31 protein-coding genes and 1 pseudogene (1 of these 32 only partly in view) are annotated in these 48,949 nt (G+C 67.1%); 8 read left to right on the top strand and 24 right to left on the bottom strand.

What is annotated here, in order from left to right; all coding sequences use genetic code 11:
- The 10 genes and pseudogenes from U4Y91_RS31755 to U4Y91_RS31710 form a co-directional block, all read right to left on the bottom strand.
- Positions 1 to 686 (bottom strand): annotated as a pseudogene (locus tag U4Y91_RS31755) (c-type cytochrome biogenesis protein CcsB); the annotation flags it as partial.
- Positions 687 to 836: 150 nt separating this feature from the next.
- Positions 837 to 1,517, bottom strand: a complete 681-nt coding sequence (locus U4Y91_RS31750; RefSeq protein WP_321808362.1) for a c-type cytochrome — start codon at positions 1,515 to 1,517, stop codon at positions 837 to 839.
- 43 nt (positions 1,518 to 1,560) lie between these two features.
- Positions 1,561 to 2,946 (bottom strand): cytochrome C, encoded by a 1,386-nt coding sequence (locus U4Y91_RS31745; protein WP_321808361.1) that lies wholly within the window; start codon positions 2,944 to 2,946, stop codon positions 1,561 to 1,563.
- 149 nt (positions 2,947 to 3,095) lie between these two features.
- A complete protein-coding gene (locus tag U4Y91_RS31740; RefSeq protein WP_321808360.1) occupies positions 3,096 to 4,817 on the bottom strand; it encodes a cytochrome C in 1,722 nt (573 codons plus the stop codon).
- The gene (locus tag U4Y91_RS31735) at positions 4,814 to 5,632 is read right to left on the bottom strand and encodes a hypothetical protein (RefSeq protein ID WP_321808359.1); all 819 of its coding nucleotides are present in this window, start codon (positions 5,630 to 5,632) and stop codon (positions 4,814 to 4,816) included. The genes U4Y91_RS31740 and U4Y91_RS31735 overlap by 4 nt, the downstream gene beginning before the upstream one ends.
- Positions 5,633 to 5,659: 27 nt before the next feature.
- The gene (locus tag U4Y91_RS31730; protein ID WP_321808368.1) at positions 5,660 to 6,460 is read right to left on the bottom strand and encodes an outer membrane lipoprotein-sorting protein; all 801 of its coding nucleotides are present in this window, start codon (positions 6,458 to 6,460) and stop codon (positions 5,660 to 5,662) included.
- Positions 6,461 to 6,526: 66 nt separating this feature from the next.
- Entirely contained in the window at positions 6,527 to 7,033 is a 507-nt protein-coding gene (locus tag U4Y91_RS31725; RefSeq protein WP_321808358.1) for a hypothetical protein, read from the bottom strand.
- Between the two features lie 11 nt (positions 7,034 to 7,044).
- Positions 7,045 to 15,387 (bottom strand): Ig-like domain-containing protein, encoded by an 8,343-nt coding sequence (locus U4Y91_RS31720; protein WP_321808357.1) that lies wholly within the window; start codon positions 15,385 to 15,387, stop codon positions 7,045 to 7,047.
- A gap of 17 nt (positions 15,388 to 15,404) precedes the next feature.
- Positions 15,405 to 16,979: a multicopper oxidase domain-containing protein gene (locus U4Y91_RS31715; protein ID WP_415750517.1), complete on the bottom strand. Its 1,575-nt coding sequence runs from the start codon at positions 16,977 to 16,979 to the stop codon at positions 15,405 to 15,407.
- Between the two features lie 43 nt (positions 16,980 to 17,022).
- Complete coding sequence (locus tag U4Y91_RS31710) at positions 17,023 to 18,591, bottom strand: multicopper oxidase family protein (protein WP_321808356.1); 1,569 nt, start codon at positions 18,589 to 18,591, stop codon at positions 17,023 to 17,025.
- Positions 18,592 to 19,318: 727 nt separating this feature from the next.
- Here U4Y91_RS31710 and U4Y91_RS31705 point away from each other — a divergent pair.
- From U4Y91_RS31705 to U4Y91_RS31685, 5 genes are all read left to right on the top strand, one after another.
- Positions 19,319 to 20,143, top strand: coding sequence for an IclR family transcriptional regulator (locus U4Y91_RS31705; protein ID WP_321808355.1), 825 nt, complete (start codon positions 19,319 to 19,321; stop codon positions 20,141 to 20,143).
- A gap of 283 nt (positions 20,144 to 20,426) precedes the next feature.
- Positions 20,427 to 21,800 carry an MdtA/MuxA family multidrug efflux RND transporter periplasmic adaptor subunit gene (locus U4Y91_RS31700; RefSeq protein ID WP_321808354.1) on the top strand — a complete coding sequence of 458 codons (1,374 nt, stop codon included), beginning with the start codon at positions 20,427 to 20,429 and terminating at the stop codon, positions 21,798 to 21,800.
- Between the two features lie 15 nt (positions 21,801 to 21,815).
- Entirely contained in the window at positions 21,816 to 24,935 is a 3,120-nt protein-coding gene (locus U4Y91_RS31695; protein ID WP_321808353.1) for an MdtB/MuxB family multidrug efflux RND transporter permease subunit, read from the top strand.
- 83 nt (positions 24,936 to 25,018) lie between these two features.
- Positions 25,019 to 28,327 carry an efflux RND transporter permease subunit gene (locus U4Y91_RS31690; RefSeq protein WP_321808352.1) on the top strand — a complete coding sequence of 1,103 codons (3,309 nt, stop codon included), beginning with the start codon at positions 25,019 to 25,021 and terminating at the stop codon, positions 28,325 to 28,327.
- Between the two features lie 114 nt (positions 28,328 to 28,441).
- The gene (locus U4Y91_RS31685) at positions 28,442 to 28,825 is read left to right on the top strand and encodes a VOC family protein (RefSeq protein ID WP_415750516.1); all 384 of its coding nucleotides are present in this window, start codon (positions 28,442 to 28,444) and stop codon (positions 28,823 to 28,825) included.
- Positions 28,826 to 28,929: 104 nt separating this feature from the next.
- Here U4Y91_RS31685 and U4Y91_RS31680 read toward each other — a convergent pair whose 3' ends face one another.
- Positions 28,930 to 30,435, bottom strand: coding sequence for an NYN domain-containing protein (locus U4Y91_RS31680; RefSeq protein ID WP_321808350.1), 1,506 nt, complete (start codon positions 30,433 to 30,435; stop codon positions 28,930 to 28,932).
- A gap of 252 nt (positions 30,436 to 30,687) precedes the next feature.
- On the opposite strand from U4Y91_RS31680, the gene U4Y91_RS31675 reads away from it, so the two are divergent.
- Positions 30,688 to 31,317 (top strand): NAD(P)H-binding protein, encoded by a 630-nt coding sequence (locus U4Y91_RS31675; RefSeq protein ID WP_321808349.1) that lies wholly within the window; start codon positions 30,688 to 30,690, stop codon positions 31,315 to 31,317.
- Between the two features lie 106 nt (positions 31,318 to 31,423).
- Here U4Y91_RS31675 and U4Y91_RS31670 read toward each other — a convergent pair whose 3' ends face one another.
- Positions 31,424 to 31,975, bottom strand: a complete 552-nt coding sequence (locus U4Y91_RS31670; protein ID WP_321808348.1) for a peroxiredoxin — start codon at positions 31,973 to 31,975, stop codon at positions 31,424 to 31,426.
- A 279-nt stretch (positions 31,976 to 32,254) separates the two neighbouring features.
- Here U4Y91_RS31670 and cdpA point away from each other — a divergent pair, with 279 nt between their 5' ends.
- Complete coding sequence (gene cdpA / locus U4Y91_RS31665; RefSeq protein ID WP_321808366.1) at positions 32,255 to 33,994, top strand: cyclic di-GMP phosphodiesterase CdpA; 1,740 nt, start codon at positions 32,255 to 32,257, stop codon at positions 33,992 to 33,994.
- 27 nt (positions 33,995 to 34,021) lie between these two features.
- Positions 34,022 to 35,539: an HDOD domain-containing protein gene (locus U4Y91_RS31660; protein ID WP_321808347.1), complete on the top strand. Its 1,518-nt coding sequence runs from the start codon at positions 34,022 to 34,024 to the stop codon at positions 35,537 to 35,539.
- Positions 35,540 to 35,608: 69 nt separating this feature from the next.
- On the opposite strand, the gene U4Y91_RS31655 is transcribed toward U4Y91_RS31660, so the two are convergent.
- The 12 genes from U4Y91_RS31655 to U4Y91_RS31600 form a co-directional block, all read right to left on the bottom strand.
- Entirely contained in the window at positions 35,609 to 36,403 is a 795-nt protein-coding gene (locus U4Y91_RS31655; RefSeq protein WP_321808346.1) for an ABC transporter substrate-binding protein, read from the bottom strand.
- A gap of 354 nt (positions 36,404 to 36,757) precedes the next feature.
- Positions 36,758 to 37,816: a succinylglutamate desuccinylase gene (astE, locus tag U4Y91_RS31650; RefSeq protein WP_321808345.1), complete on the bottom strand. Its 1,059-nt coding sequence runs from the start codon at positions 37,814 to 37,816 to the stop codon at positions 36,758 to 36,760.
- The gene (astB, locus tag U4Y91_RS31645) at positions 37,800 to 39,140 is read right to left on the bottom strand and encodes an N-succinylarginine dihydrolase (RefSeq protein ID WP_321808344.1); all 1,341 of its coding nucleotides are present in this window, start codon (positions 39,138 to 39,140) and stop codon (positions 37,800 to 37,802) included. The genes astE and astB overlap by 17 nt, the downstream gene beginning before the upstream one ends.
- 14 nt (positions 39,141 to 39,154) lie before the next feature.
- Positions 39,155 to 40,618, bottom strand: a complete 1,464-nt coding sequence (gene astD, locus U4Y91_RS31640; protein WP_321808343.1) for a succinylglutamate-semialdehyde dehydrogenase — start codon at positions 40,616 to 40,618, stop codon at positions 39,155 to 39,157.
- A gap of 7 nt (positions 40,619 to 40,625) precedes the next feature.
- Positions 40,626 to 41,672 carry an arginine N-succinyltransferase gene (gene astA / locus U4Y91_RS31635; RefSeq protein WP_321808342.1) on the bottom strand — a complete coding sequence of 349 codons (1,047 nt, stop codon included), beginning with the start codon at positions 41,670 to 41,672 and terminating at the stop codon, positions 40,626 to 40,628.
- Positions 41,669 to 42,721 carry an arginine/ornithine succinyltransferase subunit alpha gene (gene aruF, locus U4Y91_RS31630; protein WP_321808341.1) on the bottom strand — a complete coding sequence of 351 codons (1,053 nt, stop codon included), beginning with the start codon at positions 42,719 to 42,721 and terminating at the stop codon, positions 41,669 to 41,671. Before aruF ends, astA begins: the two co-directional genes overlap by 4 nt.
- Before the next feature lie 30 nt (positions 42,722 to 42,751).
- A complete protein-coding gene (locus U4Y91_RS31625; protein WP_321808340.1) occupies positions 42,752 to 43,984 on the bottom strand; it encodes an aspartate aminotransferase family protein in 1,233 nt (410 codons plus the stop codon).
- A gap of 955 nt (positions 43,985 to 44,939) precedes the next feature.
- The gene (locus U4Y91_RS31620) at positions 44,940 to 45,983 is read right to left on the bottom strand and encodes a GlxA family transcriptional regulator (RefSeq protein WP_321808339.1); all 1,044 of its coding nucleotides are present in this window, start codon (positions 45,981 to 45,983) and stop codon (positions 44,940 to 44,942) included.
- A 21-nt stretch (positions 45,984 to 46,004) separates the two neighbouring features.
- The gene (locus tag U4Y91_RS31615) at positions 46,005 to 46,805 is read right to left on the bottom strand and encodes an ABC transporter ATP-binding protein (protein WP_321808338.1); all 801 of its coding nucleotides are present in this window, start codon (positions 46,803 to 46,805) and stop codon (positions 46,005 to 46,007) included.
- A 20-nt stretch (positions 46,806 to 46,825) separates the two neighbouring features.
- Positions 46,826 to 47,539: an ABC transporter permease gene (locus U4Y91_RS31610; RefSeq protein WP_044849122.1), complete on the bottom strand. Its 714-nt coding sequence runs from the start codon at positions 47,537 to 47,539 to the stop codon at positions 46,826 to 46,828.
- Complete coding sequence (locus U4Y91_RS31605) at positions 47,536 to 48,225, bottom strand: histidine ABC transporter permease HisQ (protein ID WP_321808337.1); 690 nt, start codon at positions 48,223 to 48,225, stop codon at positions 47,536 to 47,538. The genes U4Y91_RS31610 and U4Y91_RS31605 overlap by 4 nt, the downstream gene beginning before the upstream one ends.
- A 265-nt stretch (positions 48,226 to 48,490) precedes the next feature.
- Positions 48,491 to 48,949, bottom strand: partial view of a lipoprotein gene (locus tag U4Y91_RS31600; protein WP_044849120.1) — the 3' portion only. The gene runs 99 nt beyond the window's last position; 459 of the gene's 558 nt are visible here — the last part of the coding sequence; its start codon lies off the right edge, out of view; it ends in the stop codon at positions 48,491 to 48,493.

The raw sequence follows: 48,949 nt of genomic DNA, 5'->3' as shown, positions 1-48,949 counted from the left end.
TGCGTGCCGTAGTGGCCTTCGTAATACAGATACAGCAGCGCGGTGATCAGGCTGAACAGCACGAACACTTCGTACAGGTTCGACACCGGGATATGCCCGACGTCGGCGCCGATCAGGTAGGACTCGTACCAGCGCACCATCAGGCCGGTGAAGCCCATCAGCACGGCGACCCACGTGAGCTTCTGGCCGATCGCGGCGCCCGACGCCGAGCGCGCGAGCAGACCGATCCAGTAGAAGATCGTCGCGAGCACGAACAGCGCGCTCATCCACAGGATCGCGGACTGGCTCGACAAAAAGTATTTGAGGAAGAACGCCGCATCGGCGCGCGCGAGATCGCCCTGGTAGATCTGGATCGACAGCAACGAGAGCACGGCGATCGACGCCATCATCAGCCGCGCGGGCTTCCAGCGCCAGCCGAGCACGACGAGCGCCGGCACGGTGCCGATCATCACCGCCTTGTCGTAGTCATCCATGTACGCATGGTAGTGCGCGAGCGCATGGCCCGCGCCCGCCACGAGCGCCAGTGCGAACAGCCAGTCGATGACCGACAGGCGCGCGAGGAACGGACGATCGTCGCCCGGCCCGCACGCGCGAACCGCGGCCGGCGCGCGAAGTCGTCGAGGCAGCCGATACAGTGACGCGACAACGGACACCATGCCGCCGCGTGACGATTGAATGGCTTTCATGAGCGTCACCAGGATGGAACCATCGGATGCAAATAAAAAGAGGCGCCCCGCCCCGGGGGAGACGAGACACCTAAACGATCGCCGCCGGCGCCGCTCGTCTGCCCGCCCCGCGGCACCTGCCGCATGTGACGCCGGTTCGGCGGCGGCGGCTCATTGCTCGACCGTCGGGCTCGCCGGGCTCGCCGGTGCGTCGGCTTCCGGCGGAAAGGCCTCGACATAGGCCGCGACCGCGCGCATGTCCTGCTCGGTCATGTTCGCGCACACCGCCTTCATGATCGCGCCGCGTGGCCGCGTGTCGGTTTCCCGGAAAATCCTCAGCTGCTTCAGCACGTAGTCCGCGTGCTGGCCGGCGAGCCGGGGGAACCCGGTCATGCCCTCGCCATGCTGGCCATGACACCCGACACAGGCCGACACGCCCTTGTCCGGCAGTCCCGACACGAAGATCGCCTTGCCCGCGTCGAGCAGCAAGCGATCGCCGACCTCGCCGAGCACCGCCGGCTGGCTCGAGAAATAATCGGCCAACTGGTCGATCTGCGCATCGGTCAGATGCGTGAAGCCCCACATGTAGCGCTTCGCATTCGGATCGGCGCGCGCGTGATGCTTGAAGTCGGTCAACTGATCGACGAGGTATTCCTTGCGTTGCCCGGCGAGCTTCGGAAACATCGGCGATACCGACACGCCGTTCGCGCCATGGCAGTTCGAGCACACCTGCAATGCAATGGTCTTGCCCGACACGGCCGGATTGTCGACTTCCCGCGACCGCTCCAGGTCGTGACAACCCGATGCCGCCAGCACCAGCGCAAGCCAAGCGAAATGGGTCACCTTGTTCATGTCAGCGCTCTCCCTGCCGCAATGTCCGTCGCCCCGCCGTATGTCAGAACGAAGCGAGCCATAGATAGATGAACAGCGTGTCGTTGTCCCTTGCATTGCGTCCGTTGCCGTCGTAGTTGGTCGTCGCACCGAGGAACTTGGTGAAATGCGTGTACTGGATACCGATGCGCACGTGCTGATCAGGTATCCAGAATATTTCCGGCGTCCACCCCTGCGTATTCGGATGGAAGTTCGCGCTCGCCGCATAGGCGGTGCTGTCCGCGGTTCCCGTCGTATTGAAGAACGACAGGCTGACGCCATACTTGGCCTGGTAGATGTACGACGCCTTGAGCCGCAACGAATTCAGGTTCGCCGCCGTGTTGTCGCTCACGACGAAGTTGTTGGGATCGTGAATGTTCTCGCGCACGTAGCGCGCTTGCGCGGTGATCGTGTGCGGCTCCAGCAGGTACTGGTACTGCGTGTCGAAACCGTAGTCGCGATAGCGCGTCACGCCCGTGCCGAAGATCGGGAAGCTGTTCGGGTCGTTCGGATAGACGTTGACGCTCAGCCCGAACGCGCCGACCATCAGGCTGTGCGGCCCCCATTCGCGCGTCAGCGCGATGCGCGCATACGGGTTGTAGCCGCGCAGATAGACCTGCGGGTGATCCGGGTTGCCCGCGCGGCTGCCCTTGCTCAGGAACGACCAGATGCCGTCGGCCGTGCTGTAGGCGGTCAGCTCCGCATAGACCGTCTTGTTCCAGTACAGGTACCCGCCCATGCCGACGACCTGCATGGCGAGCGCGCCCTCGATCACCGGCGTGACCGGAACGCCGGCCACCGGGCTGATCGCCGAGCCGATGTACGGATAGCTCCAGGCCGGCGCGGTATTGAATACATCCTGCACGGTGGGGTTGTTGTGCAGCGTCAGGCCGAGGATCAGATCGGTTGCGGGAGACATGATCCGGTCGACGAAGCGAAAGTCGGTGTTGTCCGATGCCCACCAGCTTTTCCATTTTCCGTTGGCATCCTGATGATCGTAGTTCGCATAGGTGAATTGCGCGAAGCCGCCGAGATGGTCGGTGATCTTCCCGGCGAGGAACACGCTCGCGAAGTCGAAGATCGGCAGGCCGTTCTTCGGCGTGACCGGATTGCCGCTGGCGTCGCTGTTGGCTCGCGTCTTGCTCAGGTCGCCGACGGCCATCGCCGCGAACGGAATCGTGCGCTCGCCCAACGTATAACCGTTCAGCTTGAACATGCGCCCGTACGGCGTCAGTTCGGGAAACTGGCCGCCGGCGTGACACGCGACGCAACTTTGCCCGGTCTGGCGCGCGAAGATCGGCAGCGCCTGCGCGACGGACGCCTGCAGCAACGCGAGCGCCGCGATCGCGATCATCCAGCCGCGATGCGCCCAGCGATGACGCGTGTCATGCCCGACAAGAAACGTTGTCATGGCGGTTTCCCTCCTCACGCCGTGTGGCCCGCGCTGCGCCGGAACGTCGCGCGATGTATTCATTGTGCGGAGCGCCCGCGAAAACCGGCATGGGGAGACTTCCTCCATACGCGGTCTGATTCCTACTCCATCTCGACGCGCGCGGCCGCTCAGGGAACGATCCAGCCTCCGTCGGCGGCAAGCTTCGCGCGATCCGGCCCGGCGAACCGCGCGATATAGCCGCCCTTCGACGCGAAGCGCTGCCCCGGCGCGAGCGTCAGGCGCGGGTAGTAGCCGGTCAGGATGCGACGTTCGAGCATGTCCTCGATGCGCTCGACGAGATACTCGCCCACGAACGCATCGACCAGATGCTTCAGCGTCTCGGCGAGCAGGCCGCATGCGAGATACGTGTCTGCCTGCACCTGCGGCGCGACCATCGGGATCCGCCGGATCGTGAACCAGCCGAACGCGTAGTCGACGCGCACGCGCCGCCCTTCTGGCATGTCGAACGGATAGGCGACGCGCGTCACGCCGCGCCAGCGCGTCGGCAGCGGCGTGCTGTCGAGCCCGCCGAGCAGCCCCGACATGAACACCGTGTCCGACGCGGGCGGCACATGCTCGAGCGCCGCGAGGTCGGGCGGCCGCAGCCACAGCACGAGCGCATCGTCGCGCGGCATCCCGTGCAACGCATGCGCGACGCTCTCGTGAGGCGCAAGCGCGCGATTCGACACCGCGATGCCGTGCGCCTTCAGCGCGGCGGCCAGCGCCTGTGCGCCCCGCTCGCCGTTGTCGCCCGCGCGATAGACCTGCCGGACCGTCGTCACCGCCCGGGACGCAGGCCGCGCCGCGGCTTCATCCAGGATGCGCTTCGCGATCAGGTCCGACTCGAGCAGTACGCCGCGCGAGAAGTACACGGAGTAGAAATCGTGATCGGTCTCGACCGGCACCTCGACGTTCGGAAACAGGCACGGCACGGCCTCCTGTTCGCAGAAGTCGTGAACGGGCGCCCAGTTCCTGCCGCCGAGCCCCGACACGACGGCCAGCACCGGCTGTCGCGCGAAATACTGCCTGAGCTGCTCATGCCACGTGTCGGGCGGGCCGGTGAGCGACCAGACGTGCAGCTCCCAGCGCCGATTGACCATGAACATCATTTTTCGCGTCGAGCGCAGCGGCGGCGTCGCGCCGAACGGAAACGCGTTCTTGTCCGCGAAGTAGTGCTGCAGGACGTCGAGCATGCCCGCCCGCTTCACCGGGTCCGCATCGGGCGTGACGATCGTCGCGAAATGCAGCACCGTGTCGGTCACGCCCGACGGCCGACGGCGATCGAGACGCTTCAGATAGCCCGTCAGCGCAGCCACGTCGGCATCGCCGAGCGCGTACTGCGGCATCAGCCTGCCGAGCGGCTTGCCGTCCGGATCGATCCCGTCGCGCACGGCCCGCGCGAGCCGTTCCTCCGTGTACGGTTCGCGATCGGTGCGCATGCCGGCAACGTACGGGATGTCGAGATCCTCGCCGGTTTGCGCGCGAGGATGCGCCAGATAGCGCCACGTGATCGGCGGGACCGTGTTGTTGCCTTCCTTCGAACCGAGGCCGCTGCGGCGGTGGCAATTGATGCAGGCGGCCGCCGCGCCGCGCAGGCGCACGCCGTCCGGATGCACGGCTTCGAGCGGCGCGCCCGAACCGAGGATGCCGCGCTGGTAGATCGCCTCGCCCGCGTCCGCAGAAGCGACGGGCACGGGCGCGCCAGGCTCGGCGGGCGCCACCTCGTCGCAGCGCGCGTGACCGGTGGGCGCGCACAGCGCGGCCAGCACCATCCAGCGCGCCAGCCGCCGGCTCACGGCAAGCGGACGCGCCGCCACGAGGGCGCGCAGCCGCTGCCGGATGCCGTTCATGGCCGTGCCGTCGGCAGGCCGGCACGCGGCGGCGCCGGCGACACGCTCGCATCGATCGCAATCGAACGGCGTCCGCCCGGCGACACGGGCCGGGTGAAGATCGCATCGTCGAGCGGCGGATTCAGCGACACCTTGTCGATGACCAGCGTGTCCCTGTTCGGGGAAGCCGCCGTATGGCTTTCGATCCTGAGCGGGATCTGCAGGCCGTCGATGGCCTTGAAATCGCTGTAGCTCACTTCGACGGTGACCGGGCCGCGCGGGCCACGCAACTGACGGTCGAACTTCACGTCCAGGAACGTGCGGCCATCGATCCACACATGGCGAACCGCGCCGGAAGGCAGCGTCACCGCGAGGCGGTATGCATCGTGCCCGCCGATCTGGTCGACCCCTTCCAGCGCCACGCCGACGCCCTTCGCCTCGTGATCGATCAGTGGCCCGTCGATCACCTGCTCGTCACGCGCCGACCTGATCTCGTCGCTCGAATACGGCCGCGGACTCGCGCCCAGCTTCCAGCCTTCCCTGCCGTCGAACACGCGCACACTCTTCTCGTTCAATACCGTCAGCTCGAAGCGCGTCTTGTTCGGCCGCTTCATCGCGAGGACGAACGGCATGTCCCGCACGGGGGCGTTCGCGCTGTCGACATGGCCGAACCAGACCATCGTCCGGACCTTGCGCCATGCGTCGAGCCCGCCCCGCGCGGCGATATTCTTCTCGACGATCTGGTCCGCGGTGAGACCCTGCCCCGGTACTTGCTTGCACGCGCACAAGGCTGCCGCCATGCAGCCGGCGAGCACCCACGATTCGATTCGCTTCATGGCCCCGGTCCTCGCCCGATTGTCCGGCTAGCGGCTCGTCACCCTGGCCGCCCCGAGCTGCGGCTTGCCGAACGACGCATCGTCCACCGGCTGATTCACCGCCACGTGATCGATCGTCAACTTGTGCGTTCCCTTCACGCCGGCAACGGCCGTCTCGAGCGTGTGCGGCACGACGATCCCTCCCTCCTTGCGGAAGTCGCGGAAGAACACGGAGACGCCGTGCATCCTGCCGTCGAGCACGCGCGGGTCGCCGTCGATCTTCAGCTCGAGGAACGTGGCCGCATCGATCCACACGCGACGCTCCGCGCGCTCTTTCGTCGTCACTTTCAACACGTAGGCGCGATGCCCTTCCACCATTTCCGAGCCGATCAGCTGAACCGTGCTGCCCTTGCTCGCGTAATCGACGAGCGGCCCGTCCAGTTCCGCGGACTGCGCCGCCGATTTCGCCTCGGCCGGCGTATAGGGCTCGACTTCGTCACGACCGAGAAACGGCCGGACTTTCCAGCCCTGCGCACCGTCATAGACCTGGAACGCCGTCTGCCCGTTGAAGCGGACTTCGAAGCGATTCTTGTGCGGACGCTTCATCGTCATCACGAACGGCAGCGCGGTGTTCTTCTTGCCGCCGGCCTCCATCAGCCCCGACATCGTCAGCGTGCTGACCGTGCGCCACGCTTGCAGCCCGCCGCGCGCCGCCACGTTGCGCTCGACGATCTGCGCGGCGCTCGCGTGCCCCGCCGATGCCGCCTTGGCCTGGGCGGTGCCTGCCGCCGAGGCCGCGATCGAGTCGGGCGCCAGCGCAAGCAAACCCGCCAATGAGACCGCCCCCATTGCTACCGAAAGAAACCGGATCATGAGTCTTCTCCTGTCCCTGTGCCGCAAATCGCGGCCGCATCGTTATTCGACCAGCAGCCCGTCGATATGCAACGATCCGATGATCACGTTCACGCGTTCGCCGACCTTGACGACGTTGCCCTTGTTCGAAAACACCATCCAGTATTCCCGGCCGGCCTCGAGCCGGCCGCTTTGCCGCAACTGGCCGACCTTGTCCATCACCGGCACCTCGAGCAGTGCGTGACTCGTCTGCCCGTACAGATACGGCGTCGCGCTCCTGTCGGCGAGCCGCTTCGCGGCAGCGGGATCGGTCACGCGGTAGCTGAAGCGGATCAGGTTGTCCGATGTGATGCGGTGCACCTTCAGGTTGTCGATCCCCCTCGTCATCATGTAGTAGGTTCTCGCGCGCCGCGGGAGGTCCGGCCGGTATGGCGAATGCTTCGCACCGGGGCCGGGCGCAGCGGGCGCGCCCTGCTGCGCCGCGGCCGGCTCTGCGACGGCCGCGGCGGCGAGACAGGCGGCGACGGCGTAACGCGCCGCTCGCCTGCACAGCAAACGTGAACGGTTCATGGCCCCCCCCTTCAAGGTCGATTCAGCGCCGTGCCGAGCCCCAGCGGATTGATCGGCAGGCCGCCCACGACACCGGCCGGCACTTTCGGCACCGTCGGCGGCGCGATCGGCAGGCCGCCCACGGCGCCGGTCGGCACGTTCGGCACCGCCAGCGGCGCGATCGGCAGGCCGCCCACGGCGCCGGTCGGTACGTTCGGCACCGCCAGCGGAGGGATCGGCAGGCCGCCCACGACGTCGGTCAGCACCGTGCCGAGCGCCAGCGGATCGATCGGCAGGCCACCCACGATGCCAGACGGACGGAATTCGACCGCACCGATGTCGTACTTCCCTTGTTGCGGACGCGTCGTGCCGAAGAAGTCATGATTCGGCGCGCCCGCCTGCGTTCCCGCGTTGATCGCGGGCGAACCTGCGCGCGGCGAGTAGTTGCCGAGCAGCACGCCATACCCGGAGCTGCCTGACGCGATCGACATGTTGAACAGCGACAACGGGCCGTACGACATGTTGATCCACTGATTGCCCTCATCCGGCACCGCCGACGGCAGCAGGCTGAACAGCGGGTTCGGCAGCACCGTGTCCGAGATGCCGGGCGGCACCGCGAAGCCGTTTCCGCCTCCTTCCGGCGGCACGCGCGCCCCATTGCAGTACTGGCTCACGACCGACGGGTTGGCCCCGCTGTTGTTCGCGCCCGGGTAGTCGCCCACATCGGTCAGGATCGAGTACTGCGGGCTCAGCGTGAGACCCGACTGATGGTTGCCCGGGCCCGTGTCGCCATACGCACCGATGTCCCAATAGACCGCGTTCGGATCGCAATAGCCCGTCCCATGCCCGGCCTGGTTCAACGTCGGATTCAGCGCAACCGTGTTCTGCAGCCCGGGGATGTTCGGATTCACTCCGGACACCGTGATGAAGAACGTGCGGTTCTGCCAGAACACGTTGTTGGTCAGGATCGGGTTCGAGAAGGTCGTGCAGTTCGGCAGACCCGCCGGACACGCGACGCCGGGCGCGGTGAACGCGGCGATGAAGTTCGCCGTATGCCGCGCGGTCTCGAGTCCGGCCGGCTGGTACGTCGACGTCGTGATCGGATTGCACGTCGTTTGCGCGCCGACCGTGGTGCAGTTCGGCGGCCCGACGTTCGCCTGGGTGGCCGCATCCGTGTTGAACAGCACGCCGGCGGACGCCGTCGCGTCGTTCGACATCACGGTGTTGTTGACGAAGCTCACGCGCACCGCGTCCTGCAACGACACGCCGCCGCCGCCCCAGCCCGCGACATTGTTCGCAATGATGTTGTTGATGACGCGAACCGTGTACCAATTCGCCGCATTGTTGGGGCTGCGCTCCACGTCCGTGCCGTTCACCTGCTGCAGCCGCAACCCGCCGCCCTTGCCGCTCTCCGCCGTGTTACCCATGATCAGGTTGCCGTCGATCACGAGCCGCGGCCCGATACCGTCGGACAGTTGCGGCGCGCAGTCCACGTCGACCGTCGAGTTCTCGCAGAAGGTGCCGTCCGGCGGCACGCCCTGCGCGATGATGCCGCCGCCGTAGGTCGGCAGTGTCGGGTTGTTGCTCTGGTTGAACAGCACCCAGTTGTGCGAGATATCGCCGGCATAGCTGAAGCCGAAGTGCGCGACGCCTCCGCCGTCGCCGCTGCTCATGTTGCCGCACACCCAGTTGTAGTTGAAGTGATAGTTGTCGGCGCCCGAGCAGAACACCACGCCTCCGGCTGACGACGGCGTGCTCGAATTGATTTCGTCGCCGTACGCCGCGTTCGACGTCACCGAGTTGTGATGCACGTTCACAGCCTTGTTGAAGCCGAACGGAAGCTGGGTGATGCCGTTGGGCGCGATCGTGCCGTCCGGTACCTCGACCTGGCCGACCGAGATGCCGCCGGCGAGCGTGCCCGCGTTCGCGAACACACGGTTGTTCGACACCTCCATCAGATGGTTCCAGCCGTGCAGGAAAATCCCGCCGCCGCCTTGCGAGCTGTTCGTGACCGTGATGCCGTCGATGCGCGACGGATTGCACAGGAAGTTGCTCGGGTTATTCCGGCAATCCGGCGGGTTCGGCTGGAACCGCGTCGGGCCCGTGAGCGGCACGCAAATGCCGTTCGCGGTGCAGTTCGGGTCGGGTTGCGGCACGCCGCCCACCAGCACGTCCCGCACGCCCTTGCCGAGCACCGTGATGCCTGCGCCTTCGTACGCGCCCATCAGCGTCGGCTCGAGCAGCATTTCGCCGAGGTTGCCGTTCAGGTTCGAATCCCACCCCACGGTCGGCTCGAACGGGATCGGATCGACCTTGCGCTGCATCGCCGTCGGGCACGTGTACGTGCCGGTCGGATCGAACGGGTTCGATGCCGAGATCATCGCGCCGTTCATTGCGACACCGAACAGGCAGTCGACCTCCCTGCGCCACGCGTCCATCTTGCCCGACGGATGCGTGTTCGCGTTGATCACCACCGACGGGGCGCCGACGCCCTGCAGCCGCACCGGCTTCCACATCACGACCATTTCGTTGTAGGTGCCCGGACCGACGATGATCAGGTCGCCCGGGGTCGCTTTGTCGATCGCGGTCTGGATCGCGTCGTTGGTCGCGTTCTCGCCGTTCACGTAAGTCGGCGCCTTGCCACCCACCGTCACGGTAACCGTATCGATCGTGTTCTTGCCGCTGGCGGTCGTGACGACCAGTTCGCCGCAGGACGTCGGCGTCAGCACGCCGCGCTGGTCAACGGTGCAGCTCGAGCCGATCAGCGGCGTGACGACGACATGGATCTCAGAGTCGGTCCACGACTGCACTGAAGCTACGTGGCCGCCGATCGTGACCTTCCCTTGCGTCGCACCGAAGCCATAGTGGCGCTTGACGAATTTCTGGTTGAACGGCGCGGCGGTCGCGGCTGGCCCGTTGTACGCGTTGTTCGGCACGACCTGGTCGCCGAGCGCCTTGATCGTCAGCTGGTGACCGACCGTGCTGACCCACGGGCCCGCCCCTCCGCCGCTCGAGTCGCCGGTCACGCTGGCAATCGCGGGCGTACCGTCCGGGTACGCACAGTCGGGCGGGTTGTAGCCGGAAGCAAACGCCTGGACCGGTACCACCGGCGTGTCCATGTACTGGGTCTGGCCGGGCATGAACGGAATCTCGTAGCAGAACTGGCTGTATGCCGGGTTGAACATCGGATCACGAATCGTCTTCCCCGGATGCGCCGGGTCGGGCATGTCCGGATCGTTCATGCAGGCGACCATCATCGTCGGCGCGTAACCGGTCGGATTCGGCGGGTTGACCTGCCACGTCGAATAGTTCAGCCCGTTGAAGATGCCCCACGAATCCGAATACGTGCGCGCCACTTCATTGCCGGCGAAGTCCTTCATCGAGATCGGCACGTTCGGCACCGCGAACTTCTCGCCGAACTGCGGCGAGTACGGATCGAACTCGGACGAGAAGTCGTCGAGCATGAAGCCGGTGTAGTGCGCGGCGACATGCGTCGAGCTGAACAGCCAGAACTTCGCGAGCGCCGACATCTCGTTCGTGAGCGTGACTTCCTTGCGGTCGCACAGGTGCCGCGAGGCACCGGCGAACGGCGCGACCTCCTTCGAGCCCGGGAACAGGCTGATGTAGTCCGGCACGATACGCAGCGCGCCGACGCACGGCCAGAAGGTCTCGACACTGCCCGTGTCGCCTTCGTGCCGCGGCGTCGAACCGAGATCGGACGTTGGGTTCTGCGCATTGTTCGGGTTGAAGGTCGAATTCATCGCCGCCTGGTCGGGCAGGATGAAGATATTGCCGAGACCGCCGAACTGTTGCGTCACCGGGGCGATGTAGTTGTCGCCGATCAGGATGTTCTTGTCCTCCTCCTTCACGAGCTCGTAGCCCGGCGGCACCACCACCTCGACGACGTATTTCCCGGTCGGCAGCATCTTCGTGCCGTCGCCCGACGGGTTCGCCACGCAGATCGTGCAGTTCGTGCCCGTCGGCAGGCCCGTCGACGGGTCGCGCGTCGTCACGCTCGGGAACTGGTACATCCCGTCGTAGGGCGCCGGCTGCACCTGGTTGAACGCGTGCATGCCGTCATAGCACTTGAACTGCGAATTCGCAGGCAACGCGCGATGCGTCGGGTCGAGCCACTGCGGGCTGTTCTTCAACGTGTAGAAGAACGGGTCGCTCGCCTCCTGCCCGGGGCAGTTCATGTTCGGAATGCCGTCGGAGCGGAAGCCCTGCGCCCAGTCGTCCCAGCTGCTCGTCTTCGTCGTATCGACGAGCGCGAGCGTCGTCGTGCCGTCCGTCGCCGTATCCTCCCGGTACAGGTTGACCGTCACGTTCGGAATGTCCGGCGTCCAGCTCGTGTGAATCAGCAGCGCCGGGTCGTCGAACGGCCGCGTCGACGCGTAGATCACCTCGCCCTTGATGCCGCCGTTCTCGGTCGGGCCGAACGGCTTCTTGCCGAACTCGATGAACGAATTCTGGCCGGAGAAACCCTGCCAGCCTTCGGTCGTCACCCATGGCGGATCGATCCGTGCAGTCGACGGGTTCGTGCCGGACTGGTCCGTGCAATCCGCGTCGTTGCAATACTTGGCGCCCGGCACGCGCAGGTTCGTCGGCAGATGCGCGGTCGACGATTCGATCGTGTTGGCGAAATTCGCCGCGATGTTCGAGCTGCCTCCGCCCGGCGTACCGTCGACCGGGCCGCCCGCGTCATACACCACGTGCACGCCCGTCTGTTTGTAGCGCGTCGTGTCGGCTTCGGCCACGTACCAGTTGAACAGCGGGAACACTTCGTTGAATCCGGCGAAGCCGTTCAGGTCCGTGTTGTTGAAGTTCGAATAGCTGCCGTCGCGGAAACGGATGTTGGTCGGCACGAGCGTGAGCCCGGGCTCGCTGTCCTGCGAGACGCCGTCGCCGTTCTGGTCGAAGAAGGTCCGCGTGTACAGATTCGTATGCCACTGCAGCACGGGGATATCGCCAAGGTCCTTGGACTGTCCGCCCTTCAACTGCGTCGCCGTCGCCAGCCCGTCCACGATCTGGTCGTTCCATTGATCGAAGACCGTGATGCGGAACGTGCCGTCGGGCAGGCCGCTGATCTTGAACGTGCCGTCGGGATTGCACTTGGTAAAGGCGATGTCCTCCCCGTCGGTGTCGCCGACGCTCACATAGCACTGCGTGAAGCCGAGCGAATCGCGCGAGCCCGAGCCGTACAGGTTCTCGTTCGGCGGGCGGCTGTAGTGCAGATTCGTGATCCGGCCGGCGAGCGAGTTGTTGCAGGTCGTGCCGGCGCATACCACCGGCAGCCGGTCGTTGATGATCTTCGGATTCGCGAAGCCGATCGACACGTGGAAGCCCGCGGGCCCGAACTCCTGGAAGTACGACGGGCCGCCGACCTTGATGAACGCGTCGTGGGCCTTCTGTCCGTCCAGCGTGTTGGTCTGCAGCCATTCCTCGCCGCGGCCGCTCCGGTCGGCGCCCGGCGTCGCGACGACGCCATAGCGTCCCGGCATCAGGTTCGCGATGACCGCCTGGCCGACCAGCGGCGACAGCGTCTTGCCGTCGGACTCGTACTTCGGGCAGGTCGGGATCATGCCGACGAGGCCGTCGGTGGACGTCGTCGAAATCGGGCACGCATTCAGGCCGGTGGAAGGATCGATCGTGCCCTGCAGCGAGTTCGACAGCGGCATGTTGAACATGTCGTAGGTCATCTGCCCGGTGGCGTCGCCGGTGCCGCCCGCGTCGTCGAACAGTTTGATCTCGAACCCGCCGAGACCCGGCTCATGCGAGCTGCCGAAGCCGTCGTTGCCGCCGCTCACGTCCACTTCGCCGTTGACGGGCGCATCGTCCTCGAACACGAATACCGAGATCTTCGCGGTCTGCAACGGCGTCTCCTGCACGAGCACGTTGACGCTCTTCTGGGCCGGCGCGATCGGCGCGCCGCCCATCGTATGACCGCAGGTGCCCGTGCCCGGCGCGAAATCCGCGCCGCCGGGGCCCGACGGGCAATCCTTTGAAATGTCGAACTGCCGCATCGCGCTGGTGGGGTCGTTCGGATCGACGGGTTTCGGGGCGCCCCCGCCGTTCGAGAAACTGTTACCCGCATCGCCCGGCAGAATCGAGATGTAGTAGTGCTTGGTCGGATCGAGCGACACCTGGCTCGGGTCGACCGCCACCTGTTGCGCGGCGTTCGTGCGGCACGCGCCGTTGCCGATATCGCATACCGTGGGTACGTGCGTGTTGGTTGCAGGATCGAACACCGTCTGCCCCGACTCGCACGCCACCGTGCCGACGCATCCCGCCGCGATCACCGGCATATAGCTCGTATGGAAGCTGGTGCCGAGACTCGGCACCGGCAGCGGCGGACAGTTCGCGGGGCGCGGTGTCGTGTTCACCTGGCAGGCCGGGTCGATCTGGAACGTGCGGTCTTCCTCGATGATCCAGCGGTAGTCGGTGAGCTGCACGGGCGTCTTGCCCGGTGCCGCGCTCGGCCCATCCAGCACCTTCACGGCGAGCCCGCTGCCGCCCTTGAACGTGACGGCAACGTTCGCGGCGACGCTCGCCGTGTTCTGCGAGTTGACCGCCGTATACTTGAAGGTCACGCCCGCGGTCGCGGCGCCGACGGGCGGCGCGCTCGGCGTTACGGAGAACGAACCGTCCGCGTTCAGCGTGACGGTGCCGCCGCTGACGCTGCCCGGCACCACTGCCGCGGTGAGCGGCAGACCGCCGGGGTCCGTGTCGTTGCCGAGCACGCCCGGCGCGCCGATCTGCAGCCGCGATGCGATGTTGCTCGTGTAGCTGTCGTCGTGGGCGACCGGCGGGCCGGACAGGCAGCCGGCGGCTTGCGTGCAGGGAGCCAGCGTCACCGTCGCGGTGACCGCGGGATTGCCGTTCGCCTGATACACGAAGCTGTCCGACGTCGCACCGGCATTGGGCACGTAGTTGAACGTGCCGTCCGGGTTCAGCGTCACCGTGCCGTTGGCCGGCTTGGTCACGAGCTGCACGCCATAGACGCCGACGTCGTTGGCGATCACCCCTTTCCCGGGGTCCGCCACGGTCAGCGTGTTGCCCGCCACGAGGAAGTACTTGTCGGGATTGGCGACGACGTTCTGGCCGCCTCCGCCGGCGGACGGAAGCGCGCCGTTGTTGATGCTGAGATACGCCTGCATGCCGCCGTCGCGCTGGTTGTTGGTGGACAGGCTCAGTTGCCGGTCAAACACCGGCAGCGCGGGCGCATTCAGGCCCGGCGCGGTCATCATCACGTCGTAAGTCTTGCCGGCCGCCATGAACACGGACGACTGCACGCGCGGATTGCCGGGCAGCGGATTGCCGTCCTCGGCGACGAGCGTGAAGCCGGAGACCGACGGGTTCCCGCTTTGCGCGCCGACCACCGACGGCACGTGCATCCGCAGGCCCGCGTTGACGAAGCGCAGGAGCACCTGGCCGGTCGACACGGAGGCCGTTGCGGGGAACGACGACCGGTTCGGATTCGTGCGATCGAAGGCGACGCCGTTGATCAGGTAATAACGCGGATCGTAGTTCACGGCCGGCGGATAGCAGGTGCCGAACGATGAGGAGTGCGAATCCCCGCAGCCACCAGAAAGGCCAGACCATACCTTCGTTTCGCTGAAGCCGGTGGTTGCCACGGCTGCCGCGACCGCCGCGTTCTGCACCGGATCGATTTCGCTCAGCACGAGCGGGATGTCGGCATCGTATGGCACGCCCGGATAGGCGACCGGTCGCGACGTCGCGGACGGCGGCGGCGTGCGCACCACCAGCACGCCGTAGAGGCCCATCGGCCCCTGGATCGACGGATGGGAGCCCGATTCGATCAGGTAGGTGCCGGGCCGCAGGTTGTTCCACTTCAGCGCCGTCGTCGCGCCGTGCGCCACCTCGGTCGAGAACGACTGAACCCGTGGCCCTTGCGCGGGCGGCGTAAACGTCGCACCGCTGCCGGTGCCTGCGATCGGCCAGGTCGTCGAGGTCTGGGTCGGATGCACGGGGCTCTGGGTCGACGTCGCCGTCTTGCCGAGACCGCCGCCCAGCTGGCCGACGATCACGAGCGACGTCGGCACGGTGGCAGGCAGACTGTTCGTGAGGTTGATCGTCAGCGTCGCGCCGGACGGCACGGTGATCACCACCGGCGACCAGCCCGATCCGGCGCCGGGATTGGCCGCCGCGCAGGTGGCCGGCGCCACGGCGGCCGCCGAGCACGTGTAGCCCCACATCGGTACGATCTCGCCGTCGGGCATCGTGGCCGACACGGCCTTCGCCGTCAGGTTCACGGTCTGGGCGAGCGATGCCTCGCTCGCTGCCAGCAGCATCGACGCGGCGAGGCTCGCCTTGGCCAGGCGGAGAAACGTCGCCTTGAACTGGATGAATCGCATTTCCGTTCTCCCCGCCTCTAGTTGCCTTCGTTGATCACGAAGACTTGTGGATCGACGAGCATCATCATCATCATTCCGCCCGGGAAGATGTTGTTCGTGGTGATCTCGCGTTCATTGTGCGAATGCCACATGAATGCAAAGCCCGCTTCGCTTCCCGGCGGATTCGCGATCGTGCCGCTCGGCGGCGTCGTGCCGGTCGGCGAGGTCGCGCGAATCGTCGCATCCGGTCCGAGATAGGGACTGCCGCCATACCACGCACCGTTCGTCAGGATGTGCGAGTCGGGCAGCGTGACCGGTCCGCCGCTGCCGACGTTGCCGAACGGATGCGCTTCGAGCGCCTTGTTGTGGTCCGCGCACCATTCGTAGTAGTTCGGCGCCGTCGGGTCCGCCGTGTAGTAGCCGTTCGCATCGGGAATGCAGACGCTGCCGTCGCCCGGCTTGTGCCCGTAAACGTCCCAGTTGAGCCCCTTGCCGGTCCAGTAGAAGATGCCGTCCATGGTTTCGCCCGGCGTCGTGGTCGTGGTGAACAGCAGCGGGCCCGCGACCTTGGTCGCATCCGACTTGGCAAGAATCAGGTTCCCGTCGCGCGCGAGCACGCGGACGTGATTGCCGTGCTCGTGGAACGGATGCTGCCATCGGCCCGTGCCGATGATCCGCAACAGCACCAGCTCGCCGGGGTGCATGTGCGGATTGCCGTTGTAGGGCTGATGCGGATACTGCATCGCATAGTTCGGGTCCATGTCGTCCGGCATCGAGCGGCCGTTGATCATGAAGTACGCGGGGTGATAAGGCTCGGTCTCGACGGTCATGCAGCCCGTCGGCAGCGTGCACGTCTTCGCGGCCTCCTGCTCGGCCTGCGTATGGATGCGCGGATCCATTTCGGAGAACTGAAAAAGATACTCACGGTCATAGCACGCCGAAACATGGTTGTATGCGGCCGCCGCGTTGCGGTAGTCCGGCTGGCCGTCGGGCAGCGTCGCGGCGACTGCGCGGCATCCCGCCGGCAAGGCAAGCACGCCCGGCGCCGAGGTCGGCAACACGATGATCGCGCCATAGAGGCCCATCTCGATCTGCAGGTCGCCCCGTGTGCCGCTGTAGTAGGCATGCGTGCCGGGCGTCGCCGCGACGAAACTGTAGGTGACCGTGTTGCCGTGCGCCGCCTCGCGCGTGAGCAGCCCGGGCACGCCGGTGAGCGCGGCCGGACACGAGCCGTCGGGATTGAGCGCCGCCGCGCACACCTGGAACCCCTGAAACAGGATCGACGTGTTGCCCGCGGCCGCGGGCAGGTTGTTCGTGAGCGTCACCGTGATCACGTCGCCCTGCCGCACGATCAGTGTCGGCCCGGGAATCTGCATGCTCGGGCAGTTCGCACCCGTGATGCCCGCCGGCGAGAATCCCGCCGGCGCCGTGCGGCAGCCGTAGCCCCACGAATAGACGCTCGTGCCGTCTGGCTGGCTGATGCGGCTCGCTTCGGCGCTCAGGTCGAAATGCGTGCCGGTGATGCCCGGCGCGGCGGCCAGAACCGGCCCGCAGAGCAATGCGGCAAGCATTGCCACGGCGAGACGTACGAGCCGTCCGGCACCCGTGCACATTGCGGTCCGGATGTCATGAGTGAAGTGGCCCACGATATTTCTCCTAGATGCAGGACTTCGTAGCCGGGTTGAGCGCGGCGGGGCAGATGCGGACCTCCGTCATCAGCCCTCCGAAGTTCTCGGCGTCGTTCGACAGGTGATCGAGATTCGGCGTGTAGAGGTAGTAGACCGACCCCGGCGCGTACTTCGTCGTGTCGCTCGCATCGAGAATCACGTCGATGGATTCGCCGCCGCCGAGCGTGATCGAGTTGGTGTAGTAAGTCATGTCGTTGCCGGCCATGTCGCGCAGCAACCGGGCGTTGACGCCGATCACGTGCATCCTCACGCCCAGCGACGCGAGCGTCTGGAATTCGGTGACGTCGAGATCGGAAATCCGGAGCAGCGCGCGGCCGCCGGCCGGGATATTGATGATCGTCGGCAGCGGCTGGGAAACATGGGCCGTGCCGTCGGCCACCGGGGTCTGCATCGGCCCCTGGGTCACCGTGTCCGGATAGCTGCGCCCGTTCAGCATGAAGTACTTGTCCTTCATGTCGGTGAACGGTTCCGGATTGAACGTCATCCCCACGAAATGGAAGTTCGGATCGAAGCCGTGGATCTGCACCGGATACTCGACGTCGTATGCAGTCGAACCGTCGCCGTCGTTGTATGCGTAGAGCGTCGGCTTGCCGCTCTTGTCGTTGACGTGCAGCACGCCATTGGAAGGCGGCAGCGGCGTCGAGCACAGAATGTCGTTGCCGCACCGGGTGCGAAGATCGTCTTGCTGCGCGACCAGCGACGCGTACAGCGACTTGCCGGACGGCACCCGGTTCTGGCGCGGCCGCACGAAGATCTGGCCGACCATCCCCATCTGGAGGTGCTCCGGCGGCGTGATGTGGCAGTGCCAGAAGTAGGTGCCGGCATCGGGCGCGAGATAGTAATAGGTGAAGCTGGCGCCGATGTTGATCGCCACCGACGCATCCGGCACGCCGTCATAGAACGACGACGCATTCGGATAACCGTGGAAGTGCACCGTGTGCTGCTCGAACAGGTCGGGGCGCATGATCATGCCGACGTTCGTGAGCGTCAGGAAGAACTCGTCGTCCTCGTCGATCGCCATCTCGGGCGCCGGCATGTTGCCGTTCATCACGCCGATATCCATGATCGGACGCGGATCCACATGGCCGGTCAACTGGCCCGGCGGCGACGATTCCGGGTCGGGCACGAGGCCGACCGCTCCGTTATAGGTCGCGTCGGTTCTCGGATCGCCGACCGTGTTGAACACCGACGCGAACTCCGTACCGGCGCGGCCGGCCTGGATGTCGGCAATGCCGGACAACGGGCCGAAGGCAAACAGGTACGTCTGTGTGCCGTCGGCCATCGTGGCGTACCCGTCGCCGCCCGAGATCTGCTGACACTTGATGGCGCCGTTGACGATACCGGTCGGCGTGGAGTTCAGCCCGGTGAAGGACGGTCCGGTGTAGGCGGGTTCCGCACCGCCGGCCGGCAGCGCCGTCGGATGGGACGGCGTGGTGAACGGACATTGAACGCGAAACGTTTGGGCAAACGAGGGAACGGCGCACATTAGGAGCAACAGTGCCGCCACACTGCCGCAACACGCGCGGGTACTGAACATATGACCTCCATCCAAGGGGTCCGCCAGCGACACGCGCTGGACGTCATGCTCTGCTGCAGACGCGGGCCGCGACGCTTTCACGGCCCGTACCGGCATTCTGCGGACGCGCGCGCAAGGCCGGGATGGGTCACCCTCCTACTTTTGCATAGGGGGTCCCCGGCGAACGGGGGCATCATTTGCCGCACGATCGGCGCACACGGCGAGCGCATGCCGGTGGCGCGGCCAGCCGATGATTGAAATGACGGAAACGAGGGTCCGGCGCGAACGACGCGGCGATCTGGGGGAGGATGGCTGGCGACGCGGTAAACTTCGCTGTGGCGAAACCGCGGCGTTCAGGCCCTGGTGGCGGGCTTGCCGGCCTGAAACGGGAAACGACGGGCAAAAAAAAGCGCCACGGAGACCGTGGCGCTAAAAAAGTTCTAGCCATTCCGAGGGCCGTGCTAGAACCTGAGAGACTGCGCGAAACACCGTTGCCGGTTAAACTCCTGAAACGATGTTTCGAAAACGTGAGACATTCTTTCCGTTTCCGCCCGACAAGTCAAGCGGTATTTGCACCGGTTTGTTCACTTTCCGGCAACGCTCATTTGAGCACTTTCCTAATAAACCAAGGGTGAACCCGTAAAATCTCATCCGATGAACGATTCACCCATGGAACATGCATCTTTTGACAATCATCCTACAATACCAACAAAATGAAATCGAGTTTCGGAAATAGAGAGAATCCCTCGTGTCGACATCTGTAACGCCTCCCGCGCCCCGAGACCGCGAATCGTCGCCGGACGAGATCACCGCGCTCGCGCGCGGCCTCGCCGTGCTGCGCCGCATCGCGGCCGCCGACGCCCCGGTCAGCAACCGCGAGCTGACCGAATTGACGGGCATCCCGAAGCCGACCGTGTCGCGCATCACGGCGACGCTCGTCAGCGCCGGCTTCCTGTTCCAGCTGCCCGACAGCGAGCGCTTCGTGCTGACCGCGTCGGTGCTGGAGCTGAGCCACGGCTTCCTGCGCAACTTCGACATCCGCGCGCGCTCGCGGCCGTTCATGATCGAACTCGCCGAGCGCACGTCGCTGTCGGTGCACCTCGCGGTGCGCGACCGGCTCGACATGGTCGCGATCGACGTGATCCGGCCGCGCTCGGCCGTGCTCGTCACGCGCCTCGAGATCGGCTCGCGGATGGACATCGCGCGCACCGCGGTCGGCCGCGCGTATCTCGCGGCGCTGGAGGACGACGAGCGCCGCGCGCTGCTCGATGCGCTGCGCGCGACGGCCGGCGACGACTGGCCGCACGTATCGGCGCGCCTGAGCCCCGGCCTCGACGACGCGATGCGCGCCGGCCACGCGATCGCGATCGGCGAATGGCGCGAAGGGCTGAATGCGGTCGCGGCCGGGTTCGTCGGCCCGTCGGGCCAGCGCTATTCGGTGAACTGCGGCGGCGCATCCAGTCAGTGCTCGCCCGAATGGCTGCAGGAACACGTGGTGCCCGCGCTGCACGAATGCATCGCGAAAATCACCCGCGAGATCGGCGGCGCGCCGGCCCGGCGCAGCGCCGTGTAATCGATCCGTCATCGCCCCGTCGCGTTCTGTAACGACCGTAACCCGTTGAAAGATAGACGACTGGACTGTAACGGGGACGGGACGTAGGATCATGCCCATCGTCGCGCCGCATTCGCGGCGCGCACCGCTCTTTTCCGCTCTTTTCACTTCCGCGCAGACCGGAAGGGCCCGGACCGAGCCGGCCCTCCGGCACCGCATGCCCATGCGCCGCCCCAGGCCCGTTTTCCAGCCCGGTTTCCAGCCCGTTTCCCGGCCTGCCGAGCCGTCTTCCTGACAGAACCCGATGGACAATCAACAAAAGCCCACGCCCCCTTCGAAGGATCCCGCCTCCCCCGCCGCGCGCCGCCCGCGCCGCACGTGGGTGATCGGGACGCTCGCGGTCGTCGTCATCGGCGGCCTGCTGTGGTGGCACCCGTGGAACCGCACGCAGGCCGACGCGCAGGCGGCGGCCAGCGCGGCTTCCGGCGCGAGCGCAGGCGGCGGCCATCGCGGCCGCGGCGGCCCCGCCGCCATGGCGAACGTTCCGCAACCCGTATCGGTCGCGACCGCGACGCAGGGCGAGATGCCGATCGTGCTGTCCGCGCTCGGCACCGTGACGCCGCTTGCGAGCGTGACGGTCAAGACGCAGCTGTCGGGCTACCTGCAGTCGGTCGCGTTCCAGGAAGGCCAGATCGTCAAGAAGGGCGACCTGCTCGCGCAGATCGACCCGCGCCCGTACCAGGTCGCGCTCGAGAACGCCGAAGGCACGCACGCGCGCGACTCGGCACTGCTCGCGACGGCCCGCCTCGACCTGAAGCGCTACCAGACGCTGCTGTCGCAGGATTCGATCGCGTCGCAGACGGTCGACACCCAGGCGTCGCTCGTCAAGCAATATGAAGGAACGGTGAAGACCGACCAGGCGGCGATCGACTCCGCGAAGCTGAACCTCGCGTACGCGCGCATCACGGCGCCGGTGTCGGGCCGCGTCGGCCTGCGCCAGGTCGACCCCGGCAACTACGTGACGCCGGGCGACACGAACGGGATCGTCGTGATCACGCAGCTGCAGCCGATGAGCGTGATCTTCACGACCTCGGAAGACAACCTGCCGCAGATCGTCAAGCAGGTGAACGCGGGCCGGAAACTGTCGGTCACCGCGTACAACCGCAACAACACGGTGCCGCTCGAGACGGGTTCGCTCGCCACGCTCGACAACCAGATCGACACCAGCACCGGCACGGTCAAGCTGCGCGCGACCTTCGATAACAAGGAAGGGCTGCTGTTCCCGAATCAGTTCGTGAACGCGCGGCTGCTGGTCGACGTGATGCGCGATGCGACGATCGTGCCGACGGCCGCCGTGCTGACGGGCTCGATCGGCCAGTTCGTGTACATCGTGAAGCCCGACAACTCGGTGACGGTGCGCAAGGTCACGATCGGCCCGGTCGACGGCGAGCGCACGAGCATCGTCAGCGGCGTCGCGCTCGGCGAGCGCGTGGTCACCGACGGCTCCGACCGGCTGCGCGAAGGCGCGAAGATCACGATCCCGGCCGACAAGCCGAAAGGCGCGTCGGGCGCGCACGGCGCCGGCGCCGGCGCGGCGTCCGGCGCATCGGGCGCGGCCGCCCGCCGCGGCGGACACAAACACGGCGCGTCGCAGGCAGCGGCCCCCGCGGCCCAGTAACGCGCGGGCCGCTCGATGAATCCATCCCGTCTCTTCATTCTCCGGCCGGTCGGCACCGCCCTCCTGATGGCGGCGATCATGCTGGCCGGTCTCGTCGCGCTGCGCTTCCTGCCGCTCGCCGCCCTGCCCGAGGTCGACTACCCGACGATCCAGGTCCAGACCTTCTATCCGGGCGCGAGCCCGGAGGTGATGACGTCGGCGGTCACCGCGCCGCTGGAGCGGCAGTTCGGCCAGATGCCGTCGCTGAACCAGATGTCGTCGCAAAGCTCGGCCGGCGCGTCGGTGATCACGCTGCAGTTCTCGCTCGACCTGCCGCTCGACATCGCCGAACAGGAAGTGCAGGCCGCGATCAACGCGGCCGGCAACCTGCTGCCGTCCGACCTCCCGGCCCCGCCGATCTACGCGAAGGTCAACCCGGCCGATGCGCCGGTGCTGACCCTCGCGATCACGTCGAAGACCCTGCCGCTCACGCAGGTGCAGGACCTGACCGACACGCGTCTCGCGATGAAGATCTCGCAGATCGCGGGCGTCGGCCTCGTCAGCCTGTCGGGCGGCAACCGGCCTGCCGTGCGGATCCAGGCGAACCCGACCGCGCTCGCGCAGTACGGGATGAACCTCGACGATCTGCGCACGACGATCTCGAACCTGAACGTGAACACGCCGAAGGGCAACTTCGACGGCCCGACGCGCGCGTACACGATCAACGCGAACGACCAGCTCACCAGCGCCGATCAATACAACGACGCGGTCGTCGCCTACAAGAGCGGCCGCCCGGTGATGCTGACCGACGTCGCAAAGATCGTCGCCGGCTCCGAGAACACCAAGCTCGGCGCGTGGGTCAATTCCGAGCCCGCGATCATCCTGAACGTGCAGCGCCAGCCGGGCGCGAACGTGATCGCGACCGTCGACGCGATCAAGGCGCAGCTGCCGAAGCTGCAGGAGACGCTGCCCGCCGCGCTCGACGTGCAGATCGTCACCGACCGCACGACGATGATCCGCGCGGCCGTGCGCGACGTGCAGTTCGAGCTGCTGCTCGCGGTCGCGCTGGTCGTGCTGGTGATGTACCTGTTCCTCGCGAACGTCTACGCGACCATCATCCCGAGCCTGTCGGTGCCGCTGTCGCTGATCGGCACGCTCGCGGTGATGTACATGGCCGGCTTCTCGCTGAACAACCTGTCGCTGATGGCGCTCACCATCGCGACCGGCTTCGTCGTCGACGACGCGATCGTGATGATCGAGAACATCGCGCGCTACGTCGAGGAAGGCGATTCGGGGCTCGAGGCCGCGCTGAAGGGATCGAGACAGATCGGCTTCACGATCATCTCGCTGACGGTGTCGCTGATCGCGGTGCTGATCCCGCTGCTGTTCATGGGCGACGTGGTCGGGCGCCTGTTCCACGAGTTCGCGATCACGCTCGCGGTGACGATCGTGATCTCGGCGATCGTGTCGCTCACGCTAGTGCCGATGATGTGCGCGAAGCTGCTGCGCCATTCGCCGCCGCCGGAGAGCCACCGCTTCGAGGCGCGCGTGCACCGCGCGATCGACCGGGTGATCGCGCGCTACGGGGTCGCGCTCGAATGGGTGCTGAACCGAGAGCGCTCGACGCTCGTCGTCGCGCTGCTGACGCTCGCGCTCACCGCCCTGCTGTACGTCTACATACCGAAGGGCTTCTTCCCCGCTCAGGATACCGGCGTGATCCAGGCGATCACGCAGGCGCCGCAGTCGATCTCGTACGGCGCGATGGCCGAACGCCAGCAGGCGCTCGCGGCCGAGATCCTGAAGGATCCGAACGTCGCGAGCCTCACGTCGTTCATCGGCGTCGACGGCAGCAACATCACGCTGAACAGCGGCCGGATGCTGATCAATCTGAAGGCGCACGACGCCCGCTCCGAATCGTCCGCGCAGATCATCCGCGACCTGCAGCAGCGCGTCGCGAACGTGACCGGCATCTCGCTGTTCATGCAGTCGGTGCAGGACCTGACGATCGACTCGACCGTGAGCCCGACGCAGTACCAGTTCATGCTGACGAGCCCGAACCCGGACGAGTTCGCGACCTGGGTGCCGAAGCTCGTCACGCGGCTGCAGAAGGAGCCGTCGCTCGCCGACGTCGCGACCGACCTGCAGAGCAACGGCCAGTCGGTGTACATCGAGATCGACCGCGCGAGCGCCGCGCGCTTCGGCATCACGCCGGCGACCGTCGACAACGCGCTGTACGACGCGTTCGGCCAGCGTATCGTGTCGACCATCTTCACGCAGTCGAACCAGTACCGCGTGATTCTCGAGTCGGAGCCGAAGGAGCAGCATTACGCCGAATCGCTGAGCGACATCTACCTGCCGTCCGCGGGCGGCGGCCAGGTGCCGCTGTCGTCGATCGCGTCGTTCCATGAGCGGCCGTCGCCGCTGCTCGTCGCGCACCTGTCGCAGTTCCCGTCGACGACGATCTCGTTCAACCTCGCGCCGGGCGCGTCGCTCGGCGAGGCCGTCAAGGCGATCGAGGCCGCCGAGAAGGACATCAACCTGCCCGCGTCGTTCCAGACGCGCTTCCAGGGCGCCGCGCTCGCGTTCCAGGCGTCGCTGTCGAACCAGCTGTTCCTGATCCTCGCGGCGGTCATCACGATGTACATCGTGCTCGGCGTGCTGTACGAGAGCTACATCCACCCGATCACGATCCTGTCGACGCTGCCGTCGGCCGGCGTCGGCGCGCTGCTTGCGCTGATGATCACCGGGCACGACCTCGACATCATCGGCATCATCGGGATCGTGCTGCTGATCGGCATCGTGAAGAAGAACGCGATCATGATGATCGACTTCGCGCTCGAAGCCGAGCGGGTCGAAGGCAAGCCGCCGCGCGAGGCGATCTACCAGGCGTGCCTGCTGCGCTTCCGGCCGATCCTGATGACGACGCTCGCCGCGCTGCTCGGCGCGGTGCCGCTGATCGTCGGCGCGGGTGCGGGCTCCGAGCTGCGCCAGCCGCTCGGGATCGCGATCGCGGGCGGCCTGATCGTGTCGCAGGTGCTGACGCTGTTCACGACGCCCGTGATCTACCTCGGCTTCGACAGCCTCGCGCGCCGCGTGCGCGGCTGGTTCGAGCGGCACGGCCCCGGCGCCGATGCCGGCAAGCACACGGGTGCGTAAATGAAACGACCCCCACGCTCACTTCGTTCGCTGCCCCTCAAAGGGGCGGTCGGCACCCTTGGGGCGGCCCAGCGAGTGCCGACATGAACCTGTCGCGCCCCTTCATCACCCGCCCGGTCGCGACCACGCTGCTCGCGCTCGGCGTCGCGCTCGCGGGCCTGTTCGCGTTCATCCGGCTGCCGGTGTCGCCGCTGCCGCAGGTCGACTTCCCGACCATCTCGGTGCAGGCGTCGCTGCCCGGCGCGAGCCCCGAGACGGTCGCGACCAGCGTGACGAGCCCGCTCGAGCGGCACCTCGGCTCGATCGCCGACGTCAGCGAAATGACGTCGACCAGCACCGTCGGCAACGCACGGATCACCCTGCAGTTCGGGCTGAACCGCGACATCGACGGCGCCGCGCGCGACGTGCAGGCCGCGATCAACGCGGCGCGCGCCGACCTGCCCGCGTCGCTCAAGAGCAACCCGACGTACCGCAAGGTCAACCCGGCCGACTCGCCGATCATGATCGTGTCGCTCACGTCGGAAACGTCGTCGCCCGCGAAACTGTACGACGCCGCGTCGACGGTGCTGCAGCAGTCGCTGTCGCAGATCGACGGGATCGGCCAGGTGTCGGTGAGCGGCTCCGCGAACCCGGCCGTGCGCGTCGAGCTCGAACCGCAGGCGCTGTTCCACTACGGGATCGGCCTCGAGGACGTGCGGGCCGCGCTCGCGTCCGCGAACGCCAACAGCCCGAAGGGCGCGATCGAATTCGGCCCGAAGCACTACCAGCTCTACACGAACGACCAGGCCTCGCAGGCGTCGCAGTACAGCGACCTGGTCGTGGCCTACCGCAACGGGGCAGCCGTGCGGCTGTCCGACCTGTCCGAGGTCGTGGACGGCGTCGAAGACCTGCGCAACCTCGGTTTGTCGAACGGCAAGCGCGCGGTGCTCGTGATCCTCTACCGCTCGCCCGGCGCGAACATCATCGAGACGATCGACCGCGTGCGCGCGGCGCTGCCGCAGCTCACCGCGTCGCTGCCGGCCGACATCACGGTCACGCCGGTGCTCGACCGTTCGACGACGATCCGCGCGTCGCTGAAGGACACCGAGCACACGCTCCTGATCGCGGTCAGCCTGGTCGTGATGGTCGTGTTCCTGTTCCTGCGCAACTGGCGCGCGACGCTGATCCCGAGCGTCGCGGTGCCGATCTCGATCGTCGGCACGTTCGGCGCGATGTACCTGCTCGGCTTCTCGATCGACAACCTGTCGCTGATGGCGCTGATCGTCGCGACCGGCTTCGTCGTCGACGATGCGATCGTCGTGCTCGAGAACATCACGCGCCACATCGAGAACGGCAAGCCGCGGCTGCAGGCCGCGTTCGACGGCGCGCGCGAGGTCGGCTTCACGGTGCTGTCGATGAGCATCTCGCTCGTCGCGGTGTTCCTGCCGATCCTGCTGATGGGCGGCATCGTCGGGCGCCTGTTCCGCGAGTTCGCGCTGACGCTGTCGCTCGCGATCGGCGTGTCGCTCGCGGTGTCGCTCACCGTCACGCCGATGATGTGCGCGCGGCTGCTGCGCGAAGCGCACGAGGTGCAGGAGGAAGGCCGCCTCGGCCGCTTCCTCGAGCGCTTCTTCACGCGGATGCAGCGCGGCTACGAGCGCTCGCTGTCGTGGGCGCTGCGCCGCCCGCTGCTGGTGCTGCTGATCCTGTTCGCGACGATCGGGCTGAACGTCTACCTGTACATCATCGTGCCGAAGGGCTTCTTCCCGCAGCAGGACACCGGGCTGATGATCGGCGGCATCCAGGCCGACCAGTCGACCTCGTTCCAGGCGATGAAGCTGAAGTTCGCCGAGATGATGCGGATCGTGCAGGCCAACCCGAACGTGAAGAGCGTCGCGGGCTTCACCGGCGGCAGCCAGACCAACTCGGGCTTCATGTTCGTCACGCTGAAGGACCGCACCGAGCGCAAGCTGTCGGCCGACCAGGTGATCCAGCAGCTGCGCAGGCCGCTGTCGGACGTCGCGGGCGCGCGCACGTTCCTGCAGGCCGCGCAGGACATCCGCGTCGGCGGCCGGCAAAGCAGCGCGCAATACCAGTTCACGCTGCTCGGCGATTCGAGCGCCGAGCTGTACAAGTGGGCGCCGCTGTTGACCGAGGCGCTGCAAAAGCGCGCCGAGCTGACCGACGTGAACTCCGACCAGCAGCAAGGCGGCCTCGAGGCGATGGTGACGATCGACCGCGCGACCGCCGCGCGGCTCGGCATCAAGCCCGCGCAGATCGACAACACGCTGTACGACGCGTTCGGCCAGCGCCAGGTCTCGACGATCTACAACCCGCTGAACCAGTACCACGTCGTGATGGAAGTCGCGCCGAAATACTGGCAGAGCCCGGAGATGCTGAACCAGGTATGGATCAGCAAGTCGGGCGGCAGCGCGAACGGCTCGCAGACGACCAACGCGGCGGCCGGCACCTTCGTCGCGACCTCGGCCGGCACGTCGAGCGCCGGCACGGCCGCGACGAGCGCCGCGGCGATCGCGTCCGATTCCGCGCGCAACCAGGCGCTGAACTCGATCGCGTCGAGCGGCAAGTCGAGCGCGTCGTCGGGCGCGGCGGTGTCGACGTCGAAGTCGACGATGATTCCGCTGTCCGCGATCGCGAGCTTCGGCCCGAGCACGACACCGCTGTCGGTCAACCACCAGGGGCTGTTCGTCGCGACGACGATCTCGTTCAACCTGCCGCCGGGCGTGTCGCTGTCGGAGGCGACCCAGGTGATCTACCAGACGATGGCGCAGATCGGCGTGCCGCCGACGATCGTCGGCAGCTTCCAGGGCACCGCGCAGGCGTTCCAGCAGTCGCTGAACAACCAGCCGATCCTGATTCTCGCGGCGCTGCTGGCCGTCTACATCGTGCTCGGGATCCTGTACGAGAGCTACATCCACCCGATCACGATCCTGTCGACGCTGCCGTCGGCCGGCGTCGGCGCCCTCCTCGCGCTGCTGCTGTTCAAGACCGAGTTCAGCATCATCGCGCTGATCGGCGTGATCCTGCTGATCGGTATCGTGAAGAAGAACGCGATCATGATGGTCGACTTCGCGATCGACCAGACGCGCAACGGCAACAAATCGTCGTTCGATGCGATCCACGAGGCGTGCCTGCTGCGCTTCCGGCCGATCATGATGACCACGATGGCGGCACTCCTCGGCGCGCTGCCGCTCGCGTTCGGCCACGGCGACGGCGCCGAGCTGCGCGCGCCGCTCGGGATCGCGATCGCCGGCGGCCTGATCATGTCGCAGGTGCTGACGCTCTACACGACGCCGGTCGTCTATCTGTACATGGACCGGTTCCGCGTGTGGGGCGAAAAGCGCCGCAACCGCCGTGGCAATTCGGGCGGACCGGCGGTGGCCGGGGAGTAAGCGGACCACGAGCAAGCGGCCGCGCCACGCGGCCGCTTGACAGGCTTGCACGCCGGCGGCGATCGGCTATCGTGTGTCCATGCCTACCCTCGCGCCCCGTCCCGGGGACCCGCCATGAACGTCCAGCTGAACCATACGATCGTCTGGTGCCGCGACAAGCACGCGTCGAGCCGTTTCCTCACCGAGCTTCTGGAGCTGCCGGCGCCGACGCCGTTCGGCGCGATGCTGGTCGTCCAGCTCGACAACGGCGTGTCGCTCGATTTTTACGAAAAAGAGGGAGAGATCGCGGCCCAGCACTACGCGTTCCTGACCGACGAGGCCGGCTTCGATCGCGTGTTCGCGCGCATTCGCGCGCGCGGCCTGCCGCACTGGGCTGATCCGGCGAGGCGGCAGCCCGGTGAGATCTACCGCCATGACGGCGGGCGTGGTGTGTATTTCGACGATCCGGACGGTCACTTCCTCGAGGTGATGACGCGGCCGTACGTGCTGAACGGATAACGCAGCGCGTCGGCCGGTGTTGCACCGGCCGACGCGGCGTCACGGGCAGCGCCCTCGGTCGGACGCCGTCCCGCCATGACGCCGCCTGACGCCCCCTGACTCCGTTACTCGGCGGCGGCGGCCGTCTTGCGCGGTCGGCGCGCGCGGGTCGCCGTCTTGCGGGCCGGCTTCTTCGGCTTGGCGCCGGTTGCCGCGTCGGCAGCCGCTTCACCGGTCGATTCGGCGGCCGGTGCTGCTTCGTACGACGGCTGCGCGGCAGCCGCCGAGGCACCGTACTCGCCGGCCGTCGGCGCCGCGTGCTGCGCCGCGACGTGCCGGCCCTCACCGTGCTCCGCGTCGCGATGCGTCGCTTCTGCATGCTCGCCTTCGGCATGCTTGCCGTCCGCGTGCTTGTCGCCACCGTGCTTCGCACCGCCGTGCGCGGCCTCGTCCGGCTTCGCCGCCGCGTGACGGCCGGCACCCTTCGCATCGCCGGCCTTCTTCGCGCCGGCCTTCTTCGCCGCGGTCTTGCGCGCGCGCTTGCGGCCGTCCTTTGCGTCACCGTGCGTCTCGGCCGCTTCATTCGCGTCGGCCATCGCGGCCGGCACGCGCGCCGCTTCGTTCACGACGTCGGCGACGTCCGCCTCGTCGGCATCGGCCCGCACGCTTTCGTCGACGGCCGCTTCCGCCCGCTGCCCGCGGCGCCGCGGCTCGCGCTCGGCCGTTGCGGCTTCCCCGTGGCGCCCGCCGTGACCGTGCTGCGCACCGCCCGTATCGCGTGCCGCCGCCACCGGCTCGGCCGCCGCCGCGGACTGGCGCGGCCGCGACACGAACGCGCCCGACTTGTCGTCGCGTCCCACTTCGAGCAGGCCGCGCGCCTGCGCTTCGTCGAGCAGGTTGCCGAACGCGCGGAAGCCGTAATACGACTCGTTGAAGTCCGGCTTGCGGCGCTTGATCGCACTCTTGAGCACCGACGCCCAGATCTTGCCGACGTCGTCGCGCTCCGACGCCAGCGCATCGAACGTCTCGACCGCGAGCGCGATCGCCTCGCTGCGGCGCACTTCCAGTTCCGGCTTGCGCGACGGCTCGTCGGCGCGCTTCGCGCCGCCGTTGCCAGTGCGCTGCTGTTCGCGCTTCGCCAGCGCGCGCTGCTGCTCGCGCACCAGGTCGTCGTAGAAAATGAATTCGTCGCAGTTCGCGACCAGCAGGTCCGACGTCGACTTCTTCACGCCGACCCCGATCACCTTCTTCGCGTTCTCGCGCAGCTTCGACACGAGCGGCGAGAAATCCGAGTCGCCGCTGATGATCACGAACGTATCGACGTGCGACTTCGTGTAGCAGAGATCGAGCGCGTCCACGACGAGCCGGATGTCGGCCGAATTCTTGCCCGACTGGCGCACGTGCGGAATCTCGATCAGCTCGAAGCTCGCCTCGTGCATCGAGGCCTTGAAGCCCTTGTAGCGCTCCCAGTCGCAATACGCCTTCTTCACGACGATGCTGCCCTTCAGCAGCAGCCGCTCCAGCACGGGCTTGATGTCGAATTTCTCGTACTTCGCGTCGCGCACGCCGAGCGCGACGTTCTCGAAGTCGCAGAACACGGCCATGCTGATGTTGTCCAGGGGTAATGCCATGTGTACTCCAACCGGTTGGCCGCCGCGTTGTATTGCCTGGCGGCGAAAAATGCATCGCGCACATGATAGCCGGTCGGCGGGGCGATTCCGCGATCCGTGCGCGCGACCGCGCGGACGACGGGGGCCACGTCAGCCATTTCGGTACGGTACAGCCCCAATTACCCGAGCGCCGCCGCCCCGATCGACATACACTTGAGTATCGGTCGTCCGTCCCTATCTGGAAGGATGACGCATCGAGCAAGGAGCGGTTTCATGACGACGAAGGTATTGCTGATTGGCGCGACCGGCCGCACGGGCCGGGCCTGCGCGGATCTGCTGCTCGAGCAGCCGGAATTCGAGGTGACTGCGCTGGTGCGCCGGCACGGCTATGCGCTGCCGGGCGCGAAGGTCGTCGAGGCCGATCTGACGGGCGATTTCTCGCACGCGTTCCAGGGCATCACGCACGTGATCTACGCGGCCGGCTCGGCAGAATCGGAAGGCGCCGCCGAAGAGGAGCAGATCGACCGCGACGCGGTCGCGCGCGCCGCCGAGCACGCGCTCGCCTACAACGTGCAGAAGCTGGTCGTGATCAGTTCGCTGACCGCGTACTGGCCGGAGCGCAGCGGCGACGCGCTGCGCCACTACTCGCAGATGAAGCGCGAAGGTGACGACCGCGTGATCGCGTCGGGCATCGATTACGTGATCCTGCGCCCCGGCCCGCTCGCGGACGGCCCGGGCGTCGGCAAGATCGCGCTGACCGAGGAGCCGCTCGACGCGGCGCCGCCGGTGTCGCGCCAGGATGTCGCGTGGGCCGCGATCGAGGCGATCAAGCTCGGCATTTCGCGCAAGGTCGTCGGCTTCGTCGGCGGCAGCGTGCCGATCGAACAGGCATTGCGCGCCTAACGCTTGCCCGGCCTGCCCGCGCCGCCACGGGGCGGCGCGTTTCATCGCGCCTGCGGCCCGCGAGGCGGGCCGCTTGACGGCGGGCTGACCGCCTGCGGGTGGCTGCCTACGGCTTCGGATGCGCGTCGGCCCACGCCTTCACCGCGCCGAGCGTGTTCTCGACATGCTTGTCGGGCGACAGGCTCGTATATTCGTACAACACCTTCCCTTCCGGCGAAATCACGTAGGACACGCGGTTCGCGCGATCGAGCGCGGGCAGCTTCGCGTCGTATTCGCGGATGATCTTCGCATCCGGATCGGCCGCGACCGGGAACTTGCTGCGGCACTCGCTCACCGAGAACTTCGTCAGCGTGTCGATGTTGTCCGCGGATACGCCGATCACCGTCGCGCCGTAAGCCTTGTAACGATCGACCGCATCCGCGAACGCATGCGCCTCGATGGTGCAGCCCTTCGTGAACGCGGCCGGGTAGAAGTACAGCACGACCGGCCCGTGCTTCAGCGCATCGGCCAGCGCGTACGTGTAAGTCTTGCCGCCCAGCGACGCCTGCGTCGTGAAGCCGGGCGCTGCGTCGCCCGGCTTCAGTTCCGCCTGCGCGACCGGCGCATGGCCGGCCACCAGCAGCGCCGCCGCGGCGCCCACCAATAGTTTTCGCTTCATCTGCGTCCTCATTTCTTATAAAGTCAGCCTCGATGTAGGCCGCATCGGCGTTCGCCTGTCGAACGCCGATGTGCACATCCCGGTCCAGCGGCAGTGCCAGCCACGGCCGAACGGTTAAAGATTTCGTGCAGCCTGCCGTTATTCCTTCCGGACAACCAGTTCCAGCCCTTCACGTCAGCGAGACACATGGAAGCCAACAGGAAACAGACGCCACGCAAGGGCTCCTGGCGCAATGCCTTGCATACGCTGCGCCGCTTCGCCTGGTCGGGCGGCGCGCTGATGCCTGCGCGCGCCGGCGCGCCGCGCCGCGACGACACCGTGCGCAACTGGCTGGAACAGACGGTCGGCACGGTGGACTTCCTCGCCCATGTCGACCGCGAGCTGCGTTTCCTGTATGTGTCCGATGCGAGCCTGCGCTTCATCGGCTATCACCGCGACTACCTGCACACGCTGACGCTGCGCGACCTGATCGCGGAACAGGATACCGCGACGCTCGAAGGCCTGCTTGCGCGCGCCGCGCGCTCCGGCCAGGTCGAGAAGGCGACGATGTGCATCGTCAAGTCGCTCACCTACCCGCTCGACGTCGAGATCCGCGCGTTCAAGAGCCGCCACCACGGCGTCGACGGCTTCGCGATCGCGGCGTTCGACGTGTCGGCCTGGCGTGCGCTCGAGGCCCGCCTGACGTACGAGATGCACCACGACCCGATGACGGGGCTCGGCAACCTGTCCGCACTCGTGCCGGCGCTGATGCGCGCCCAGCAGGCCGCCGACGAAAGCGGCACCTGCGCCGCCCTGCTGCTGCTCGACCTCGACGACTACCAGCGCATCAACCGCGCGCTCGGCTACGACGCCGGCGACACGCTGCTGCGCGACACCGCGCAGCGGCTGCAGGCGCTCGTCGCGCCCGGCGAGCAGCTCGCGCGTGTCGCGAGCGACAAGTTCGCGGTCGTGCTCACCGCACCGGACCGCGCACGCGCGAGCAATGCCGCGGACGCGCTCGCGCGCCGGCTGCAGGCCGCGGTGCGCGAACCTTACGCGTACCAGGGGCAGACCGTCCACCTGTCCGCGAGCATCGGCATCGCCGTGTACCCGGACGAACGGGCTGCGCCCCATCGCGCGCAGCACCACAGCCCGCTGCTGCGCCGCGCCGACCACGCACTCGCGCAGGCGAAGGCATCGGGCGGCAACGCACTCGCGTTTCACGCGCCGGTCGACGATCCGGCCGACGCCGAGCGGCTCAAGCTCGAAGCCGACCTGTACGACGGCGTGCGCAACGGCGAGTTCTCGCTCCACTTCCAGCCGATCACGCGCAGCCAGTCGGGGGCGGTGGACGGCGTCGAGGCGCTGATCCGCTGGCGTCATCCGGTGCACGGCCTCGTGCCGCCGGCGACCTTCATTCCGCTCGCCGAATCGATCGGCCTGATCAACTATCTCGGCAACTGGGTGCTCAAGGCCGCGTGCATGCAGCTCGTCGCCTGGGATCGCCAGGGGCTCGCGCTGCAGTACGTGGCGGTCAACGTGTCGCCGCAGCAGTTCCGCGACCCGCGCTTCACACAGAGCGTGCGCGAGGCGATCGCGCTGACGGGCATCGACCCGCGCCGCATCGTGCTCGAAATCACCGAAAGCCTGCTGATGCACGACCCCGTGCAGGCGAAGGGGCTGCTCGAGGAGCTGACCGAGCTCGGCATCCGCTTCGCGATCGACGATTTCGGCACCGGCTATTCGAGCCTCGCCTACCTGCAGCGCTTCCCGCTCGCGAAGCTGAAGATCGACCGCAGCTTCGTCGAGAACCTGCTGACGTCGCGCAACGACCGCGCGATCGTGTCGGCAGTGGTCGGCCTCGCGCAGACGCTCGATCTCGAGCTCGTCGCGGAAGGCGTCGAGACCGAGGCGCAGCGCGAACTGCTGACCGAGATGGGCTGCAACCACATCCAGGGCTGGCTCGTGTGCCAGGCGCTGCCGTCCGAGGAACTCGCACGGCGCTTCGAGGCGCAGCAGCTGCGCCTGCACGCCGCCTGACGCGCGCGGCGAACCGGATAGATCCGTATGTCAATCACCGCACACCTGCCCCGCACGGCGCTGCTCGACAAGCTGTGGGCCCGGATGAACGAACGGGGCGACTTCCCGCTGCTGTCGGAGTCGCTGCGCGCGACGATGGCCGCGATGAAGAACGACGACCTCGACTTCACCGCGCTCGTGCGCGTCGTGCTGTCGGATTTCGCGCTCACGCAGAAAGTCCTGCGGCTCGCCAATTCCGCGATGTACATGGCGTTCGGCGGCAACATCACGACCGTCACGCGGGCGCTGATGGTGCTCGGCATGGACACGGTCGGCCATCTCGTCGTGGGGCTGAAGCTCGTCGACCACTTCCACCACAGCACGCCGCGCCGCATCGACGCGAAGCTCGAGCTGAACCGCGCGCTGCTGTCCGGCTGCGTCGCCCGCAAGCTCACCGAGCATGCGGAGCTACGCGGCGGCGAGGAAGCCGTCGTCTGCACGCTGATGCGCCAGGTCGGCAAGCTGCTGGTGGTCTGCTATCTCGACAGCGAATGGGACCGGATCCGCCGTCGCGCCGCCGAGCTGGACGGCGACGATGCGGCCGCGTGCATCGACGTGCTCGGCGTCGGCTTCGACGAGATCGGTCTCGAGGCCGCCGCGAGCTGGCGGCTGCCCGACGTGATCCGCGCCGGGATGGCCGACGGCGATGGCCGTACCGCGCATGCCGCGAGCCTCGACGATGACGAGGACGACGCCGACAACGACCGCCAGCGCTCCCGCGACGCGTGCGCCGACGACAGCCCCGGCCGCGTACGCTGGCTGCGCGCGGTGAGCCGCTGCTCGACCGATGTCGCCGGTGCGCTCGCGATGCCCGTGGGCCCGCAGCGCGACGCGCACATCGCGGTGCTCGCGCAGCACTACGGCCAGGAGCTGGACATCGACGCCGACGCGCTGGTGGCGATCGCCGACCGGCTCGCATCCGAGGAAGCGAGCGACACCGTGATGCGCGAGATCGTCGAGCTGCGCGCGAACGCCGACGCGATCGCGCGGGCGCAGCCCGATCCCGAGGCATGCCTCGAGGCCGGTCTCGCGGACCTGCGCGCGCTGCCGTCCGAGCACGTGCTGACGCCGGTGCTCGCACTCGCGTCGGAAAGCCTGCTCGCGGGCCTCGCGTTCACGCGCACCGTGATGTTCGTGCGCCGGGAAGACGGCGCGTTCGCCGCGCGTCTCGGCTTCGGCCCGGGCGTCGATGCGGCGCTCGACCGGCTGTGCTTCGACGAGCGCTTCGAGCCGGACGTGTTCCATCTCGCGATCACGAACTCGGTCGGCATCTTCATCGAGCAGGCGCAGGACCCGAAGATGGTGAAGCGCCTGCCCGCGTGGTATCTCGACGCGCTTCCGGACACGCGCGCGTTCGTGCTGCTGCCGGTGCGCGTCGGCGCGAAAACGGTCGGCCTGCTGTACGGCGACTGGGCCGGTGCGCAGCCGGCGCGCAAGATCACGCAGCAGGAGATGAGCGTGCTCAACGAGCTCGCGCGCGAACTGGGGCGGTTCTTTCCCGCGTAACCCAAGCGGCGCCCCAAATGCAAACCGGCCGCAAAAGCGGCCGGCTGCATGTACGACGGATCGAAATCCTTACTTGAGCGTGACCGGCACGCTGAAGTACTTCTTCGCGAGGTTGTCGATCGTGCCGTCGGCCTTCAGTTCCTTCAGCGCCTGATCGAGCGCGGTCTTCAGCGCCGCGTCGTTCTTGCGCAAGCCGAAGCCGACGCCCGAACCGAGAATCTCGGCATCGCTGACCGTGCCGCCGGCGAAGCCGAAGCCCTGGCCTTGCGGCTTCGACAGGAAGCCCTTCGAGCCCGCCTCCGAATCCTGGAACGCCGCGTCGAGACGGCCCGACTTCAGGTCGGCGTAGGCCAGGTCCTGCGTCTGGTACGGCACGACTTCGACGCCGGCCGGCGCCCACTTCTTCTTCGCGTACGCTTCCTGGATCGTGCCCTGCAGCACGCCGACGCGCTTGCCCTTCAGTGCTTGCGGGGTCGGCTGCAGGCCGCTGCCCTGCTTCGCGATCAGCTGGTTCGGGATCGTGTAGATCGGATCGGTGAACGCGATCGCGTGCTTGCGCTGGTCGGTGATCGTCATGTCCGAGTTGATCGCGTCGAACTTGCGCGCCTGCAGCGCGGGAATCAGGCCGTCGAAGTCGTTCTCGACCCACACGCACTTCGTCTTCAGCTTCGCGCACACCGCGTTGCCGACGTCGATGTCGAAGCCGGTCAGCTTGCCGTCGGGCGTCTTGTATTCGAACGGCGCGTACGAGGCCTCGACGCCGAACCGGATCTCCTTCAGATCCGCGGCAAACGCGCTGCCTGCCGCCACGGCCGATGCCGCCACTACCGCGTGCGCGGCCACTTTACGCCAATCCAACTTCATCAGGTGTTCTCCTCGATACTCGAATGTTCCGGAACTACGGGCGCATGCATCATCGCAGGGTCGGATGACAACGCCAATGCCGATGCCGCGCCTTGATGCGGCGCAACAGCCGCAAGGCCGCGATTGTACCAATCCGCGCGGCCCGGCACGGCAAAGCGGCCGCCGGCCTGCGATGCTGCGCTGCGTGCACGATGACGGCCGGGTGCGCCGTCGAACTTGCAAGACGATGTCGCAAATGCGCAAGCGCGACGCACGGGCCGTCTGCGCGGCATGCGGGCGTCGACGCGACAGGAGGATGCGGCGGGAAGACGCGCGGGCCGCGGCGCACCGCAGCCGCGCGCAACCGGTCGCCGTTCAGACGAGTGCGGCCAGCGTGTCGCGCGTCGTGTCGACGACGAGCAGGCCCGCGCGCAGGCCCGGCTTCACGGCCGGATTCGGAAACACGATGCGCTCCTCGTCGTGCTGCACCGTGTAGCGGTAGTCGCCGTCCTGCGCGAGCACGGTGCCGCGCGCGAACGCGGTGAAATTCGCGACGTCGGCCGCGACGAACAGCTCGAGCGCATCGCTCTGCTTCGTGATCTGGTCGATCACGGTGAACACGCGCGGCAACGCGGCGTCGATGTCGCGCGGCGCACCGGACACGAGCTTGCGCACCGCACGGTCCGCCGGCGCGAAGCGCGACAGGTCGTTCTGGCCGAACGGCCGCACCTTGCCGAGTTCGAGCGTGCACGCGAGCGCGCCGCACTGCTCGGCCGTGTAATGCGAATACGTGTTGCCCTTCGCGGTATGCAGCAGCACGGCCGCGATGCGCGCATCGCCGAGCCATTCGACCATCTTGCGGGTCGGCGGCGTGCCCGTGTGCGGCAGCAGCGCGAACTGTTCGAACACCGATGCGCGGATCGCCGTGTGCATGTCGACGTGCCAGCGCGCGCTGCCGGCCGGCGCGGCCGCGAAGAACGCGGCGGCCGCCGCTTCGAGCTGCACGGCGCGCGGCGCTTCGCGGCTCGCGGGCACTTGCGCGTGACGGCCGCTGAACAGGCGGTTCAGGTCGTCGTCGAGATAGCGTGCGCCCGCGCGCATCGCCGGCACGTTGCCGAGCACGACGAGCAGCCGGCACGCGAGCGGCAGCGTGCCCGCCGCAAGATCGCGCACGAGCATCGACAGCAGCTCGATCGGCGCGGTCTCGTCTCCATGCACGCCGGCCGACACGAGCACGCTCGCACGCGCCGCATCGCCCGCTTCATCCGCTGCCGGCTCGAGCGCGAGCAGCCCGTCGCCGAGCCAATGCCAGCGCACCGCGCCGTTCGCGCACGCGCCGCCGTCGACGGCCGGCGCGTCGCCCGCGAGCGTGAACGCGAGGAAGTCGTCGAGCGGCGCGGTGGCCGGCACGCGGGACTCAGCGCTGGAAGTCATACAGCGACCCGACGCGCAGGATCTGCGTGAGCTCGTCGAGCGCCGTGCGCGATTCGTCGAGCAGCGTCGGATCGGCGAGGTCTTCCGGTGCGAGACGGTCGCGGTAGTGCTTCTCGATCCACGCATCGAGCGACGCGAACAGCGTGTCGTTGATCCACACATTCGACGTGACGGCCGCGCGCTCGGCGTCGTTCAGCACGACGCGCAGGCGCAGGCACGCGGGGCCGCCGCCGTTCTTCATGCTTTCGCGCAGGTCGAACACGAGCACGTCGCGGATCGGGCCGTTGCCGGCCGCGAGCTGGTCGAGATAGGCGGCGACGTTCGCGTTCTCGCGGCATTCCTGCGGCACGACGAGCACCTGCGAGCCGTCCGCGCGCGACAGCAGCTGGCTGTTGAACAGGTACGACGTGACCGCATCGTTCACGCTCACGGCCGCATCGGGCACCTCGATCACGTTCAGCCGCGCGCCGCGCGCGTCGAGCGTGGCCGTCAGCGTGTCGTAGATCGCCTGCTTGTTGACGAACGCGCGCTCGTGCGTAAACAGCGTGTCGCGGTTGCCGACCGAGATCACGTCGTTGTGGAACACGCCTGCATCGATCACGTCCGGATCCTGCTGCGCATAGGCCGTCGCCGTTTCGGCGAGACCGTGGCGATGCGCGACCGCGCGGCTCGCCTCGAAGGTCTGGCGCGCCGGGAAGCGCTTCGGCTCCGGGCCGCGGCGGTATTCCGCGCGGCCGTACACGAAGAACTCGACGCCCGGCTGGCCGTATTCGGCACAAAAGCGCGTATGGTTGGCCGCGCCCTCGTCGCCGAGTGCCGGCGTGCCCGTCAGCGCCTCGTGCACCGCGAAGTGCGCGGGATCGGCGAACAGCGTCGACAGCGTGCGGCGCGTCGCGTCGTGCTCGATCGCGCGATGCAGCTTGCTGCACAGGTTGGCCGGCGTGAAGTGCACGCGGCCGTCGCTCGTATCGGCCGACGGGCTGACGGTCGCCGCGTTCGCAGTCCACATCGCCGACGCCGAGCTCGCCGCGGCGAGCAGCTCGGGCGCCTGCTTCGCGGCCTTCGCGATCACGTCCGCGTCCTTGCCGGAGAAGCCGAGCTCGCGCAGCAGGCGCAGCGACGGGCGCTCCTGCGGCGGCAGCACGCCTTGCGCGAAGCCGAGATCCGCGAGCTGCTTCATTTTGCGCAGCCCCTGCTTCGCAGCGGCCTTCGGATTCGCGGCCGACTTCTCGTTGTTGAGCGACGCCACGTTGCCGAACGACAGCCCGGCGTAGTTGTGGGTCGGGCCGACGAGTCCGTCGAAATTGGCTTCTTGTGCGTTCATCGTCGTTCCCTCGATCAGAAATGCAGGCCCGGCGACAGGCTCGCGGGCAAGGTCAGTTGGGTGCTTTCCACCGACGCCATCGGATATGCGCAATAGTCGGCCGCGTAGTACGCGCTCGGCCGGTGGTTGCCCGAGCGGCCCGTGCCGCCGAACGGCGCGGCGGACGATGCGCCGTTGGTCGGGCGGTTCCAGTTGACGATCCCGGCGCGAATCGTGCGGCGGAAGTGGTCCCATGCGTTGGCGTCGTCGGCGAGCAGGCCGGCCGACAGGCCGAACGCCGTGTCGTTCGCGCGCTCGATCGCTTCGTCGAACGTCGCGTAGCGGACGATCTGCGCGAGCGGGCCGAAGTGCTCTTCGTCGGGCAGGTTCGCCACGCCGGTCACGTCGATGATCGACGCGTTCACGAAGCCCAGGCGCGGATCGCGCTGCGTCATCGCGATGATCGGCTTCGCGCCCTGCTCGATGAGGCGCGACTGCGCGTCGACGAGCTTCGCGGCCGCGCGCGCCGAGATCACCGCGCCCATGAACGGCTGCGGATCGGCGTCGAACACGTCGGCCGTGATCTTCGACGTGACGTCGGCGAAGCGTGCGAGGAAGCGGTCGCCGAACGCGCCCTGCGGCACGAAGATGCGGCGTGCGCACGTGCAGCGCTGGCCGGCCGACAGGAACGCCGACTGGATCGTGTGATGCACGGCCGCGTCGACGTCCTCGACTTCGCCGATCACGAGCGGGTTGTTGCCGCCCATCTCGAGCGCGAGCACGATTTCCGGACGGCCGCCGAACTGCTTGTGCAGCAGCGTGCCGGTATCCGAGCTGCCGGTGAAGAACAGCCCGTCGATCTGCCGGTGATTCGCGAGCGCGATGCCCGTGTCCTTCTCGCCCTGCACGAGGTTCAGCACGCCGGCCGGCAAACCGGCTTCCTGCCACACCTCGACCGTCGCGCGCGCGACGCCCGGTGCGAGCTCCGACGGCTTGAACACGACCGCGTTGCCCGCGATCAGCGCCGGCACGATATGGCCGTTCGGCAAATGGCCCGGGAAGTTGTACGGACCGAACACCGCGACGACACCGTGCGGGCGATGGCGCAGCACCGCGACGCCGTCGGCCATGTCCTGGCGCTTCTCGCCGGTGCGTTCCTGGTAGGCCTGGATCGAGATGCCGACCTTCGCGGCCATCGCCGCGACTTCGGTGCGGGCTTCCCACAGCGGCTTGCCGGTCTCGCGGCCGATCGCGGTCGCGATCGCTTCCTTGCGTTCGGTGAGCAGCGCGGCGAAGCGCTTGACGATTTCGCAGCGCGCTTCGAAGTCGAGCGCCGACCAGCCGGCGAACGCGCGGCGCGCGCTCGCGACCGCGCGGTCGACGTCGGCCGCCGACGCGCTTTCGCCCTGCCATGCGATCGCGTCGGTGCCCGGGTTGCGCGAAGCGAAGACGGGGCCCGAGCCTGCGACCCAGGCGCCGTCGATGAAAAGTTCCGTCATGATTCGTTTATCCCTGTTTGACTTTGAGCGGCAGCACGCGGACCGGATCGCCGGCCTTCACGTCGAGCGCGGCGGCATCGTCGGCCGACAGCACGAACGACCCGTTCGCGACCACGCCCGGCGCAACGCCGACGCGGAAATCGCCGAGCGACGTATTCGACACGAGCGACCTCGGCGGATGGTCGCCCGGTGCGTCTTCCCGTGCATCGGGCACACCGATCGCGACCGGCACGACGACGCTCTCGCGCACCGTGCGCAGATCGTTCACGTGGCATTCGAGCACCGGGCCCGCGTCGAAGATGTCGACGTGATTCTGGTAGCGCAGCCCTTCGGCCTCGAGCATCTTGCGGGCCGGCAGCGTGTCGCGGTGCGTGAGGCCGACCGCGTCCTGCGCGTCCTGCGGCAGCAGGTCGACGTACACCGGATAGCGCGGCATCAGTTCCGCGAGGAACGACTTGCGGCCGTGCGAGCTGAGGTAATCCGCTGCATTGAAATCGATCTGGTAGAAGTGCGAACCGACCGCGCGCCAGAACGGCGATGTGCCGTCCTCGTCGAAGTGGCCGCGCAGTTCCGCGCAGATGCGTTCCGGGAAGCGTTCGCGGAACTGCGCGATGAACATGAAGCGCGAGCGCGACAGCAGGCCGCCGACGCCGCCCGTGCGGTAGCGCGGGCTCAGGAACAGCGAGCACACTTCCGCGTAGCCCGTCAGGTCGTGCGAGATGTTCAGCGCGGACATCCGCGTCCACACGCCGAGCTCCTGGCTCGCGTGCACGACCGTGCTCACGCGATAGTTGTAGAACGGCTGTTCGAGGCCGACCTGCGTCTCGATCCCGCACACGCCCGCGATGTCGCCCGTCTTCGATTCTTCCATCACGAAGAAGTAGCCGGCCTCGCCCGGCGCGGCCTCGCCGTCGAGCGTGCGGCGCGTGCGTTCGATGCGCGCGGCGAGCGCGTCGCGATCGGGCTTGAACGTGGTCAGGCCCGGCCCGGTTTCCTTCGCGAGCGACACGAGCGCGTCGACGTCGCCCGTTTGTACGACCCGAACGACGATCATGCTGCGTCTCCCTTCATGTCTTCATCGTCGCGGCGGTGCAGCGGCACGCAGCGCACGACGTCACCATCCTTCACATCGAGCGCCGCGCGCACGTCGCCGGCGAGCGGCGCGTCGGCCGTATCGCCCGGCAGGTCGGCCAGCACGCAGCGGAACGCTTCGCCGCTGCCGGTCGACACCATGTACGCGACGTCGCCCTGCTGCCGCGCGGCTTCGCGCACCGTGCGCTCCGCGCCGTGCTTCACGCATGCGGTGCGGTCGACCTGCGCGGTCAGCACCGGGCCCGCGTCGAAGATGTCGACGAAGCGGTCCGGCTCGAAGCCTTCCTCGAGATGGATGTCGTACGCGAGCAGCGCCGTTTCGTTCGGCTCGCCGAGCACGCGCTGCGCGGCTTCCGGCAGCAGCGGCACGTAGAGCGGATACGCCGGCATCACTTCCGCGATGAACGTGCGGCTGCGGCCGCCCGACGCGATGTCGACGTCGGTGAAGTTGCGGCCGAAGAACTTGCGGCCCACCGCTTCCCAGAACGGCGATGCGCCCGTGCTGTCGCTCACGCCGAGCAGCAGCGTGAACACTTCCGGCGTGAAGCGACGGCGGTTCGCGGCGATGTACATCATCCGCGCACGCGAGATCAGGTGTGCGGCCGCGTCGCCGCGCAGCGACGGATCGACGTAGAAGCCCGCGAGCCGGCTCTTGCCGGTCAGCTCGTGCGACATCGTGAGCGCGTGGATCTTGCGGTTCACGTGCAGCTCGCGCGACGCGTGGATCAGTGCGTCGTTGCGGAACGCGTAGAACGGTTCCGAGTAGCCGGCCGCGGCCACGATGCTCGCCGTGCCGAGCAGCTTGCCCGTCGACGAATCCTCGAGCACGAAGAGGTAGAACTCCTCGCCGGCGAAGTCGACGTCCGCGCGAAACGAATCCTCGGAGAGCGCCACGCGCGCTTCGAGCGCCGCGCGGTCGTGCGGCAGCGAGTGCAGGACCGGCTGCGCGGTGCGCGCCATGTGCGCGAGCGCATCGAGATCCGTGAGTTTGCCGGGGCGAACAAATAGCATCGTCGTTCCTGTCTGCGATGGGCGCGCCGATCAGCGCGCGGTGGCTTCCTGGGCCGCGAGCACCTGCTCGACTGCCTTCTCGAAGCGCTTCACGCCTTCGTCGAGCAGGTCGAACGGGATCACGAGCGACGGCACGAAGCGCAGCACGTTCGGGCCCGCGATCAGCATGATCAGGCCGTTCTCGGCGGCGGCAGTGACGAAGTCCTTCGCGCGGCCGTCGAATGCGGCGGTGAGTTCCGCGCCGACCAGGAGGCCCTTGCCGCGGATGTCCTTGAAGATGCCGAAGCGTGCGTTGATGCGTTCCAGCGCGCCCTTCAGGCGCACGCTGCGTTCGCGCACGCCTTCGAGCAGCGCCGGGTCGCCGATCAGTTCGACGACCTTGTCCGCGATCGCCGATGCGAGCGGGTTGCCGCCGTACGTCGTGCCGTGCACGCCGACCTTGAAGTGGGCGGCCAGTTCGTTCGTCGTCAGCATCGCGCCGATCGGGAAACCGTTGCCGAGTGCCTTCGCGGTCGTGAGGATGTCCGGCGTGACGCCCGTGTCCATGTATGCGTAGAACTGGCCCGTGCGGCCGACGCCCGTCTGCACTTCGTCGAAGATCAGCACTGCGTCGTTGGCGTCGCACGCTTCGCGCAGTGCCTTCAGGAAGGCCGGATCGGCCGGGATCACGCCGCCTTCGCCCTGCACCGGCTCGACGATCACCGCGCAGGTTTGCGGGCCGATCGCGGCCTTGGCCGCTTCGATGTCGTTGAACGGCAGGTGCTTGATGCCTTCCGGCACCGGGCCGAAGCCTTCCGAGTATTTCGGCTGGCCGCCGACGCTGACCGTGAAGAACGTGCGGCCGTGGAACGACTGGACGAACGACACGATTTCGTATTTGTCGGCGCCGTGGCGGTCGAATGCGACGCGGCGTGCGAGTTTGAGGGCGGCTTCGTTCGCTTCCGCGCCCGAGTTCGCGAAGAACGCGCGGTCGGCGAAGGTCAGCGATTCGAGGCGCTTCGCGAGGCGCAGCACCGGCTCGTTCGTGTAGCCGTTGCCGATGTGCCAGAGCTTGCGGCCTTGTTCGTCCAGGACCTTCAGCAGTTCCGGGTGGCCGTGGCCCAGCGACGTCACCGCGATGCCGCAGGCGAAATCCACATATTCGCGGCCGGCCGTGTCCCACACGCGCGAGCCCTCTGCACGGTCCGGCACGAACGGCGCGGGGGAGAATACCGGCACCATCACTTCGTCGAATGTCTGGCGGGTCACGGTCGAGGTCGTCATGGTCGTTCCTTTCGGTTTCGTAAGAGGGTTCAACAGGATCAAGTTTAGGTAAGGGTGACGCAAGCGTCTTGCGGAATTGCGACGGGTTCTATCGGAAGCGGATAGGTCGCTTTATTTTGCCTCTCCCCGGCGGGGGTGGTGGCGTTTTGTGCTTGGTTGCTGTTTCGCGGTTTTTTTGCGGTGCGCTCGCGGTTTTCGTGAAGCACCTGTGATCGTGTCGGTCTATTAGCGTCGCCCCTGCGCGGGGCGGCGGTTACTTTTCTTTGTCTTGCCAAAGAAAAGTAACCAAAAGAAAGGCGCCCGGATAACGCATGACTTCCCGGTGCCGTAGTCCACCAAGTGGCCCTCGCCTAAGTGTCCGCGCCAGCCGGGAACCCGGAGTGGTTCGAGCAATGGTTCTGACACCACTCACCACCCCGCGGAGTGGTATACCGCCCGCTAGCTCCGCCCTCGCTTCGCTCGGTCGACAGGTCCACACGCCCCGGTTTGCAAAACTGTCGGTCGATTGGTTTCCACAATTGCGGCGGGTGGCGCATGAATTCAATAAATTGAAATCGTCGTTGTGGTACAGCGGCCCCTCACTGATTTGGGGAACTGATCAGTGGGTGTCCATGTGTGGCGCGGGCGCATGAATGCGGCCGAAGAACCTTGCAGCCGAGCATAGCGAGGATGGAGCTAGCGGGCGGTATACCGCTCCGTTGCGTAGGGAGTGATGTCAGAACCATTGCTCGAACCACTCCGGGTTCCCGACTGGCGCGGACACTTAGGCGAGGGCCACTCCGGTGGCCATGGCACCGGGAAGTCATGCGTTATCCGGGCGCCTTTCTTTTGGTTACTTTTCTTTGGCAAGACAAAGAAAAGTAACCGCCGCCCCGCGCAGGGGCGACGCTAATAGACCGACACGATCACAGGTGCTTCACGACAACGGCGAGCGAGCCACCAAAAAAAAACAGAATCAATCCTTAGCACCCCGCTCAACAAGCGCGCCCCCGCGAGGTTCACTCCCACCACCGGTCTGCTTCTCGAGCCAGGCTCTCCGATCCTCCCGAGGCGTGACCCCAAACCTTTCGCGATACGCATTGGAAAAATGCGCAGCAGAAGAAAACCCACAGGCGAGGCTGACCTGAACCACCGACTTGCTGGTCCGCTGCAACTGAGTGCGAGCCTTGAGCAACCGAAGATTGAGGTAATACTTGGAGGGCATCGCCCCGAGATACTGCCGAAACAGCCGCTCCAGCTGCCGCCGCGACACGCCGACGAGCCCGGCGATCTCATCGGTCGTCAAAGGATCCTCGACATTGGCTTCCATCAAAAGCAACGCATCGTTCAGCCGAGGATGCCGCTCACCGGGCGCGGTCACAAAAGGAATCCGCTGCCGCTCCTCGCCGCTGCGCAGCGTGCCGGCCCCGAGCGCGTCGGCAATGCGCTCACCCAGATCCGCCCCGTGTTCCCGGCCGATCATGGCCAGCATGAAATCGACAGTAGCCTGCCCACCGGCACAGGTCGCCCGATCGCGATCGATCTCGAAGATCTGCTGCGTGACGATCGACCGTTCGAACTGCTCGGCAAACTGCTGATACGTCTCCCAGTTCACGCTCACGCGATACCCGGAAAGCTGCCCGGCCATCGCGAGCCACCACACACCGTGGTGAATCCCCGTGACGACCGGCGTGCGCTGCCCCACCCGCGCGAGACTCGCGAGAAACAACCGATAGTCGGCAAACTGCTGAAACCGCTCCGACACGACGATCAGCCAGTCACACGCGATCGCATCGTTGAACGCCGCATCGGCATGCCACTGCGCACCGCCGGCGAGCGGCACCGGCCGCCCGTCCCACGAACACACCTGCCAGCGATACAGCAAGCGCCCGTCGATCTCGTTCGCGAGGTGCAACGCATCGACGATCGGACCCACACCCGACATCGACACGGGCGGCAATGCAACGATCGCCACCTGCATCGTGCGGGTGGCGCCTGCGGGACGAGACACCGGTACCACGTATGAAACCCGCCCTTCGCGTTACTTGAGACTGCCCGACAGGAACTGCTTCAGACGCTCGCTCTGCGGACGCACCAGCACCTCCTTCGGATCACCCTCTTCCTCGGTCCGCCCCTGATGCAGGAACATCACATGATTCGACACGTTGCGCGCGAAACCCATCTCGTGCGTGACGACGATCATCGTGCGACCTTCCTCGGCCAGCTTCTGCATCACCTTCAGCACCTCACCGACGAGCTCCGGGTCGAGCGCCGACGTCGGCTCGTCGAACAGCATCACGTCCGGATGCATCGCCAGCGCCCGCGCGATCGCGACACGCTGCTGCTGGCCACCCGACAGATGCGACGGATACTGCTTCTCGACGCGCGGCGGCAAGCCGACCTTCTCCAGGTACTCGCGCGCACGCTCCTCGGCTTCCTTCTTCCCAATGCCGAGCACGTGCAACGGCGCTTCCATCACGTTCTCGAGCACGTTCATGTGCGCCCACAGATTGAAGTGCTGGAACACCATTGCGAGCTTCGTGCGGATGCGCTGCAACTGCTTGTGATCGGCCACCTCGAGCGCACCGGCGCGGTCGGTCTTGGTGCGCACGGCCTCGCCGTCGACGACGATCTGCCCCGCATTCGGCCGCTCGAGAAAATTGATGCAGCGCAGGAACGTGCTCTTGCCCGAACCGCTGGCGCCGATGATGCTGATGACGTCGCCGGCCTTCGCGTTCAGCGACACGCCCTTGAGCACCTCGTTGTCGCCATAGCGCTTGTGAATGTCGACCGCGGCAAGCTTGGTGGAAGCGGACGCGCTCGTTTGAGTGATCTCGGCCATCTGGCTCTCCTCGAATGAAATCAATGACGGCCGGCCGCGAGATACGCGAGCCAGTGGCGCTCCGCCCGGCGAAATGCCGCGACGAGTGCGAACGATACCGCAAGATAGATCAGTGCGGCGATCCCGAACGACTGGAACGCCATGTAGGTCGCGGAATTGGCGTCACGCGCGACCTTCAGGATGTCGGGCACGGTCGCCGTGAACGCGACGGTGGTCGCGTGCAGCATCAGGATCACCTCGTTGCTGTACAGCGGCAGCGCACGGCGCAGCGCCGACGGCAGGATCACCCGGCGGTACATCGTGAACGGCGACATCCCGTACGCACGCGCCGCCTCGACCTCGCCGTGCGGAATCGCGCGAATCGCGCCCGCGAAGATCTCGGTCGTGTACGCGCAGGTGTTCAGCGCGAACGCGAGGATCGCGCAGTTGAAGCCGCTGCGGAAGAACGCGTCGAGCAGCGAGTGCGAGCGCACGAACTCGAGGCTGTACATGCCCGTGTACAGCAACAGCAGCTGCACGTAGAGCGGCGTGCCGCGGAACACGTACGTGTAGAACCGAACCGGCATCGACAGCCACTTCTTCTTCGACACGCGTGCGACCGCGAGCGGCACCGCGCACACGAAGCCGAGCGAAATCGACGCGACGAGCAGCCACAGCGTCACCGCAAGGCCGGAGAGGCGCTGGCCGTCCCAGTAAAGGAACGCCTGGCCGAATTCCTGGAGGATCTCGATCATAGTTCTGCGTGCCGCACGCCCGTGGAATAACGTTTCTCGAGCTGGATCAGCACGAGGTTGGATACGGTCGTGATCGCGAGGTAGATCAGCGCCGCAATGAGGATGAAGAAGAACATGTTGAACGTGCTCTTGCCCGCGTCCTGCGCCGCCTTCACGACGTCGGCGAGGCCGATGATCGACACCAGCGCGGTCGCCTTCACGAGCACCTGCCAGTTGTTGCCGATGCCCGGCAGCGCGAAACGCATCATCTGAGGAAACATGATCCGCACGAACACGCGCAGCCCGCTCATCCCGTACGCCGCGCCCGCCTCGAGCTGGCCGCGCGGCACCGACAGGAACGCACCGCGAAACGTCTCGGTGAAGTACGCGCCGTAGATGAAGCCGAGCGTCAGCACGCCGGCGACGAACGGGTCGATGTCGATCTGGTCCCAGCCGACGAGGTCGGTGAACTGGTTCAGCCAGATCTGGATGCTGTAGAACAACAGCAGCATCAGGACGAGATCGGGCACCGAGCGGATCAGCGTCGTATAACCGGTCGCGACCGCTCGCAGCACCCGGTTGTGCGACAGCTTCGCCACCGCGCCGATCAGCCCCAGCGCCACCGCAGCGGCGAGGGACAGCACCGACAGCTCGATGGTCTGCACGGTGCCGGCCCAGAGGACAGGACCAAAGCCGTAAAGGAACACGCGCGTCTCCAGTGTTGATGTGAACACCGGCGCGCAAACTGTCCGGCGCCGGGCTGACGCGGATAGTCGCAAGCGAAATTGATTGCCTCAAATCACCGTGCGTGTGGTTGCTGCGTCGCAGCAATTCGCTCCACCATTTGCAGGCACGGCCTACTCCGCTGTTTCAAAAGGAAAAAAGCCGCTTCCTGACAGTCGGATGACACGCAGGGAAGCGGACTTTTTGCAATTTTCCGGTCGCTTTTTCGATATAGCGCCGCAGGCAGTCTCACCGCCCTTTCAGGATGTCGGAGCGCGAAGTCGTATAGACAAGCCCGTCCGGGCCGAAATGGACGTTGAAGAACGCGTCGGTGTTGACACCGTCCTCGAGCCAGCGCCAACTCCATACCGTCTCGGGCTTGAGCGGATACTGCGCGACGTCGCCCGGCTTGCCGAGCAGGCGCCGCACCTCGTCCTCGGTCATCCCCGGGCGCACCTTCGCGAAGTTCTCGGCGGTCAGCACCTGCGTCGCGCCCGTGTAGTACCCGCCCGGGTCGAGGTCGACGAACCAGGTCTGGTTGCCCATCGGTCCACGCGGGTATTCGAGGCGCTTCGAGCCGTCGGTGAACGCGCGCTCGGTCTCGGGCTTGCCCATCGTGGCGCGCACGTCGGCTTCGGTCGAGACGCCGGCCTTCAGCCCCTTGAGCAGCAGCGGCGCCGGCTTGATCGCGTTGAAGAAGTCCCTGAT

The organism is Burkholderia sp. BCC1993 (assembly GCF_905339865.1).
Lineage (GTDB): Bacteria > Pseudomonadota > Gammaproteobacteria > Burkholderiales > Burkholderiaceae > Burkholderia.
The sequence above is the reverse complement of the archived record's forward strand: the minus strand, read 5'-3'. Positions and strand labels throughout refer to the sequence as shown.

What these genes read in the sequence shown, in the direction of transcription:
- U4Y91_RS31745 (WP_321808361.1), bottom strand. Translation starts at nt 2,946, where the DNA reads ATGACAACGTTTCTTGTCGGGCATGACACGCGTCATCGCTGGGCGCAT.
- astB (WP_321808344.1), bottom strand. Translation starts at nt 39,140, where the DNA reads ATGAACGCACAAGAAGCCAATTTCGACGGACTCGTCGGCCCGACCCAC.
- U4Y91_RS31740 (WP_321808360.1), bottom strand. Translation starts at nt 4,817, where the DNA reads ATGAACGGCATCCGGCAGCGGCTGCGCGCCCTCGTGGCGGCGCGTCCG.
- U4Y91_RS31690 (WP_321808352.1), top strand. Translation starts at nt 25,019, where the DNA reads ATGAACCTGTCGCGCCCCTTCATCACCCGCCCGGTCGCGACCACGCTG.
- U4Y91_RS31655 (WP_321808346.1), bottom strand. Translation starts at nt 36,403, where the DNA reads ATGAAGTTGGATTGGCGTAAAGTGGCCGCGCACGCGGTAGTGGCGGCA.
- U4Y91_RS31710 (WP_321808356.1), bottom strand. Translation starts at nt 18,591, where the DNA reads ATGTTCAGTACCCGCGCGTGTTGCGGCAGTGTGGCGGCACTGTTGCTC.
- U4Y91_RS31615 (WP_321808338.1), bottom strand. Translation starts at nt 46,805, where the DNA reads ATGGCCGAGATCACTCAAACGAGCGCGTCCGCTTCCACCAAGCTTGCC.
- aruF (WP_321808341.1), bottom strand. Translation starts at nt 42,721, where the DNA reads ATGCTATTTGTTCGCCCCGGCAAACTCACGGATCTCGATGCGCTCGCG.
- U4Y91_RS31625 (WP_321808340.1), bottom strand. Translation starts at nt 43,984, where the DNA reads ATGACGACCTCGACCGTGACCCGCCAGACATTCGACGAAGTGATGGTG.
- astA (WP_321808342.1), bottom strand. Translation starts at nt 41,672, where the DNA reads ATGATCGTCGTTCGGGTCGTACAAACGGGCGACGTCGACGCGCTCGTG.
- U4Y91_RS31695 (WP_321808353.1), top strand. Translation starts at nt 21,816, where the DNA reads ATGAATCCATCCCGTCTCTTCATTCTCCGGCCGGTCGGCACCGCCCTC.
- U4Y91_RS31700 (WP_321808354.1), top strand. Translation starts at nt 20,427, where the DNA reads ATGGACAATCAACAAAAGCCCACGCCCCCTTCGAAGGATCCCGCCTCC.
- U4Y91_RS31720 (WP_321808357.1), bottom strand. Translation starts at nt 15,387, where the DNA reads ATGCGATTCATCCAGTTCAAGGCGACGTTTCTCCGCCTGGCCAAGGCG.
- U4Y91_RS31730 (WP_321808368.1), bottom strand. Translation starts at nt 6,460, where the DNA reads ATGGGGGCGGTCTCATTGGCGGGTTTGCTTGCGCTGGCGCCCGACTCG.
- U4Y91_RS31670 (WP_321808348.1), bottom strand. Translation starts at nt 31,975, where the DNA reads ATGAAGCGAAAACTATTGGTGGGCGCCGCGGCGGCGCTGCTGGTGGCC.
- astE (WP_321808345.1), bottom strand. Translation starts at nt 37,816, where the DNA reads ATGACTTCCAGCGCTGAGTCCCGCGTGCCGGCCACCGCGCCGCTCGAC.
- U4Y91_RS31735 (WP_321808359.1), bottom strand. Translation starts at nt 5,632, where the DNA reads ATGAAGCGAATCGAATCGTGGGTGCTCGCCGGCTGCATGGCGGCAGCC.
- U4Y91_RS31750 (WP_321808362.1), bottom strand. Translation starts at nt 1,517, where the DNA reads ATGAACAAGGTGACCCATTTCGCTTGGCTTGCGCTGGTGCTGGCGGCA.
- U4Y91_RS31685 (WP_415750516.1), top strand. Translation starts at nt 28,442, where the DNA reads ATGAACGTCCAGCTGAACCATACGATCGTCTGGTGCCGCGACAAGCAC.
- U4Y91_RS31680 (WP_321808350.1), bottom strand. Translation starts at nt 30,435, where the DNA reads ATGGCATTACCCCTGGACAACATCAGCATGGCCGTGTTCTGCGACTTC.
- cdpA (WP_321808366.1), top strand. Translation starts at nt 32,255, where the DNA reads ATGCCTGCGCGCGCCGGCGCGCCGCGCCGCGACGACACCGTGCGCAAC.
- U4Y91_RS31725 (WP_321808358.1), bottom strand. Translation starts at nt 7,033, where the DNA reads ATGAACCGTTCACGTTTGCTGTGCAGGCGAGCGGCGCGTTACGCCGTC.
- U4Y91_RS31660 (WP_321808347.1), top strand. Translation starts at nt 34,022, where the DNA reads ATGTCAATCACCGCACACCTGCCCCGCACGGCGCTGCTCGACAAGCTG.
- U4Y91_RS31610 (WP_044849122.1), bottom strand. Translation starts at nt 47,539, where the DNA reads ATGATCGAGATCCTCCAGGAATTCGGCCAGGCGTTCCTTTACTGGGAC.
- U4Y91_RS31715 (WP_415750517.1), bottom strand. Translation starts at nt 16,979, where the DNA reads ATGTGCACGGGTGCCGGACGGCTCGTACGTCTCGCCGTGGCAATGCTT.
- astD (WP_321808343.1), bottom strand. Translation starts at nt 40,618, where the DNA reads ATGACGGAACTTTTCATCGACGGCGCCTGGGTCGCAGGCTCGGGCCCC.
- U4Y91_RS31675 (WP_321808349.1), top strand. Translation starts at nt 30,688, where the DNA reads ATGACGACGAAGGTATTGCTGATTGGCGCGACCGGCCGCACGGGCCGG.